The following is a 57,671-nucleotide window of genomic DNA, read 5'->3' as shown; positions in this document are numbered from 1 at the left end:
CGACGACCTGCTGGACATGTTCGGCATCGCCCACCTCGCGAAAAGGTCGCCCCGCTCGCTCAGCGGTGGGGAGCGCCAACGCGTCGCGCTGGCCCGCGCGCTCGCCGCCCAGCCCGCGGCCCTGCTGCTCGACGAACCGCTCTCGGCCCTGGACCAACCCGTCCGCGAAGAGCTCCGCGTGGTAGTGCGGGACGCCCTGCGCGAGCTCGCCGTGCCCGCCATCCACGTCACCCACGACCGCGACGAGGCCCTGGGAATCGCCACCGACGTCACCATCATCGCCGCTGGCACCCTGCGCCAAACCGGCGCGGCCGGACACGTCGCGCGGCACCCCACCGACGCGACCGCCGCGCGGCTGCTCGGCTGGACCGCACTAGGTCCGGTAGACCGGGACGCCGACGGCTGCCACGTCGGCGAGCTCCGGCTGAACATCGCCCCGGACAACGCGACCAGGACGGTGCATTACCGGCCGGAGGACGTCCGAATCGATGCGGACGACCAGCAGGCGCCCGCGCTGCGAGCCCGGACCCGCATCCGCGACGTGGTGCCGACGCTCCCGCTCGCCCGCGTGCTGCTGGACACCACCCCACCGATCACCGCGCTGGTGCTGCACCGCGACCTCGACCGCCTGCCCCCGGCGGGCACCGAGGTCACGGTCACGCTCCCCGCTGATTCGATCTGCGCGATCCCCAGCTCGGCCTGATCGGAAAACGTTGGGGGAAGCGGCGAATCCGCCGGCGACGGCGGTGAACTTCGGCGCTGGCCTATCATCGCCGCGTGCAGACTACGGCAGGTGTCGTGCTCGCGGGCGGGCGCTCCACGCGGATGGGCAGGCCGAAGGCCGGGCTGGAATGGCACGGCTCGACGTTGCTGTACCGCACCGCCGCGGTGCTGGCTCGGACGGTGGACGGCCCGGTGGTCGTGGTGGCCGCGCCCGGCCAGGAGTTGCCGGAGTTGCCCGCTGGGGTCGGTGTCGTCGAGGACCCCGTGGAGGGGCTGGGTCCGATGCAGGGTGTGGCCGCCGGGCTTGCGGCAGTCGAGGACCGAGCGGCGGCGGCGTTCGTTTGTTCCACGGACATGCCGTTCCTGCATCCGGATTTCATCCGTCGGGTGCTGCGCGGTCTGACCGAAACCGGGGCCGACATGCTGCTGCCGGTGGCGCGCGGTTTCCGGCAACCGCTTGCGGCCGGGTACCGGACGGCGCTGGCCGGGTTGATCACTGATCTCCTCGCCGAGGGCGAACTCCGTCCCGGCATGCTGTTCAAGCATTGCGATGTGGCGGAACTCGACGACGCGCGACTGCTGGAGGACACGGCACTCGCGCGGCACGACCCGACGCTGGAGTCCGTGGTGAACGCCAACACCCCGGAGGACTACGCGGCGGCGAGGGAACGTCCGGCACCGGAGATCGTGGTCGAGTGCTTCGGTGCTCTTGCTCGCGGTGGCAGGCACCGCCCCCGCAAGGTTCGAGCGGCGACGCTCGGCGCGGCTGCGGCGTCGGTCGAGCTGGCTCTGGACCGATACATCGTGGCCGCGCTCAACGGCGATCAGGTCACCCGCGACGCGCTTTTGCCGCTGGTGTCCGGGGATACCGTGGCGTTCCTGTCGGCGGACGCGGGCGGCTGAACGACCGGTACGTCGCCTTCGGGGCCTGGACGTACATGATGTCGGGGATCCCGGACGGAGACGGCGTCTGAGGTTCCGCTACCCGCACCGCAACGCAACGCAAGCTTGGAAATTATGTCTAGAGTTCCAGGTATGGCTCCGGGTGGTTTTTTCGGGCAGGCGCTGATCGCCGAGGTAGGCGGGCGGACCGCGACCGGCACGGCGTTCGAGCTCGACGAGCGGGTGTTGCGGTCCTATCTGGGCGGGGTGGGCCTGGGAACCTGGCTGATGCACCGGTTGGCGCCGCCGGGGGGCGATCCGCTCGCCCCCGAGGCCCCGCTGGCGTTCGTGTTCTCCTCGCTCGTCGGGACTCCGCTGACGACCAGCGCGAAGTTCGCCGTGGTGGCGAAGTCGCCGTTGACCGGACTGCTGACCGACGCGCTCGCGTCCAGCCAGTTCGCCATCTCCGGCAAGCTCACCGGGCATGACGCGATCGTGATCCGCGGGCGCGCGGACGAGTTGTCGGTGCTGCTCATCGACGGTGCCGGGGTGCGTCTCGAACCGGCTCCGGAACTGGCCGGACTACCGGCCGCCGAGGCGGAAACGGCCGCACGGGAACGGTTCGGCCGTGGCTGGCGCACCGCGGCGATCGGTCCGGCAGGCGAGCGCGGCGTGCGGTACGCGACGATCAGCCACGACGGTCGGCACGCCGGGCGCGGCGGCTTGGGAGCGGTGCTGGGCGCGAAGAACATCAAGGCGGTGCTGGTGCGAGCGGCGACCAAGGTGTCCGTCGCCGACCCGGCTGGCGTCGTCGCCGCGGCCCGCGATCTGCGCAAGCGCAGCTTCGGGCCCGCCACCGCCAAGTACCGGGAACTGGGCACGTTGGCGAATTTGCTGGCGTTCAACGCGGTCAGCACTTTGCCCACCCGCAACTTCACCGCGGCGACGTTCGACGAGGCGCCGAAGCTGGCCGCCGAGGAGTTGCACGAGATGCGCGGCGTGGCCCGCAACAGCTGCGCCTCCTGTTCCATCGGCTGCGAGCACATCTACTCGCGCAAGGGCGGCGGCAGCCAGCGGATGGAGTACGAGAACGTCTTCGCGCTCGGTCCGCTGTGCGGGGTTTCCGATCCGGACGACGTGTTCGCCGCGAGCGCGCGCTGCGACGAGTTGGGGCTCGACACGATCTCCGCTGGCGGCACGATCGCCTGGGCGATGGAGTGCGTCGAGCGCGGCCTCATCGACGAGCCGTGGCTGCGCTTCGGCGATGGCGCGGCGATCTTGCGGGCCCTCGACGCGATCGGAACCCGCGCGCCGGGCCTGGGGGAGTTGCTCGCGCAGGGTTCTCGCCGGGCGGCCGAAATCGTCGGACACGACTCGATCGAGTTCGCACCGCAGGTCAAGGGCTTGGAACTGCCCGGCTACGAGCCGAGGAGCCTGCAGTCCATGGCGCTCGGCCTCGCGGTGAACGCCAGGGGCGCCGACCACAACCGGTCCGGTGCCTACGAAGCCGACCTGTCCGGCGAGGTGGACCGCCTCGACGGCGGCGCGGCGCACGTCGCCGCCGCGATCGGTACCGAGGACCGGGCGGCCGTGATGGATTCGATGATCCTGTGCAAGTTCCTGCGCGGGGTCTTCACCGAGCCGTTCACCGAGTGGGCCGAGCTGCTCCGCCTGGTGACCGGCTGGTCGGTCGACGATGCGGAACTCCGCTCCGCCGCCCGGCGAATCGTCCGCGCGAAGCGCGCGTTCAACCTGCGCGAGGGCGCGACCGCGGCCGACGACACGCTTCCCGCGCGGATGTTGGAGACCCCGCTGGAGTTGGCGTCGGGCCGCAGCGCGGTGCTCAGCGCGGACCGGTTGCAAGCCATGGTTTCCGGGTACTACCTGGCCCGCGGTCTGGACGAGGCTGGCCGGGTTTCCGCGGACGATCTGGTGGATCTCCTGCTGGAAGTCTGACCAGCCGGGCCTTGCGCGCGGATGCTAGTGACGCTTGAGGCGCGTGTGTATGCTGTATGAGGTATACCGCTCGAAACGACGGGGGTTCCGATGACGGCTGTCGAGGAGCCGATCACTTCCGTGCGGACCGTGACGACCACGATTGACGGTCAGACGGTAACGGTCCCGGAAGGCACCAGCATCTACGACGCCGCGAAGCAGGTCGGCGTGGACATTCCGGTGCTGTGCCACAACGAACGCTACGACCCCGTCGGCGTATGCCGGATGTGCGTGGTCGACACCGGCGCGCGGACCTTCGCCGCGTCCTGCGTGCGTCCCTGCGAGGACGGCATGGAGGTCAAGACCTCCACCCCGGAGCTGGAACGCAGCCGGGCCACCCTGACCGAGCTGCTGATCTCCGACCAGCCGCCGCGCGCCGAGGATCCGAAGCAGAACAAGACCGGCGACAACCTGTTGCTGGAGCTGGCCGACCGCTTCGACGTCGCCCGCGAGACGACCGAGCTGCCCTGCGGTTCCGGCCGCGGCCAGGACTCGTCGAACCCCGTCATCGACGTCAACCACGACGCCTGCATCCTGTGCGACCGCTGCGTCCGGGCCTGCGACGACATCCAGGGCAACGACGTCATCGGGCGCTCCGGCAAGGGCTACTCGACCAAGATCGCGTTCGACTTCAACGACCCGATGGGCGCGAGTTCCTGCGTCACCTGCGGCGAGTGCGTGCAGGCATGCCCGACGGGCGCGCTGACCAACAAGCCGATCAACAACATCCCGATCCAGCCCCGCGAGCAGTTGGACGCGGTGGACAGCGTCTGCCCGTACTGCGGTGTCGGCTGCGCGCTGACCTACTACGTGGACCGCTCGCGCGGCGCGATCGCCTTCGCCGAAGGCCGGGACCAGCCCGGTTCCAAGAGTCGGCTGTGCGTCAAGGGGCGCTACGGGTGGGACTACGCGGCATCGCCGCAGCGGCTCACCGTGCCGCTGATCCGCAAGGACTCGGCCTACCCGAAGGGCGCGTTGTCCGCCGACGTGCGCGGCGACGCCGGTGGGGACAACGACCGCGGCCGTGCTGGCAGCGGTGGAGACCGCAGCGGCGGCAAGCCCGGCCGGGACGGACGTCGCAAGCCGGGCGGACTCGTCGACTACGACGAGGTGATGCCGTACTTCCGCGAGGCCACCTGGGAGGAGGCGCTGGACCTCGTCGCCCGACGGCTGATGGAGGTCCACGCCACCGGCGGTCCCGGTTCGATCGCCGGTTTCGGTTCCGCGAAGTGCTCCAACGAAGAGGCTTACCTCTTCCAGAAGCTGATCCGGGCCGGGTTCGGCACCAACAACGTCGACCACTGCACCAGGCTGTGCCACGCCTCGTCGGTGGCGGCGCTGTTCGAGGGCGTCGGTTCCGGCGCGGTGTCGACCACCTACGGCGACGTCGCCAACGCGGACGTGGTGATCATCACCGGGTCCAACCCGACCGCGAACCACCCGGTCGCCAGCTCGTTCTTCAAGCAGGCCCGCCGTCGCGGTACGAAGATCATCTACGTCGACCCGCGGGCCAGCACGGTCGCCGAGCACGCCGACTACCACTGCCAGGTCAAGCCCGGCACGGACGTGGCGTTCTACAACTCGATCATGCACGAGGTGATCCGCCTCGGCCTGATCGACCGGGAGTTCATCGCGGCGCGGGTCTCGAACTACGACGAACTCGCCCGCACGGTCGCCGACTACCCGCCGGAGCGGGCCGCCCAGATCACCGGGGTGGACGCGGACCTGATCCGCGAGGTCGCCCGGACGTGGGGCGAGGCTGGCGCCGCCGTCATCTACTGGGGCATGGGGATCTCCCAGCACACCACGGGCACGGACAACGCCCGCTGCCTGATCGCGCTGTGCTCGATCACCGGCAACGTCGGTCGGCCCGGCACCGGGCTGCACCCGCTGCGCGGGCAGAACAACGTCCAGGGCGCCTCCGACGCCGGGCTGATCCCGATGTTCTACCCCGACTACCAGGGGGTGGACCAGGACGCGACCCGGCAGCGGTTCGAGCAGGCGTGGGGCACCTCGCTGGACCCGAACCGCGGCCTGACCGTCACCGAGATCATCGGTTCGGTGCTGAAACCGGACGGGGTCCGCGGCATGTACATGCTGGGCGAGAACCCCTTCCTGTCCGACCCCAACATCAACAAGGTGCGCAAGGCGCTGGCGTCGCTGGACTTCCTGGTCGTGCAGGACATCTTCATGACCGAGACCGCCGAGTTCGCCGACGTGATCCTGCCCGCCTCCTCGTACCTGGAGAAGGAAGGCAGCTACACCAACACCGACCGCCGGGTGCAGCTCGGCCGCAAGGTGACGGACCCGCCCGGCCAGGCGCGGGTGGACTGGGAGATCGTCCAGGACATCGCTCAGCGCATCGGGCTGAACTGGTCCTACACCGCGCCGAGCGAGGTGTTCGACGAGATGGTCGAGCTCATGCCGTCGTACGCGAACCTGCGGCACGACAACCTCGGCTGGTCCGGCAAGCTCTACCCGAACGACGACCCCGAGCACTCCGACGGGACCGTGGTGCTCTTCGACGAGCGGTTCAACACCGACGACGGCCTGGCCCACCTGGTGCCCGCGCAGTGGTTGCCCGCGAAGGAGCTGCCCGACGCGGAGTACCCGCTGGTGCTCAACACCGGTCGGCTGCTCGAACACTGGCACACCGGGTCGATGACCCGACGGTCCTTCGCGCTCGACTCGATCTCGCCGGTGCCCGAGGTGTACCTGCACCCGAAGGACGCCGCCGACCGGGGCCTGGCGCACGGCGAACGGGTCCGGGTTCGGTCGCGGCGCGGCACGATCGAGTTGCAGGTGCGGATTTCCCATCGCGAGCAGCTCGGCAACTGCTTCATCCCGTTCCACTTCCGGGAGGCGGCGGCGAACCTGCTGACCATCGACGAGATCGACCCGGTCGGCAAGATCCCCGAGTTCAAGTTCTGTGCTGTTCAGGTCGAGGCGTTGGGCGCGGCACACGACGCGGATCCCACATCAACCCTGGGAGTTAGTGCATGACCCTGAGTTCGGAGCGGGCGCCGTACGTGCCGCCTCGCCGCGTGCCCGGTGTGGAGGGTCGGAACGGGAAGTTCCCCGGCCCGTCGCTGATCCCAGCGCTCAACGCGATCCAGGCGCGGTTGGGCTGGCTGCCCCGCGAGGAGTTGGAGGAGCTGGCGCGCGAGGTGCGGCGGCCGCGGTACGAGATCGAGGGCATCATCTCGTTCTACCCGCACTTCCGCACCACGCCCCCGGAGAAGGTGTCAGTGCACGTCTGCCGTGACCTGTCGTGCTGGCTGCGTTCCGGTGCGGACCGGATCGCGGAGGTGCGGCAGCGCTACGGCGACGAGACCGACGTCGAGGTCGTCGAGGTGTCCTGCCTGGGACGCTGCGACATCGCCCCGGCGCTGGCGGTCAACGAGCACCCGGCGTCGGTGTCCGACGTCGACGAGCTCATAACCGCCGCGCGCGGTACCGGCGTGGGACAGGCGGCCCCGACCGGGGCGGCGCGGACCGAACCGTGGCCGAACGACCCGTACCCGGCGACTTCCGGGGTCGAGCAGCGGTACGCTACCCTGCGGGCGTTGCTCGCCGGGGAACTGACCACCGACGAGGTGGTGGCCACGCTCCAGTCCGCCGGGTTGCGGGGGATGGGTGGCGCTGGATTCCCCACCGGGCGCAAGTGGGGCCTGGTCGCCGCCGCCGAGCCGGGCAGCGTCAAGTACGCGATCTGCAACGCCGACGAGTCCGAACCGGGCACGTTCAAGGACCGCCAGATCCTGGCCGACCAGCCGCACCTGGTGCTGGAGGGCCTGCTGATCGGCATGGTCGTGGTCGGGGCCGAAGAGGGCTGGGTGTTCATCCGCCACGAGTACGGTCCGGAGGAACACGTGCTGCGCGAGGAGATCGCGGCGCTGCGCGAGGCGGGCGTGATCGGCGCGGACGCGTGTGGCAGCGGTCGTCGCCTGCAACTCGACATCTTCGTCTCGCCGGGCGGCTACATCCTGGGCGAGGAGACGGCGCTGCTGGAGGCGATGGAAGGCCACCGCGGCGAGCCGCGGAACAAGCCGCCGTTCCCCGGCAACTACGGCCTGCACGGCCGCCCGACGCTGATCAACTCCGTGGAGACCTTCGCCGACGTGCCGGTGATCGTCCAGCGCGGCGCGGACTGGTGGGCCGAGCAGGGCATCGGGGACTCCGTCGGCTGGAAGTTCTTCGCCGTGTCCGGGCATGTCGAGAATCCGAGCGTGTACTGCGTGCCGATGGGCACCACCGTCCGGGAGTTGATCGACCTCGCTGGTGGCGTGCGCGACGGTGCCGCGATCGCCGCGGTGCAGCCGGGTGGCGCTTCGTCGAACTTCATCGGCCCGGACCAGCTCGACCTGCGACTGGACTTCGGGACGCTCGCCGAGGCGGGCACCATGCTCGGTTCCGGCGCGCTGGTGGTGCTCGCCGAGGGCACCGACCTGCTGGCCGCATCGACGAACGTGCTTCGCTTCTTCCGCAACGAATCGTGCGGCAAGTGCGTGCCGTGCCGCGTCGGGTCCACCAAGGCGCACAGCCTGCTCAGCGGCGTGCTGGAATCGGGTTCGTCGACGCTCGACGACGCGCAGCGCGCCCGCATCCTGGAGTTGGAGGAGGCCATGCGCAAGACCTCCATCTGCGGGCTCGGGCAGGTGGCCCTGGGGCCGGTGGTTTCCGTGCTGCGCATGGAAAACGGCTCGGCGGGTGAGGAGCCGGACCCGAAGGGACAGTCGGGGAGTTGAGCGGGCGGGAGTTCTTCGCCGCCCGCACCGTCGCCGAGGCCCTTGCGGGCTTTCGGCCCGCGCACCGCACGCCGGTGGAGAACGTCCCGTTGGCGGCGGCGCTGCACCGCGTGCCCGCCGCGGAAGTACCGGCGCGGTCCGCACTACCCGGATTCGTCCGTTCCACAGTGGACGGTTTCGCGGTCCGGGCCGCCGACACCTACGGCGCGTCCGATGGCCTGCCCACCTACCTCGACCTGCTCGGGGCGGTGCGGATGGGCGCTGCCCCCGCCGTCGTCGTCCGGCCGGGTGGCTGCGTCGCGATGCCGACCGGGGGTGTGCTGCCCGAAGGCGCGGACGCGGTGGTGATGGTGGAGTACACCGCCGAGACGATGCCGGGCACGATCGAGGTCACCCGGCCCGTCGCGCCGGGTGGTGGTGTCGTGCGTGCCGACGAGGACGTCGCGGTCGGCGCTGCGCTGGTGCCTGCCGGTCGGCCGCTGCGGGCGACGGACCTCGGGCTGCTCGCTGCAGCGGGGGTGACCACGGTCGCGGTGCATGCCCGGCCGCGTGTCGCGATCGTCTCCACGGGCGACGAGGTGGTTCCGCCGGACACCGCGGAGCTCGCCGCCGGTCAGGTGCGCGACGCCACGGCTTCGGCGCTCGCCGGGTTGGTCGCCGATGCGGGCGGCGAGCCGATCATCGCGGGCATCGTCTCCGACGAGCCGGGCACCTTGCGGAAACGGCTGGCGGAAATCCTCCCCGACGCAGACCTGGTCGTGGTCTCGGCGGGTTCCTCGGTGGGCGCCCGCGACGAAACCGCGGATGCCGTGGCCGCCGTCGGTGAGATCTGGTGCCACGGGCTGGCCATCAAACCGGGAAAACCCACCCTGCTGGCCGAATGCGACGGGACGCCGCTCATCGGACTGCCGGGCAATCCGCTGTCCGCGCTGGTCGTGTTCGGTCAGGTCGGGGTACCGCTGCTGTGGCGCGTCTCCGGCTGCGACGCTCCGCCGCCCGAACCCGGCACCCGCGCCCGGCTGTCGCGCGACCTGGCCTCCGCCGCCGGACGGCTCGACGTTGTCCAGGTCAGGGTCCGCGACGGATGCGCCGAGCCGCTGTTCGGCCCGTCCGCCCTGCTGTCGGTGCTGACCCGCGCCGACGGCTACCTGATCATCCCGGAGCCCGCCACCGGCCTGGACGCGGGAACCGAGGTCGAGATCACCCTCTACCGATGACAGGCCAACGGAGCGTTTCGTGACCAGCACAACCCGCGTGGATACTCACGCCATGACCGCCAACAGCCCGTTCGTCTCGGACGTCCCGGCAGCCGAGGCCCTGGCCGCCTGGGCGGACGCACGGGCGGCGGCGGACTGTCCCGCTCGTGTCAACGTGGTCCACGTACCAGTCGCCGCCGCGGTGGGCAGGGTGACGGCTGAACCGGTGTGGGCGCGGCGATCCTCGCCCGCCTTCGACTCGGCGGGCATGGACGGGATCGCGGTTCGGGCCGCCGACACCGTCGGCGCGGCCGAGACCACCCCGGTGCTGCTGGCGCCGAGCGACTTCGAGGTCGTCGACACCGGCGATCCGCTGCCCCTGGGCTATGACGCCGTGGTGATGCGCGAGCAGGTGCACCGCACCGAGCACGGCGAGGCCGAGCTGCGGGCCGCCGTCCCGCCGTACCAGCACGTCCGGTCGATCGGCGAGGACATCAGCGCCACCGAGCTGCTGCTTCCCGAAGGCCACCGGCTGCGGCCGGTCGATGTCGCGGCCTGCGCGGCGGCGGGAGTCACCGAACTCGGCGTGCGCCGCGCGCCGATCGTGGTGATCGTGCCGACCGGCGACGAGATCCGGCCGATCGGGACCGAACCGGCTCCCGGCGAAATCCTCGACACGAACTCGCTGATGCTGGCGTCGCAGGCCCGCGAGGTGGGCTGCGACGCCCGTGTCACCGACATCGTCCCCGACGACCCGGAAGCCATCACCGCCGCGCTGCGCGCCGCTGCGGTCGAGGCCGACCTCGTCCTGCTGATCGCGGGTTCCAGCGCTGGCCGGGACGACTACACGGCGCGCGTGATCGCCGGTGCGGGCTCGGTGGCGGTGCACGGAGTAGCAGTGCGTCCGGGGCACCCCGTCGTGCTCGGTACCGTCACCGGTGAGCCCGCGACTCCCGTTCTCGGGGTGCCTGGCTATCCGGTGTCGGCCGCGCTCACCTTCGACATCTTCGCCGCCCCGCTGCTGGCCGAACTGGAGGGCGCCGCGCCTCGGGAACGTCCGTTCACGACCGCGCGCCTGGCCCGGAAACTGCCCTCCGCGATCGGCATGGACGACTGGGTCCGGGTCCGGCTCGGCCGCGTGCAGGACCAGGTGGTCGCCACACCGCTGCCCCGCGGCGCCGGGGTGCTGACCTCGCTGGTGCGCGCGGACGGCCTGCTCGTCGTGCCGGCGGGTTTGGAAGGTCACCACGCCGGTGCCGAGGTTCGGGTGGAACTGCTGCGCGGACTCGGGGAAATCGGGCGCACCATCGTCGCGATCGGTTCGCACGATCTGCTGCTCGACCTGGTGGCGTCCGAACTGCGCGCGGCCGATCCGCTGATCACGCTGGCCTCCTCGAACGTCGGCTCGCTCGGCGGTCTGGTCGCGCTGCGCGATGGACTGTGCCACCTCGCGGGTTCGCACCTGCTGGAACCGTCGACCGGCGAGTACACCCTGCCCTATGTGGACAGACTCCTCGGGGCGGACGCCGAGGTCGCCGTCGTCCGGCTGGTGCACCGGGATCAGGGACTCATCGTCGCCCCTGGCAATCCGCTGGGCCTCACCGGTGTCGAGGACCTGACCCGGCCAGGGCTGCGCTACGTCAACCGGCAGCGCGGCGCTGGCACCAGGGCGTTGCTCGATCACGAACTCAACCGGCGCGGCATCGACGCGACCGCGGTTTCCGGTTACTCGCGCGAGGAGCACACCCATCTCGCCGTCGCCGCCGCCGTAGCCGCCGACCGCGCGGACGTCGGCATGGGGATCCTGGCCGCGGCGCGCGCGTTCGGGTTGGACTTCGTTCCGGTCGCCCGCGAGCCTTACGACCTGGTGTTGCGCACCAGCGAGTTGCCCGGCGAACTGTTGGCTCCGCTGTGGGCGTTGCTCGAAAGGGAAGACTTCCGCGCCACTGTGGAAGCCCTCGGCGGCTACTCCTGCGCCGAAACCGGACGCCGCATCCGATGACCGCGATTCGGTGCCCTGCCGCATCAGGAATCACACGGGATCCGCTCAGCCGATCGGCTCGGTGAGCATCCATCCCGCCCATGCGGCGGCTGCCGTCGTTGATGTGGACGACGTAGTCGGTGGATCTTCGCAGTGGCGCGCAGGTGGTGTTGGCATGACGTACCGAGGTCGACTTCTTGGTGCGGCGAGCGTCGAGGAGTTGCTGCCCGAGGCGCTGAGCCAAAGCGGTATCTCGCGTCCGGGTGCGAACCGGGCGGAGATACAGAACAGGGTCGTGAGTGGTGATGGCCGTCATAGCGACCACATCCACTCACGAGCCCCTGCACCACGCGCGCCAATTCGCGCACCCTCCAAAGCTGGAGGACCGATCTGTCGGCGGCGCATGCAGTGACAAGATCAACGGTATGCACGAGGCACGGACAGCACCGGACTGCGACAACCATCCCGAACCCGCCCCGATCACGAGCACCTCAACCGTCATCGAGTGCGATCTTGATGCGGAGATGCTGCGGGCCGCCCGCAGCTTCCTCGTCGCCCGCCGCCTGACCCGGATCGGCCTCGGCATCACCGCACTCGGCGTGATCGCCGTCGGCGCGGTAACGCTGGCCGTCTTGAGGGCAGAGCTGCTGGTGCCATCCGTCGCGATCTGGGGCGCCTACACTGCTCTCGGGGTGGGCGTGGCGTTCTGGGCGCTCGCCAATGGTGGCCGACATCTGACCGCGGACCAGTTGTGGAGTCTGCTGCGGCTGCACGCCACCCCGCCTGATGGATGGAGCGATTCCTTGCTCGTCAACGCCCGCCGAATCCTCCGCAGCGGCCCGCTTGGCGGTAGCGCGGACTCCAGCGAGGAGCCGAATCGGCAGCCGAGCTGATCCGGCTAGCGGTGAACGCTCTCGGTTGATCGCGTTTTCCGATCGTCAGCGATCGCTCCGGCGTGCTGGCAGCCGTGCTTTTCGCTGGTCGACGGGGTTTACGCGGGATCGCTCGCGGTGCGTGGTAGCCGTGGTTCACCCGGCGTATACGGATCGCTGTTGCACTTGGCCCGGTTCGGCGGGAATCCGTCGGGAAGGGCGAGAGGTGCGCAGTGAGCCGCATTGAAGTGCAGGGGTTGAGCCGCCGGTTCGGGTCGGTCACCGCCGTGGACGATGTCTGGCTGGACATCGCTGACGGGGAGTTCCTGGTGCTGCTGGGCCCGAGCGGTTGCGGCAAGTCCACGCTGTTGCGGATGATCGCCGGGCTGCTCCCGCCGACCGGGGGACGGCTGCGGCTCGGCGGTGCCGACATCACCGACACCCCGCCGCAGCAGCGCGACCTCGCCATGGTCTTCCAGAGCTACGCGCTCTACCCGCACCTGTCCGTGGCCCGCAACATCGGCTTCCCGTTGCGGGCCCGGCGTTGGCGCCGTGCCGATGTCCGCGCGAAGGTCGCCGACGTGGCCGCTCAACTCGACCTGGTGGATCTGCTCGACCGCAAGCCGCGCGAGCTGTCCGGTGGCCAGCGGCAGCGGGTCGCGTTGGGCCGGGCGTTGGTGCGGGATCCGGGCGCTTTCCTGATGGACGAGCCGCTGTCCAATTTGGACGCCAAGCTGCGGGCTGGCACCCGTGCGGAGATCTCCGCGCTGCACCGGCGGCTGGCGGCGACGGTGGTCTACGTAACCCACGATCAGGTCGAGGCCATGACCATGGCGACCCGGATCGCGGTGCTCAACGGGGGAAGACTCGAACAGGTCGGTACCCCGGCGGAGGTCTACGACGAACCCGCCTCGGTGTTCGTCGCCCAGTTCCTCGGCTCCCCGGCGATGAACCTGCTGCGCACCGTCGTGCGTGCCGAAGGCGGGAGGCTCACGGCTCGGGCGGCGGACGTCGAGCTCGACCTGGGTATCGAGGGCGAGCTGCCCCAGCGCGAGGTGGTGGTCGGGGTGCGGCCCGAGCACCTCAACCCGTCCGGGCCGGAGGAAGCCAGCATCCGCGCGGTGGTGACCGCGGTGGAGAACCTCGGCAACGAGGAAGTCGTCCACTGCGCGGCAGGTGAGATCCCGATCTGCGTGCGCGGGCCCCGCCCGCTCGACCTCGGACGCGGTGACCGGGTGAACCTGGCCACCCGCGCCCGGCACCTGCACCTGTTCGATCCCGGCAGCGGCCGCAGGCTGACCTGGCGGCCCGCACCCGTCACCGCTGGCGTTTGACCCCAACTAGGAGAATCCGATGAGAAAGTCCCTGGGCGCGGCGGCGGCCCTCGCGCTGGCCACCGCGAGTTGCGGGCTCGGCACCACCAGCACCCCGACGGCGGTGAGCCGGGTTCCGGAGCTGGCCCCGGACCAGCAGGTCTCCATCGTCTTCGAGAGCTACAACTTCGGCCAGGCCGGTGCCTGGACCGACACCTTCGACGAGCTGATCGACGAGTTCCAGAAGAGCCACCCGAACATCACGGTGACCGCGCAGAAGCCGCAGGGCAACAGCGCGAACCCGGCCACGGACACCATTCCCAGCCTGCAGAGCCAGCTCACCGCGGGAAATCCGCCCGACGTGGTGCAACTCGGCTTCAGCGACCTGGACTTCGTGGTCAACGACCTCGGCGCCGTGCCGCTGGACGACCTGGTCGGCAAGGACGAGGTGCAGCGGAACTTCGATGGAGCGCAACACGCGTTCGCCCCCACCGCGCGGACGCTCGGCGACTGGAACGGCAAGACCTACGGCGTGCCGTTCGTCTTCTCCACCCCGACGCTCTACGTCAACGAGGACCTTCTCGCGGCCGCCGGGCTGGACCCGACCAAGCCGCTGTCGACCTGGAACGACGTGCGGCAGGCGGCACTGGCGGTCAAGGAGCGCACCGGCAAGGACGGCGCCTACGTGGACTGCCTGACCAAGGCGGCCAAGGACTGGTGCTTCCAGGCATTGGTGCGCTCCAACGGCGGCCGGGTGATCGCCGAAGACCGCAGGTCCCTCACCTTCGCGGAGCCTCCGGTGGTCGAGGCGGTGCAGAGCATGCAGGACATGGTGCGCACCGGCGCGATGCCCAACCGCACCCAGACGCAGGCGGTGGAAGCCTTCGCCCGCGGCGAGTTGGGCATGATCCTCGAATCCAGCGCGATGCAGGGCAATTTCCTCAAGGGCGCCAGCGGGAAGTGGCGGCTGGGAGCGGCCGCGATGCCGGGGTTCGAGGGGAAGCCGACGGTGGCGACCAACTCGGGTGCCGCGTTGTTCGTGTTCTCCCAGTCGCCGGAGAAGCAGCGGGCGAGCTGGGAGCTGATGAAGTTCCTGACGAGCGAGCAGGCATACACGAAGATCGCGAGCAAGATCGGTTACCTGCCACTGCGCACCGGTTTGGTCGACGACCCGAACGGGCTGCAGGCGTGGGCCAACCGGAATCCTTATCTGAAGCCGAATCTGACGCAGCTGGCCACCATGGAGCCGTGGGTTTCCATGCCCGGCGCCAGCTACCTGCAGATCCGCGACGGCATGATGGAGGCCGTCGAGAGCGCGGTGTTCCAAGGCGCGGAGGCGGCCGCCACGCTGCGGGGCAAGCAGGCCGAGGTGTCCAAGCTGCTGCCGGGCGGTGGCCGGTGACCGCTCCGGATCTCACGCTCATCCAGCTCAGCGACACGCACCTCCGACCGGCGGACGGTCTGATGCACGGCGTCGTCGATACCACGGCGAACCTGACCACCGCCGTGGCGATGGTCGAGAACTCCGGGACCGATGTGGCGGCGCTGCTGCTCACCGGCGATCTTGCCGACAACGGCGCTGCGGCCGCCTACCGGCGGCTGCGCGGCGTAGTGGAACCAGCCGCGCGTCGGCTCGGTGCCGAGATCAGCTATGCGATGGGAAACCACGACGAGCGCGGGGCATTCCGCGCTGAGCTGCTCGACGAGCAACCCTCGACGGCCGACTGCGATTCGGTGTGCACTGTGGACGGACTTCGCATCGTGGCGTTGGACAGCAGCGAACCCGGTCGGCACGAAGGCCATCTGTCGGCCGCGCAACTGGACTGGCTGGCCGGGGTGCTGGACACCCCGGCGCCGCGAGGCACCGTCCTGGTCAGCCACCACCCGCCGCTGCCCTCGCCGGTGCCGACCGTGCACCTGCTCCGGCTGCGCGGCGCGGACCGGCTGGCCGAGGTGCTCAAGGACACCGACGTGCGGCTGATCGTGAGCGGGCACGCACACCACGCCGGCTGCGGTGCGCTGGCCGGGATCCCGGTCTGGGTGGGCCCGGCCCTGGCCTACGGCGTGGCCGCGGTCCCACCTCGGGGCCGCCTGCGTGCCGCGGCGGACGCCGGGTTCAGCCGGATAGACGTGTTCGGCGACCAGATCGTGGCCACCGCGGTCCCGTTGTCCACCGCCGACCAGGTCTACGACGTGGACGCGGCCGAACGGCTGCGGATGGTGCACGAGGTGGTGGGGGTCTGGTGACCGGGACTTTCGTGGAGGTCCCGCTGCCGAGGGCGGCGGGCACGGCGCCCGCCGCCCGCCGGTCGGCTTGGCGCGCGGTGCGGCGGATCGCGCCGCCGTACCTGTACCTGACACCCGCCGTCGCGCTGCTCGTCGTGTGGACCTACCGACCGCTGGCGCAGACGTTCTACCTGTCGTTGCACTCGTGGAACCTGGTGCCGACCTCGCCCATGCGGGAGGTCGGGTTCGCGAACTACGGCCGTCTGCTGACCACGCCGGAGCTGGGCGAGTCGGTGCTGCGCACGCTCGTGGTGATCGCGGGCATGCTGCCGTTCACCGTGCTGATCCCGGTCGTCGTGGGGCTGCTGACCCGTCGGGTGCGCGGCCGGGCAGCGGCCGTCTACCGCGGCCTGGTGTTCGCGCCGATGCTCGTCGCACCGGTCGCCGGGGCCGCGGTCTGGCAGTGGCTGCTCGACCCGACCTCCGGGGTGGTCAACCGGCTGCTCGGCAGCGAGTTGAACTGGATCAACACCACCGGAACCGCGCAGCTGGTGATAATCGTGATCACCGGGTGGCACGTGGTCGGGTTCGCCGCGCTCGTCGTCTCCGCCGGACTGACCGGCATCGACCCGGACTACGCGGCGGCGGCTCAGGTCGACGGGGCGTCGAAGGGCCAGATCACGCGGTGGGTGACGCTGCCGCTGCTGTCACCCACGCTGGCCTTCCTGGTGCTGATGACGGTGCTGCTGTCCGCGCAGTGGACGTTCCCGCTGGTCGACACGCTCACCCAGGGTGGTCCCGCCGGTTCCACCACGAACCTCTACTACCTGCTGTGGGAGTACGGGTTCCGCAGCCACGACGCCGGGTTGGCCGCTGCGGCCGGGGTCATCTTCTTCCTGGGGTTCATCGTGCTCGCCGCGTTGCTGGCGAGCCTGGCGGATCGGTTGAGCCACCATGACGACTGAGCGCAGTGGGAACGGCTATGCGGTCGGCGCGCGCAGTCCGGCACAGCGGATCCTGGGCCACCTCGCCCTGGGGGCGCTCGGCTTGTTCTGCGCATTCCCGATCTACTGGCTCTACGCCACGTCGTTGCGCGCGCCCGGAGATGTCTACCAGCTGTCGGTGCTGCCGTGGCCGCTGTCCACCGGCAACTACACCGAGGCGCTCAGCAAGATCGACCTCACCGGGATGCTGCTGAACACCGGGATCGTGGCGGTGCTCAGCGCATCGGGGCAGTTGCTGATCGCGCTGCTGGCCGCCTACGCCTTCGCGGCCTGGTCGTTCCCGTTCCAGCGGTTGCTGCACCTGATGTTCGTGGGCACCTGGCTGGTGCCGTTCCAGGCGACCATGCTGCCCAACTACGTGTTGCTGTCCCGACTGGGGTTGCTGGAGACGCTGGCTGGCGTGATCATCCCGACGCTGTGCTCGGCGTTGGGCGTGCTGCTGCTGCGCGAGCATCTCAAGAGCTTCCCCAAGGAACTGCTCGACGCCGCCCGGATGGACGGCCGGTCGTCCTGGAGCACCTTGTGGACGGTCGTGGTGCCAGCACTGCGCCCGGTGCTGGCCGCGCTGGGCATCCTGCTGGCCATCACGGCGTGGAACGAGTACTTCTGGCCAGCGATGGTGCTTCAGCGCAGCAACGCGGTGGTGCAGCTGGGCCTGCGCAGCTTCCTCGGCACCGAGGGCAACGAGTGGGGACCGCTGATGGCCACCGCTGGACTGACTTGCCTGCCGGTGTTCGCGCTCTACCTGGTGCTGCAACGGCACATCGTGAACGCGTTCGTGCGATCCGGCCTGAAGTGAGGTCGAAGCTGTGCCAACACCGCTGAAAGCACTGCACGGCAACGGCTACCGGTCACGAACCCTCACTCCTCGACTCCGGGGGGAAGGCAGTCCAGGAACGCGTCCACCAGCGGGCCGTGCTCGGTGCGCCAGACGGCGTGGAGATCGAGGATGGGAACCGGATCGATCAGCGGGACGGTGGTGGTGCGGATGTCGGTGAGCTGGCCTCGCAGCGCCGACGCCAAGCCGACCACCGGCTTGATCGCGGCGAGAATTGCGGTAGCACCGGGGTCGTCGACCTTCGCGGTTACGGTGAGCTGGATCCCGCTGGTCCGCGCTGCGGAGAAGATGGTGTCGTACATCGCCGAGGACTGCGCCCGGTTGAACAGCACGCAGGGTTCTCCGGCGAGCTCGCGGAAGGGCACCCGGTCGAGTCCGGCCCAGTGGTGTTCCTGGCCCACCACGGCGACCAGCGGTACGCGCAGCAGCAGGCGGCTTGTGAAGTCGGCGGCTGCCGGTTTGCCGTAGACCATCGCGACGTCCAGCCGACCATCGGCCAGCGCCGCGAGCTGCGGTCCGGTCCGCATCTCGGACATGGTCACGTCGATCGCCGGGTGGCGGCTGCTCAGCGCGGCCAGCGTGGCGGGCAGGATCCGTTGTCCGGCGGGGAAGTTGTAGCCGACCCGGACCGTGCCGGACCGCCCGGCGGCGGCCGCGCGGGCGGCCTGTCCGGCGAGGTCCGCCCTGGCCACGATGTCCCTGGCGAACTCGCGGAAGGTGTCCCCGGCAGGGGTGAGGCGGACCTCGTGCGAGTTCCGGGCGACCAGCGTCACCCCGACCGAGCGTTCGAGCCGCCTCAGGTGCTGGCTCAACGACGACTGGGCCAGGTGCAGCCGTGCGGCCGCCCGGCCGAAGTGCAGTTCATCGGCGATCGCGAGGAACGAGACCAGATGCCGCAATTCCACGTTCGACCTCCTCCTCGTCGTGAGTGCTTGATCGGGTTGGAGCCCGCTTCGCCACTCACGACTTGCTCAGGGATGCGCTGGGAAGTCCGCGCGGGTGTACCGCTCGGACTTCCCAGCCTCGGCACGGACTCAGCCGACGTGCGGCACGAGCCGTCCTTCGGACGCGTGCACAGCGCCGTCACCGGCGAACGACATGGTCGCGCCACGCCAGTTCGTCGAAGGCACCGCCGCGCAGCCGTCCTTGCCAGTGGGCAGGTCGACCGACTCCTCGTCCTTGGTCAGCCGCACCGACTTCTCCGGAAAGCCCAGGCCGTTGTCCGCGTTGACCAGGCACACGTCGTCGGTCTGGGGGCTTGTCGTGTGCACGACCAGCTTGGAGTCGACCGCCTCACCGGCCGCGGCCACGATCAGCGCGGGCTGGTTTGTCTGCACGCCGTCGGCGCCCATCGACCGGGCGAGCTGGAACTGGGCCACCTCCTGGTCGGCGCCAGCGTCGTACGCGTGCGGCATGACGATCGAACACGCGTCGTGGGCCGCCGCGATGGACTCGGGCGAGTACTCGTCCAGCCGCGAGCCGAACACCTTGAAGACCTCAGCGATCTCGTACATCAGGAAACCCGGTTCCCAGGTGTCGCGGTTGTAGATCATCCGGGCACCAGGTTCGGCGCGGAGGACCTCCGGGTCGCCGGTGTTGAAGATCGACTCTTCGATGAGACCGTACTGCCCCACCAGTTCGGCGACCTTGCTGTCGTCGCTCACCGACCCCTTGATGTCGAGTTCGACCCCGCGACCAGCGCGCCTGGCGAGGTCGAGGATCTCGTCGAGCGAGGCGACCTGAGACCCGTCGTACTCGCCGCCGCTCCAGGGCGCGTAGTCGGCTGCGTTGAGGGCCCGGATCTCGTCGAAGGTCAGGTCCTTGACCGCTCCGGTGCCGTTGGTCGTGCGGTCGACCGTGGAGTCGTGCATCGCCACGAAACGCCCGTCGCGGGTCTGCTGGACATCGACCTCGACCATGTCGACGCCGTAGGCGAAGGCGTATTCGTAGGACTTCAGCGTGTTCTCGGGCGCGAGCGTCAAGGCGCCCCGGTGAGCGGAAATGACCACGTTGTCGGACCCCTTGTCCGGCGTGCCCGCGTCGACCCAGCGGTCCGGCTCCGGAACTTGGTCGCACGGTGGCTGCTGCGCCAACGGCTTCAACTCGGCCAGCGCCTGCCGGTACTGCTCGATCCGAGGGTCCTCGTCAGCACTTGCGCTGGTCTGGGTGACGACCAGCCCAGCGGTGACGGCGGCGACGGCGATCAGCGCACGCGCAGTCCGACGTGCGGGGGAGAATGCCATGTTCGTCCTCTCGACGATGTCGATGACGCTAGGACTATTGGCGCATTGCGCTACCGCCGGATGAACCGACCATGACGCCTGGGCAGCACATTCCCGACTTCTCCGGTTTCCGCGCGCTGCGCACGACTCCGATCAAGGTCGCGCCACCGTCGACGACCAGCGCGGAGCTGGGCGGCGATCTCCGTGCTCAGCACAAGCTTTCGGCGATCGCCTCCGCCACCGCAGTGGGCGAAGGCATGGCGGCGATCTGGTCGGCGACCTTGGTCGCACTCTCCCGGAATCGCGGCTCCGCCAGTCCGGTCGTGACTGCTCGCCGGAGGTCTGACGCACTCGTGTCGCCGGGCAGGACCTGGAGTGCCGCACCGGTGTCAACCGCGCGCTCGGCCACGGAGAACTGGTCTGCCCCTTGGGGGATGAGCACCATCGGAATTCCGGCTGCGAGTGCGCCGAGCGTGGTACCGGCACCCCCGTGCGAGACGACGAGGTCGATGCCTTCGAGGAGTTCCGCCAGCGGCCGGAACTCCTCGAAGGTGACTCGATCCTGGTCGATTTCGAAGTCCTTGGGAGTCGCGACCGGTCCCAGCGTGACCCGCAGGTCGACGTCCAGCCCGGCCAGTTCGCCCAGAACCGGGTCAAGCGCGGCAGGGGTGCCGAAGGCGGTGCCGAAAGTGACCAGCAGCCGCGGCCGATCTGGCGTGGACGGAGCGGATTTCGTGGGACTGCCGTGCGGAGCCCGGTAAGCCTCCGGTCGCATCGGCAGGAGTTCCGCAGGCGCTTGCCAGTCCGGTACCTGGAGGATCTGCGGGCAGATGTCTACGAACCAGGCGGGTCGGCGCGTGGCCAACCCGAGGGATTCGTAGCGCTGCACGACCTTCGCGGCCATAGCATCGACGAGGTCGGCACGCACCGCCTGCCCGAGGGTGACCATACCGGACGGAACGTCGAGGGCTGCCGCCACCAACGGACCGACGAAATCATACGAATCGCACAGGAGCAGATCCGGCCGCCAAGCTCGGGCGACCTCCAGGGTCTCCGGCAGCGACAGATCAACCCTGGCAGCTGCGAACAGTTCGGCTTCGCCGTGCAGACTCATCCCGCCCAACGGATCCTCGCCGGTGCGGTGCGCGAACTCCTCGAACAGCGCGGGCACCTCAGCACCTGCCGTGAGCACCTCGAAATCTTCCCCGGAGAGAAGCGGAGCCTGGGACTTCGGAACTGCGAAGGCTACTTCGTCGCCCCTGGCCCGGAAAGCGCGAGCCAGCGGGAACAGGGGAAGGAAATGGCCGAAGGAGGGCACGGTGGAGAAGAGAACGCGCAAGGGACTGTCACTCCGGTCTCGATGGACTTCGAGGTGGTTCGCACAGGCCCAATCACGGCCGCGGCCCACAGGGTAGTGGCCCCACCGAAGCGGCGGCGTACCGCATCGGCAGTCCGAAATGGACATCGCCGACGTGACCCGTACGGGCTCGATGTGCGGCGCGTTCGTCGTCTGCGGCTGTTTTTCCGGGTTTCGGTGTTCTCGTTGCCGTCCTCGTCGCAGCCACCGCACTTGTAGGCATCGCTGATCCACAGCTCGTCGTCGATGCGGTATCCGGCCTGGCGGATCGACTCCAGGGTGATGTCGCGGACGCTGGCCGGGTCCTTGGAGTGGTCCGGCGTGCCGGGCACATCTTGGGGCACGTGGTGCATGAAGTGCCCCGCGACACGCTGGCAGAACCGGGCGTAGTCCTTGGTGTAGAGGATGAACGTGTGCCACCCGATGTCGACCGGCTTCGACGGCGCCAGCCGGATGCCGGGGAACTTGGCGCACGCACCGAGGAACGCGCTCCCTGTCGCCGCAGCCTGGGCGTCCGGACGGGTTGGGGAGAAGCTGCGAGAATTCTATCGCGAATCGCAGTCGTTCGTCAGCTCTCCCACGGTGCGCGGTATTCGCGACGCCGTCCTTGGAGTGGTCAACGTCTGAGCAGCATCGAAGGAAGGAAAGACTTGTCGCGCATCGGAATCACCGGGCACTCGAACCTCACCGCCGGGAGTATCCCACTGGTGCTGAAGGCTCTGGAGGCCGAGCTGGCCGCGTACCGCGAGCAGCAGCTCACCGGGGTGAGCTGCCTGGCTCGTGGAGCTGACCAGATCTTCGCACGCGTGGTACTCGACGCGGGCGGATCGTTGGAGGTCGTGCTTCCCGCTGCCGACTACCGCGAGCGCAAGGTGAAACCGGACAACACCGCCGAATTCGACGAGCTGATCGGCAAGGCAACCACTGTGCACACCATGCCCTTCGCCAAATCCAACAGCGACGCTTACATGGCCGCCAGCGAACACATCCTCGGCTCAGTCGACGCGATGATCGCGGTATGGGACGGCCAGCCAGCCGGTGGACACGGCGGGACCGGCGATGTCGTGCAAGCTGCGCGCGAGCGCAGCGTTCCCGTCACAGTCGTCTGGCCGGACGGCGCCGAACGCGAATAGCAACGTGATGTCCCGAACAGCACGATCGCGGCGAGAACGACAAGGCCATGTAGAAGACTTCGCGCCTGCCCATATCTGCCCAAGAGCAGGGGCAGTCGGGCAGGTCAGATCGATTTGCTGGCACACCGACCGGTGGCTGGATGAGGCGTGAGGCAGGCAACAACTCGTGCGGTGCCGCGTCCTAGATCAGATCTCCTACAGTGCGCAGTATGACGTCACTGGAATTGCCTGCCGGAGTTGGCTGGACAGCGCTCATCACCGCATACGCCCGTGCACAGGAGACCAGACGGACTGATCGGCTCTTCGCCGACCCATACGCTGGCGAGTTCTTCGACGCGATGGCGGGAACCGCTGGTTCGGCCCAATCGCGGCTACCTCGAGTGGGCCCCGCCAGGGACGACGAGTCGTCGCCCCTGTGGAACTTCTTCAGCGCCTACTTCAACGGGCGGACGCCGTTCTTCGACGAGCACGTCCGCGTCGGAGCGGGGGAGGCGCGGCAGGTCTGCATTCTCGCCGCGGGTCTGGACGCACGGGCCCTCCGGCTGGAATTGCCCGACCGGACGAACGTTTTCGAGCTCGACACGCGGGAAGTCCTCGATTTCAAGCAGGAGTTGTTGGAGCGGGGCAGCGCGGACCCGACAGCTTCAGATCGCCGCACGGTGGTTGCCGTCGACCTGCGCGAGGATTGGTCGGCTGCGCTCGTCGAAGCCGGTTTCCGCCCGGAGGTACCGACGGTCTGGCTCGTCGAAGGTCTCCTGATGTACCTGGATGCGACCCAGTGCGATCGTCTCCTCGATGACATCGCCGCCCTGTCAGCGCCCGGTAGCCGCATCGCATTCGACTACTTCGCCCGCAATCCGCGCATGGACGACGTCGAGCTGACCGATCCGGATGACGTGGCCGCTGCCGAGTTCGTCATCAGCCTGTTCAAATCCGGCCCGGCGAAGCCGCCCGCCGAATGGCTCGCCCGGCATGGCTGGACACCTGAGATCACCGACGTAGCATCCGAACTGGCGCGCCACGAACGGCCGCTGCCGGAGCTGTTCGAACCGGACCGGCCAGAACCGTTCACCGTGTGGCTGGCGTCCGGGACCCGGTGACGACTCCACGGCGTCGTCGCCACGCTGGAGGCGTGGACCATCGCGCTCGGCGCATGATCTGAGAGGAGACGCGGTGATGGTGGAGTTCGGGATCTTCGACTCCTTCGACCTCGGCCGGAGCACGCCGGGTCAGGTGCTCGATGGCAGGCTGCGGTTCGCGGCTGCCGCCGAAGGGTTCGGGATCGATCACTACCACGTGACGGAACACCACGGCACGCCGTTGTCGGTGTGCCCGTCGCCCAATCTGTTCCTGGCGGCGCTGAGCCAGCGGACGACTCGGATGCGCATCGGCGCGTTGGTGAACGTGCTGCCCAACTACGACCCGTTCCGGCTCGCGGAGGAGATCGCCACCCTCGACCAGCTCACCGGCGGGCGGATCGACTTCGGCGTCGGTTCCGGGGTGAGCCCGTACGAGCTGGCGATCTTCGGGGTCGACGCGGCGCAGGCGAAACCGGTCTACGCCGAGGCGCTGGAGGCGGTGACCACGGCACTGCGCACGGGGCACATGCGTCACGAAGGCCGCCTGCTGCGGTCCTATGACGCCGAGTTGGCGGTGCTTCCGGTGCAGCGGCCGTACCCGCCGCTGTGGTACGCCTCCAGCAACGCCGCGACTGCGGAATGGGCGGGCCGCAACTCGGTCAACTTCGTCGGGCGGTGGAACAACGGCGCGATCGCCGAGACGGTGCGCACCTACTGGAAGGCGTGGGAGGGCAACCGGCTCGCGGATGACCGGCTCAACGGGCACGTCGCCGAGCCGCGCGTTGGCCTTTCCAGCAGTGTGGTGATCGCATCGAGCGAGGAACATGCCCAGGACGTCTTCGGGCGTGCCAATGAACTGTTCGTCGAGCGCCTTTTGCATCTGTGGCACCGCAATGACGATCACCGGGTCGACGCGATGTTCGCGACCGAGTCCGTTCTCGCGTCTGGCGCGGCATGCGTCGGGACCGCGGAGTCGGTTCGGGACCAGGTCGTTCATCAGGTCGAGGTTTCCGGCGTGAACTACTTCGAGATGCTGGCGTTCTTCGGCGATATGAGCTTCGAGGAGGCGTCCTTCAGCCTGCGTGCCTTCGCCGAAGAGGTCGCACCGGCCGTTCGCGCGGTGGCAGCGAAGACCGAATCGTCATGATGGCTCGGTTTGCCTGATTCGATTAGTGCCTGTCTTTGGTCTTGTTTTTGAAGCGGCGAAGCCGCTTAGCCCACCTACGACACTCGCACCGCCGCGGGTTCACGGTGCCCACCCCTCTGGGGTTCTCCCCGCGAGGACAGCCCCGACGCCGCGTATTGGTCATACATAAGTCGGGGTTCCCGGAGTCGAGAAAGCCTCTGAGGTTCCGCTACCCGCACCGCCACCAAAACGAGGCATGCACTCTCTTAAAGGTGTTTCCGGAGGGCTTCGATCAGCGGGGTGCGGCGGACGCATTGGTCGAGGGTGAAGCAGTCGGCCAGGGCGCGGGCCTCTTCGGCGTCGATACCGGCGAAGCAGCGGGCGAAGTCCTCGACCATGGGTTCGGCGAGCAGGATGTGCCGCACGAGTACGTGGATCCACGGCCGCGGCCCGTGCGGCGCTGGGTTGAACAGCGGGAATTCTTCGGCGACAGTCCGTTCCAACGGTTCCAGGACGTGCCGGACTCCGGTGTCCAGACCGCCCCACACGTCGACGCCCAGTCGCGCCTTCTTCTCCAGCACCGGGCCGATCCTCCGGAGATAGGGGGAGTCGTTGGCCACGTGGACGAGGCCCTGCAGACCGATGTCCTTGTAGGTCCACAGGCTCCAGCCCGCGTCGTGCTCGTCGTAGATGTCCAACTGGTCCGACAGCACGCGGTACCGGGACTCGTCCTGGTTCGGGTCTCCGCTGTAGACCGGGCCGAACTCGCCGACCCAGATGGGCGTCCCGGTGTCGCGCATGTACGCCGACCGCTTGCGGAACTGGGTCTCGACGTAGGCGCGGTCGACGTAGGTGCCGCGGGAGACACCGGGATAGGCGCCGCTGTCGGCGAAACCGGCGAGCGCGTAGTCGTGCACCGTGTAGACGGTGTTCGGCCACGGGTCCTGGAACAGCTCGAAGTCCGTCGCATGCCGGTTGCCGTCGAGGAAGATCACGTGGTCGGGGTCGACAGCCCGGATGGCGGCGTGCAGCCGCGCGTAGAACGGCCCGATCGCGTCCCCGTCGTGATCGGCGGGCTCGTTGAGCGGGTTGTACCCGGCCACCCAGGGGTTCGTGCGGTACCGGTCGGCCAGTGCCTCCCACAGGTGCACCACGCGGTCCTGGAAGTGGCGGTGCTGCCAGAACAACGACCGGTGGGTGGGATTGTCGCTGTGCCAGCGCTGGTTGTGGAAGCCGGGCGCGGCATGCAGGTCCAGCACCGTGTAGATGCCGTGCCGCGCGCAGGCGTCGATGGCGCGGTCCAACAGCCGGAAACCGGCCTCCTTCAACTCCATCGGCCGGTTGTCGTCTTCGAAGTGCCGGTAGTGGAAGGGGATCCGGACGCAGTTCATGCCGAGCTCGGCCAGCAGCTCGGCGTCGTCGTCGGTGAAGAACACCTCCAGGAAGCGGTCGAAGAACGCCTCGTACACCTCCTGGCCCAGCACGTCGAGCAGTGCCTTGCGGTGCAGTTGTTCGGTCGAGGGGAAGCCGGTGATGAAGTTCTCCATGTTCAGCCAGCCGCCCAGCCCCACCCCGCGCAGCCGAACGGGCTCACCGGCCGCGGTCACGAGCTGGTGTCCAGCGACGTGGAGCTGCGGGGAGGAGTCACCTGCGGCAGGCATCGTCGTGCGTGGATTCACCGTTGCCATCGTGCTGTCCGCCTCTCCGCCCCGGCGTGGCACCAGACGCGGTGCGACACGGCGCTCTACCGCGCCGGCGGAGCCACCGATCTGGCTCAACGCATCGGCATCCTGCCCACCGCGATGACCTGGTGTCAATCGTTGTCGATAACGGTAGCGATATCGTTTTACGCGAGTTAGCATCCCCACCGTGATGAACAGCCGTGTGACTATTCGGGACGTCGCCGAGCGGGCGGGCGTGTCGGTTGCGACGGTGTCCAAGGTGCTCAACGACCGGTACGGGGTCGCCGCGGCCACCGTGGCGCGCGTGCGCGAGGTCATCGCCGAGCTCGGCTACGAGTCGAGCCTGGTCGCACGGAGTTTGCGCAATCGCCGGACGAACGTGATCGGCATCCTGGTGTGGGCCATCGAGCCGTTCAGCGCTGAGCTGCTCAAGGGGGCGGCGCGCGCGATCCGCGACAGCGGGTACGAGCTCGTGGTCTACTCCGCTGGCGAGGGAGCGGAGAACATCGGCTGGGAGAACCGGTGCCTGTCGCGGCTTTCGGGCACGTTGATCGACGGGGCCGTCCTGGTTACGCCGACGGTGCACGCGTCGCGTTCGGACATTCCCGTCGTCGCGGTCGATCCCCACACCGGCGACGAAGGCGCGCCGACGGTCAGCGCCGACAATGTTCGCGGCGCCGCGCTCGCCACCGCGTACTTGATCGGTTTGGGCCACCGGCGGATCGGTTTCCTCGGCCGCCCACCGCGAAGTCTGGCTTCCACGCACCAGCGCGAGACCGGGTACCGCGGCGCGCTCGCCGAGGCCGGTATTCCCTTCGATCCGGACCTCGTGCGGGTAGCCGGGTATCAGGAGGAGACGTCGAAGGAAGCCGTGCGCGAGTTGTTGTCGCTGCCGGACCGGCCGACCGCGATCTTCGCCGCCAACGACGTGTCCGCGATCGTGGCCATGGACGTCGCCGTGACGCTCGGCATGCGGGTGCCGGACGACCTGTCGATCATCGGCTTCGACAACGTGCCGGAAAGCCGCATGACGGACCCGGCTCTGACGACCATCGACCAGCCCATCCAGCTCATGGGCCAACGGGCGGTGGAGATGCTGGTCGCGATCCTCGGCGGCGGTGAACCCGCGGAGACGGACGCGCAGCTGCCGACGAGGCTGGTCGAGCGGGCGTCGTGCGCTCCGCCGCCCGCCACTGTGCGGCCGATCGCTGGCTTGCGCTCGGTATCCGATGGTGTCCCGCGATGAATCGGCCCGACGCAGCCGTCGCGACAACTGTCTCATGTGGACTTTCGTGGCAACAATTCCGCAAGCTGGAACAATGAATATCAAGGTACCGCAACGAATTTCGCGGCCCTCTGGATTGGCGATGTCCCGTCTGATCCACTGAGCAATGTGGAACGTCCGGCGTCCGGCGCCGTTGACGATGTTGCGTAACGCAAGGAGGCGAACGCAGGTGCCCGATCGGGCGGATACCACTGTGTTGATCGATCTCGCTACCGAGGTTGGATTGCTCGCACCTGTGCCGTGGGCCGTGTCGCGGTTGCGAGCGGAACTGGCCGCGAAGGGCGTTCCGGCGCAGGTTGGTCGGAATGCGGAGGAATTGGGCGATTTCGCCGTCGTGCGCGTCGAATTGGCCGACATACCCGCTCCGGCGGAGACCTTCGCGATCGAACCCGGCGCGGTGACCCTGGTTCGCGCTGCCGAGCCGCGTGGACTGGCTTACGGGTTGACAGAACTCGCCGACCGGGTGCGCTGCGCCTCCGATCCCGTTGCGGCGATCCGGTCGGCGGAGTCACCGATGCGCGGCCCCGCGGTAGCGGTGCGCGGTGTGCTGCGGTCCTTCTCCAGCGATGTGCTCGACCGTCCGTGGCTGCGCGATCGCGACTTCTGGACCGCCTACCTGGACGAGCTCGCGGTGCACCGGATCAACCGGCTGCACCTGGCGTTGGGAATGCAGTACAACTACTCGCACGACGAAGACGTGCGCGACAACTACCTCTGCTTCGCCTACCCGTTCCTGCTGGACGTGCCGGGTTGGGACGGGGTCGGCGTCACCGGTCTGTCAGAGGACGAGCGGGCGGAGAACTTGGCCGCCCTGCGGTTCGCCAGCGACGAGGCCAAGCGGCGCGGGCTGCACTTCCAGCTGGGGCTGTGGAACCACGCGGTGCGTCCGGAACTCGTGGACAGCCCCAATCTTCGTTATCCCATCCACGGACTGGCCGATGACGAAGTCGCCGCGTACTCGGCGGCGGCGCTGCGGGAATTGCTGCGGGAGTGCCCGTCCATCGACGGCGTCACGTTCCGGGTGCACTACGAAGGCGGGGTCCCGGAGGCCGGACGCGCCGCGTTCTGGCGCACGGTGCTCAGCGGTCTGCACGGGGTAGGGCGCGCCCTGGACGTCGACATGCACTCCAAGGGCGTTGACCAGGAGTTGGTCGACGCGGCTCGGGCGAGTGGCGCCCGCGTCTCGCTCTCGGCGAAGTACTGGGCCGAGCACCAGGGCCTGCCCTACCACCAAGCGTCGGTCCGGCCGTTGGAGTTCGCCCGACCGGCCAACGATGACGACCTGCGCGGCATCACCCAGAACGCGCGGCGGTTCACCCGCTACGGCTATGGCGACTTCCTCCGCCAGGATCGCGACTTCGACCTGCTGTTCCGGGTGTGGCCCGGCACCCAGCGATTCCTGCTGTGGGCGGATCCGGAGATCTTCGCGGGATACGGTCGGATGAGCACCATCGGCGGAGCCCTCGGCGCCGAACTGTGCGAGCCGTTGACCTTCCGGGGACGCAAGGACACCGCGGGCACCGCCCCGCGAGACCTCTACGTCGACCCGGAGCTGCAACTCGGCACCTCGGACTGGCAGAAGTACGCCTACGAATACCGGTTGTGGGGTCGGCTGATGTTCGACCCGGACGCTGATCGGCAGACGTGGTCGCGGTATCTGCGGGCCCAGTTCGCCGAGGCCGCCGAGGACATCGAGAACGCGCTGAGCGCGGCGGGCAAAGTGCTGCCGCTGGTGACCGTCACGCAGTCGCTGAGCGCCTCCAACAACTTCTTCTGGCCCGAAGTGCTCACCGACATGCCCATCGCGCGCGGCGTCAAGTCAGCGACGTACGACTTCGACCTCTCCGCACCGGGCACCTGGGGCGGAGTCAGCCCCTTCGACCCCACCCTGTTCGAATCGGCCGACGACTACGCCAGCGGGCTGCTCGCCGGGCGACCGAGCGGCAGGTACACGCCGGAGCACGTCGCGTCGTGGCTCGAACGGTTCGCAGGCGTCGCGGAAACCTCGATCAGGCGGGCACGGGGCCGGGTCAGCGACCCCGCGACGCCCGAATTCCGCCGCGTCGAGGTGGATGTGACGGTTGCGGCGCTGTTGGCGCGGTTCTTCGCGGGCAAGATCAGAGCGGGCATCGGGTACTCGCTGTTCCGCCAGACCGAAGATCCGCAGCACCTCCGGGACGGGCTGGAAAGCTACCGAGCAGGTCGGCAGGCGCTGGCCGAGATCGTCACCGGCACGCGGGGCGTCTACGCGTCCGAGCTGGCCTTCGGCGACCGTCCGTCGGAGCAGGGGCATTGGAGCGACCGGCTCGCGCAGGTCGACAGCGACGTCGAGGAGTTCGCCCGTGAACTCGACGAGGCGATCGCCGCCGGGAAGCCGGTGCGCGCCACGGTCCCGCCGGGCGATCCCGCTCCGCGCCCTGCCGTCACCTGCATCCCACCAGCGGATTTCGTGCCTGGTAAGCCGCTGGTGGTGCAGGCCGAGGCGGCTGTGGACGTCGAGCTGACCCTGCGGGTGCGCCACCTCAACCAGGCCGAGGAGTACCTGAGCATCCCCATGGTCCCGGCCGGTGATCGGCGTTTCACCGCGGAGGTCCCGGCGAACTACACGGATACCGCCTACCCGCTGGAGTTCTTCCTCCTCGCCCGCAGCGCGGCGGGCAGGGACGCCTGGATCGTCCCCGGCCTGGACCAGACGCTCGCCAACCAGCCCTACCACGTCGTGCTCGGACAGCGCGTGTGAGCCGATCGGCCACACCCCGGAGCTCGGAACCGCAAATCGAGTGGAGTCAAAGATGACCGACACATCGAGAACACCGCGAACCCCTGGCCGCAAGGCCCGCGCGACTCGGCGGCTCGCCGTCGGCGCGGCGCTGCTGGCGGCCGCGACGGCGCTGACGGGCTGCACGGGCGCCATCGACACGACGAGTTCGGGCTCGAACTCGGGCGGCATCAGCGGTGTCATCCGGGTCAGCTCGCAGACCGGTCAGCCCTACCTGAAGGAGGCTGCGGACCAGTTCCAGAAGCTGCACCCGGGCGTCACCGTCCAGTTCGTGCAGTCGCCGTCGAACACCTACCAGACGACCGTGCGGGCCCAGCTGGCCGCTGGGCACGGCCCCGACGTGATGTTCGTCTGGGGCGGCTCCGGCAACTCCATGGCGACGAAGACCCTGGCCCAGGCCGGACTGCTCGAAGACCTCATGTCGCAGCCGTGGGCGTCGCAACTGGGCGACACGGCGACCAGCCTCGTCTCGGAACAGGGGAAGGTGTACGCCTTCACCTCGTACCAGAACCCCACCGGCGTGGTCTACGACAAGGACCTGCTCGCCAAGCTGGGTGTTTCGGTGCCGACGCGGTTCTCCGAGCTGCTCAACTTCTGCCGCACCGTGTCGTCCAAGGGAATCGTTCCGATCGCGCTCGGCAACCAGACCGGATACCTGAACACCGAAGTCCCCATCGAACTCGCCAACACCCTGGTGTACTCGCAGGATCCCCAGTTCGCCCAGAAGGTGACGACCGGCGCCGTGACCTGGAGCGGATCCGAGCTGTGGCGCTCCTCGTTGACGAAGGCGCACGAGCAGTACGTGCAGATGCGGGACGCCAACTGCTTCCAGCCGAACTCGACCGGTTACTCCGACACGCAGGCCACCCAGCTGGTGACCTCGGGCAAGGCGCTCGGTGTTGACGTCATCTCGCCAGCGATCGACGACCTGAAGCAGGGCAACCCGAACCTCCGCTACGACATGTTCGAGATCCCGGCCACCGAGAACCCCGCGGACACCTACCTCACGACGAACACCGGGGCCGCCTACGCGGTGGCCAAGTCGAGCACCAACAAGGCGACCGCGACGGCGTTCATCAACTTCCTCGCCCAGCCGGAGCAGATGGAGGCGGCGTCGAAGGCGAACTACGGGGTGCCGTACAAGTCCACCCCGGACGCCACCGTCCAGCCGGAGATGCAGGGCATCGCGAGCCTGTACCAGGCGAACAAGACCGCGTTGTGGCCGACCAACTACTGGCCGAACTACGAGGTCAAGCAGACGATGATCGCCGTCGACCAGGACCTGATCCTCGACAAGAAGAGCGTCCAGGAAGCCGTCGACGCCATCCAGAACGTGCTGCACGGCGCGTAGGTCGGATGCCGTCGAGGGCAGGAGCCGCAGATGACCATGACCAGCGAACGGGCCGTCGAAGTGCGGACGCGGCGGCCCGCGCACAAGAAACCCACTCGCACCAGCGTGTCGTTCTGGTTCGCCGTTCCCTGCCTGGTGCTGTTCGCCGCCATCGTGGCCTACCCGACGATGCAGGGCGTCTACTACGCGTTCACCGACTGGAGCGGGCTCGGTAGCGCGATCCACTTCAACGGGCTGGACAACTTCACAAACCTGTTCTCGTCCCCGGAAACGGTGGGCGCCCTGTGGCACACCATCGTCATGGCGGCCGCGATCACCGTGTTGCAGAACGCCATCGGACTCGGGCTCGCGCTCGGCCTGAATTCGCGGATCAAGAGCCGGAACGTGCTGCGGACCCTGCTGTTCGCGCCGGTCGTCATGACGCCGATCATCGTGGGCTACCTCTGGCAGTTCATCTTCGTGCCGGGCGGACCGGTGTCGAGCCTGAGCCAACTGCTGGGTTCCGCCCAGGGCCTCAACGTGCTCGGCGATCCCGCCCTGGCGATGTGGGGGATCGTGGCGATCGTCGTCTGGCAGCACGTGGGCTATTCGATGGTCATCTACCTCGCCGGGATGCAGAACATCCCCGGCGAGGTCCTCGAAGCGGCGGTGATGGACGGCGCTGGCCCGGTCAAGCGGTTCGCCTGGGTCACCTGGCCGTTGCTGCGCACCCCGACCCTGATCAACATCACGCTGTCGCTGATCATGTCGCTGAAGCTGTTCGACCAGGTCCTCGCGACGACGCAGGGCGGACCGGGATACGCGACCCAGACCCTGTCCACGCTGCTCTACAACGAGGCATTCCTCTACAACAGGTACGGCTACGGCATCGCCCTCGGCCTGATCGTGTTCATCCTGATCGCGGTGATCTCGTTCGGGCAAATGCGTGTTTTCCGAGAACGGGACTGAAGCCTGATGAACTCCTACACCTGGCGCACCGGAATTCTCGAAGTGGTGATGATCGCCCTGACGGCGGTCTTCGTCTTCCCCCTGTGGCTGCTCATCTCGGTGGGATTCCGCGATTCGGCCGAAGTCGCGCAAAGCCCGCTCGGCGTGCCCACCCGGCTCGATCTGAGCAACTTCGTGCTCGCGTGGGAGGAGGGGAACCTCGGTTCGGCGTTCCTCAACAGCATTTACATCACCGGCGTCACCGTGGTGGCGCTGGTCGTCGTCGGCGGGTGCGCTGGTTATTACTTCGCCCGCTCGGGCCGAGCGGGCAAGCGCTGGTACGGACTGGTCGCCGCGGGCATGATGGTGCCGTTCCAGATCGGCGTGCTGCCGATGTACCGCACGTTCACGGCGTTGGGAATCGCCGCCAACCCGGTTTCGGTGATCATCTTCAGCGTGGGCATCCAGCTACCGCTGACCGTCATCCTCTACACGGGCTTCATCCGGCAGATCCCCATCGAATACGAGGAAGCCGCGCGCATCGACGGAGCCAGCGCGTTCCAGGCGTTCCGGCGGGTGATCATGCCGCTGCTGCTTCCGGTCACCGGCACCGTGATCGTGCTCGACGGCCTCGCGGTGTGGAACGAGTTCTTCACGCCGTTGCTCTACCTGGGCGGCACGGACAACGTCACCGTTCCCGTGCAGATCTACAGCTTCGTCGGTGAATACAGCAGCAACTGGGGCCAGATCTTCGCCGGTCTGCTGATGGCGAGCTTCCCGATCCTGGTGCTGTTCTTCATCTTCCAGCGCTACATGATCCGCAGCTTCGGCAGCGGCCTGAAGGGCTGAGCCCGTCAGGGCGTCGCGAACGTGCGGGTCGGGTCGAACAGGGCGATGTCGTGGGCGGTCGCGCCATCGATGACGAGGTCGGCGAGCACCTCGCCGACCAGCGGCACGAACTTGAACCCGTGGCCGGAGAATCCGCATGCGACCACGACTCGCGGGTGTCGGGGATGGGCGCCGATCACGAAGTGGTGGTCGGGAGTGAGCGTGTACATGCACGTCTTCGAGCGGAGGTGGTGCTCGGCCAGTCCGGGGATTCGATCGGCCAGGTAGGCGGTGATCTCCTCGACCTCGGCCGGGTGGACACTCCGGTCGATGGTGTCGGGCGTCGTCACTCCCGGCCGCCGGTAGAAGGCGACCTTCACGCAATCCTCGCCGTCCTGGGCGGGAAAGCCGTAGACGATGTGGTCGGGATCGGCTTCCCACAGGTAGACCGGGTGGTGTTCGGGCCGGAAACGATCGACCCCGCCGCGCGGCTGGAACCAGTGCATGACCTGACGTTCGACGACCAGTGGAATCCTGAGGTCGGCGAGCTGTTCCGGGGCCCACGCACCGGGGCAGATCACCAACCGGTCGGCCAGGTAGGTGCCCTGGTCCGTCGACACCTGGGCGTGCTGCGGGGTGGTGGTCCAGTCGATGACCCGCTCGCCGTAGCGGAGTTGCGCACCGGCCCGCGAGGCGAGGTCGCTGTGGGCGAGCACGGCCTGCTCGGGCCGGACGAACCCGGCGCTGTCCTCGACCACGGCCAGTTCATCGTCTGCCGGGTTCAACGTCGGGAAGCGTCGGCGCACCTCGGCGGGCTCCAGCACGTCGTGCGGCAGACCCCATTGCCGGGCGCTGAGCAGTGCCCCGGAGACCACGCTTGAGCCCGGATCGCCGAGCATCACCGCCCCGGTCATGGTGAGCAGCCGCCGACCCGACTCGCGCTCGACCTCCCGCCACAGCTCGTACGACCGGCGCATCAGCGGCACGTACGACGGATGTTCGGAGTAGGCCAGCCGCGTGATGCGGGAGTTGCCGTGGCTGGACCCCAGGTCGTGGGCGGCGTGGAACTGTTCGATGCCCAGCACCCGCTGTCCGCGGGCCGCGAGCCGGTGCGCGGCCGCGCTGCCCATCCCACCGAGTCCGACGACGATCACGTCATAGCTCACTGCATCGCCTCCTCGCGTCGTTGGGGTCAGGACCATTCAACCCGCTCATAGCCTCGCAGTCCCGGCTCCACTTCCGCGAGGGGAATGGGTGCGGGCATAGGAGCGCTCCCGCGCCTGGGGTTGGGCGTTTCGTCCAGTGAGACGTTTTTCTTGGCATCTTCGCCCGTGTGATGCCACAGTCCGGCGGCTCCACGGTTGGAAGGGAGTTCAGCGTTGAACGATCCCGAATTCGGGTTGGTGCTGCGCGGCCATGCGCGGGCAGGTGGCCGGTGAGCGGGCGCGGCCTGGCGCGGCGGGACTTCCTGTCCGCGATCGGATCCGGGGCGCTCGCCGCCGGGTTGAGCGGATGTGCTCCGCGGCAGGCCGGTGCGAAGCAGCCCATCGCGGCGACCTACCTGACCAAGTCCTACGACGACCTGTTCCCCGGCATCGAGATGTTCCTGGGCACGGCCCGTGATGTCGGCGGGTTGTCCTTCGACGTCTTCAACTCCGGCACGCTGCTCGGTGCTGAGGAGTTGGTGCCCGGTCTGCTGCACGGCGTCGTCGACGTGGTGTTCCAGACCAGCTCCTACGTGTCGTCGAGCTTCCCGGTGCTGGGCTCGCTGGAACTGCCCTTCACCACCGAGGATTTCGCGAGGCACCGCAGGGCCATCGATCCCGACGGCGCGGTGTCGGCGGCGATCAACCAACGGCTGGCGCGGCAGAACATGCGGGTGCTGGGCGGGATGCCGACCGGCTTCGAGTACCTGTGGACGATCCGCCGCCCCATCCTGCGCCCGGCGGACGTGCGCGGGCTGCGGCTGCGGGTGGCCGGTGAGATCGAGGGCGAGACGGTCAAGGCGCTCGGCGGGGCACCGGTGTTCATGGGATCGGCGGAGGTCTACCAGGCCCTGGAGCGCGGCACCATCGACGGGATGATGAGCTACCTGGGCACGATCATCTCCCGCGACCTGCAGGAAATCATCCGGTACGGCACGGCGGCGCAGTTCGGGATGTACACGGTGGACGCCTACTGCCGCGTCGACTGGTACGCCGGGCTCGCCCCGCAGCAGCGGGCCGCGCTGGACGAGGCCGGGCGGACCATGTTCCGCGCGGGCACCGACCGGCTGGTAACCGTGCACGAGCAGGACTACCTCCCCGCGATTCGCGAGGCCGGGGTGGAGCTCGTCGAACTCGACGAGGCGCAGCAGCGCCCGTTCCGCGCCGCGGCGGCCGCGGTGCACGAACGCTGGCGGCGGATTCTCGGTGATCCTCCCGCCGCCCAACAGGTCCTCGACCTCATCCGGAGTGCATGAGGAGGTTGCGATGCTTTCCACCGCACGCCGGATGGTGTTGGCGGGGTCGCTCGCGATGGCGGTCGTCGCGATGGCGCTGGCCGGGCTGATGATGTTGACGATCAGCTACGACGTGCTGGTCCGGTACGCCTTCGCCGCGCCAACGGACTGGGCCTATCCGCTGAACTCGGGGGCTGTGCTGGGGCTGACCGTGCTGGCGATGCCGTACCTGTACGCCACCGGGCACCACATCTCGATGGACCTGGTGCACCGAGCGCTGTCGCCGCGCTGGCAGCGGGTCGCGGGCGTGGTGACCGCAGTGGCGACGGCGCTGTTCGGGCTGGTGCTCGCGGTGACCGGGTTCCAGTCCGTGGCGCTGTCCTATTCGCACGGCCTGACCGGGGCGGGGACGTTCAGCGTGCCGCTGTGGATTCCGGACGCCGTGCTGGCCGTCTCCGGCACGTTCCTGGTCCTGGTGGCGTTGCTGTTCCCGCCTGGCGGGGAGCCCGATCCCACCGCCAGCGGTCCCAGCGCACAGGACGGAGCGAACCCGTGATCCTCCCGGACGGCGCCATCGTGGTGCTCGCAGTGGTGTTGCTGCTCGTGCTGATCGCGTTGCGGACACCGATCTTCATCGCGCTGGCGGTCTCCGGCGTCGCCGGACTGCTCGGGCTGGCCGGGACCAACGGTCTGAAACTCGTGCCGTTGGCGATGGCCGCGCAACTGCAGGAGTACGCGCTGGTGGCCGCGCCGCTGTACATCTTGCTCGGCGAAGCGCTGGCGGTCAGCGGCTTGGGGCGGGACCTGTTCCGGGCGGCGCACCGCTGGTTCAACCGGGTACCGGGTGGGCTGGGCGCGTCGGCCATCGCATCCTCGACGCTGTTCGGCGCGATGTCCGGGGTGAGCATCTCCTCGGTGGCGCTGATCGGTCGGATGGCGGTGCCCGAAATGCTGGCCCGCGGCTACAAACCGGCGTTCGCCAGCGGTTCGGTGGCCGCCTCCGGTGCGTTGGCGATGCTCATCCCGCCGAGCCTGATGTTCATCCTCTACGCCTCGGTGACCGGGGAGAGCGTGGCCGCGCTGTTCGCCGGTGGCATCCTGCCGGGTCTGGTGCTCGCCGCGTTGATGATCGGCTACGTGGTGCTGCGCGCCAAGGTCGCACCGGGCAATGCTCCGATGGCGGACGAGCGGTTCAGCTGGCGGGAGCGGTGGCGCGCCATCGGCAAGATCGCCCCCGCCCTGGTGCTGATCGTGCTGGTGCTCGGCTCCATCTACACCGGAATCACGACGCCGACCGAGGCGGCGGCGATCGGAGCGCTGGCCGCGTTCGCGGTCACCGGCCTGGTCTACCGCAAGCTGGGGCGGCGCAACCTGAAGCTGATCTTCGTCTCGACCGCCCGCGTCTCCGCGGCGATGCTGGCGATCGTCGGATCGGCGTTCGTGTTCACCCAGATGCTGGTGGTCGCCCGAGTGCCCGATGCGGTCACGGATTTCGTGGCGGGTCTCGACATCCACCCGTACCTGGTGCTGATCGTCATCATGCTGGTGCTCGTGCTGCTGGGCTGCCTGGTCGACGCCGCTTCGCTGCTGCTGGTGGTGACGCCGATCCTGGTGCCAGCGGTGGAAGAACTCGGCTTCGACCCGTTGTGGTTCGGGGTGCTGCTGGTGGTGAACCTGGAGATGGCGGTGATCACGCCACCGGTCGGACTCAACCTCTACACCATGAAATCCGTGGTGCCGCAACTGGATCTGGGCGACATCTTCCGCGGTATCGCGCCATACCTGTGCATCGAGTTCGCGCTGATCCTGGTGATGATCGCGGTGCCGGAGATCGCCACGTTCCTGCCCAGCGTCCTCACCTAGCGGCGGCACGGCCGAGCACCACACATCGCGAACTCGGCGCGCGCTATCCATTACCGACGAAAGTTGGGATTTCTCGGGCAACTCTCTCGACCACAGTTGGTGGTGGGGCAGCGGATGATCGGCGTAGCGTGGGTTCTACATGTCATTGGACGAATGCAACCGGCAAGGCCAATCATTCGTCGGCACCACCTACGAATGTCGGTACATGGTCCACGACAACAGGCCGGGCTTCGAACTCCGGATCAACACCTGAAATCTGGACGCGGAGTGGGCGGACTGTCCCAACCACCACCCACTCCGCAGACCTACCGCCCGCTACAGCAAGAACTCGCCACGTGGGACGCTGCGAATACGCCATCAACTCGTCGGATGAGTTCATCTGGCGATAGTGTGAGGGCGTGACAGCTTCTCCGTTCACCGAGACGACCGCGACGGCCAGGTACCGGGCTTTTGACGAGCTGAGCGCCCCCGGGCCTGTACAGCGGGTGACGCTTTTCACCGGGGTTCCGGTGTGGCTGGTGACGGGTTACGCCGAAGTGCGGCAGGTCCTGTCGAGTCCGGACGTGGTCAAGTCCCACACCGAGATGCCGCACGCGGACCAGTTGCCCGACGAGCTCGTCTCGGCGATCAACCGGCACATGCTGTCGACCAATCCGCCTGACCACACCCGGTTGCGCCGCTTGGTGTCGGCCGTCTTCACCCGCAGGCGGGTGGCGGCGCTGGAACCGCGGATCGCCGAAATCAGCGCTGGCCTGCTGGACGAACTGGAGGCGGCGGGCGACGGTCCGGTGGACCTCGTCGCCGGGTACAGCTACCCGTTGCCGATCACGGTGATCACGGAACTCATCGGCGTGCCTGGGTTCCAGCGGGACGAGTTCCGCGAGCTGTCCACGATCGTGATCAACGGAGCAGCGCAGACGGCGGAGAACTACGTCGCCGCCGCGAGTTCGATGGTCGCCATGGTGCGGCAGATGATCGAGCAGAAACGCGCCGCGCCCACCGACGATCTGCTGTCGGATCTGATCGCCGTGCGCGACGGCGGCGACAGGCTCACCGACGACGAGCTCACCTCGATGGTGGTGCTGCTGCTCGTGGCTGGGCACGAAACGACCGTCAGCTTGATCGCGAACGCGATGTACGCGCTGCTGATTCACCCGGCGCAACTCGCCAAGCTGCAGGCCGATCGCGACCTGGTCCCTGCCGCGGTCGAGGAGTTCCTGCGATACGACTCGCCGGTGATGGTGACGATCCCGGCCAAGACCAGCGCGCCGGTCCAGGTGGGTGAGGTGATCATCCCGGCTGGCGAGGTCGTCGTGCCGGTGTTGCCCACTGCCAACCGCGACCCGGATCGGTTCGAGTCACCGGCTGAACTGGACGTCACCCGCAAGGACAGTTCGCACCTGGCGTTCGGGCACGGAATCCACCACTGCCTCGGCGCGCCCCTGGCCCGGCTGGAAGCCCGGATCGCGATCGGCCACCTGCTCGACCGCTTCCCGGAACTGCGGCTGGCGGAACCGGACGAAGAACCGGCTCGCTTCCCGAGTCTGCTCATCAACGGAATGGGCGCACTCCGCGTGTACCTCGACTGACGCGCCTTTTCGCCGGACGCCGCGCTCGGTGCGGGATCATGGCGGCATGGCGGTCATCAGGGTGGCTACGTGCCAGTTCCCGGTCAGCGCGAACATCCGGCGCAACCTCGGCCACGTCGTTCGGCAGGTGCGGGTTGCCGCGGAGCGGGGCGCGGACGTGGCGCACTTCCCGGAAGGAGCGTTGTCGGGATACGCGGGCGTCGACTTCGGCACGTTCGACGGGTTCGACTGGGATGAGCTCCGCTCGGCAACTCGTCGCATCGCCGACCTGGCCCGTGGCTCGGGCATCTGGATCGTCCTCGGGTCAGCGCATCAACTCAGCGGGCCGAACAAGCCGCACAACAGCCTGTACGTCATCAACGACGCCGGTGAGCTCGTCGACCGCTACGACAAGCGGTTCTGCTCCGGCAGCCCGGATGAACGGACCGGCGACCTGGGGCACTACAACCCCGGAGACCACTTCAGCACGTGGGAGATCAACGGCGTCCGGTGCGGTGCCCTCATCTGCTACGACTACCGCTTCCCGGAGTTGTACCGCGAGTACGCGAAGTCGGGTGTGCAGCTGATGTTCCACTCGTTCCACGCCGCGAACGCGTCTCCCGAGCGAGTGGAAACGATCGGTGCCGCGATGGGGACTGCTTTCGAAACTCTCAACCGGGCGGCGACCTTCACCTATCCCGGCGTCACCATGTCGGCGGCGATGACAACCGCCGCCGCCTGCAACCACATGTGGATCAGCTGCCCGAACTCGTCCGCCCCGGAAAGCCTGTGGCCAGCTTTCTTCGTGCGCGCCGACGGTGTCACGGTAGGACGGCTGCGGCGCAACACCGCTGGCGTGCTCGTATCCACCGTGGACATCGGCAAGGAGCTCTACGACTCGACTGCAGCATGGCGTGATCGGGCCATGGCCGGGATCCTGCACAGCGGCACCGCTGTGGACGATCCCCGCTCCAAAGGCCGAAAAGTGTTGTGACGACGAGGTTTTCGCTGTCACCAATTCCGCTGGGACTCGGGCGGTAGCCGCTGGTACGTCGTGCCGAGGACCTTCAGCGTCATCGCGGTGTACTGGTCGATGACTTCGTCCAGGGTGAGTCGTCCGGAGTGCCGGAACCATTCGCGTACGCCGTTGAGCATGTCGAGCACCGCCATGGTTGTGAGGTCCACGTCGGCGACCTCGAACTCGCCGGTGGCACGGCCTTCCTCGATCACGGCGCGGACCGCGTCGTGGTACTTCGCCTGCGCGGCGATGCCGTCGCGCTGCTGTCGCGGGTTCAGCGCGTAGCGGATCGGGTTGCCGATCAGGAGTTCGGGTCGTCGCTCGTCGCTGATCTTCAGGTGCAGCGCCACGATCTCGCGGATCCGCTCGGTCGGCGTGCGCAGCTCGTCCCGCAGGACCGGCAGGGTCGTCGCGACGAAGTCCGTCATGAAGTTCGCGATGATCGCATGCAGCACTTCCTGCTTGTTGGTGAAGTGGTGGTACATCGTGGAAGACGAGATGCCGACCGCGTCGGCGATGTCCCGGATGGACGTCGCGGCGTATCCGCGCTCGTAGAACAGCACACTGGCGCGTCGCATGATCCTCCCGCGCAGCACCGGGCCTTCGTCGAGGCTGCGCTTCCTGGCCATGTGCTCCTCCCTCCGGTGCCGCGGGCTTTCGAAGTCGGCCCGGCAAGATCGCTTGACGTCTGCGGGGGCGGCCCTTAGCGTACGTGTCGATCAATCGATCGACACAGGGGATCGTTGACATGACGGAGGAAAGTCGGGCCTGGTCGCCCCGGCCCGCACCACGGATGAAGGTCCTCGTCAAAGGCGCGGCGAGCGGCGCCGTCGTTTCGGGCCTGATCGCGCCGCGAAAGTGCTGCGGCGTCGGTGCGGGACCGGATGCTCGCCGAAGCCGATGAGCCGGGTCGCATCCCCGGCCGAAGTCGTCGGCGCGGTGTTCTACCTCCTGCCACCCGCCGCCGGATGCACCACCGGGCAAGCGCTTCGCCTCGACGACGGCCCCAGCCTCGCCCGGACCGGCCTGCACCGTCCGAGGGGACGATGACCAACAACCTCGCCGAACTGCTGCTGGAAGTCGCCGACGAACACGCCACCCGCGAAGCATTGGTCGACGGCGCGCTGCGCTTGGACTACGCGGCCATGCTGCGCCACGCTGCCGGTGCTTCGGCCAGACTCGTCGCGCTGGGGGTCGAACCCGGCGACCGGGTCGCGATTCTGCTGCCCAACGGTTGGCGTTACGCGGTCGGCTATTTCGGCATCCAGTTGTCCGGTGCCATCGCGGTCCTGGTCAACAACCGGTTCACCACAACGGAAATCGAGCACGTCCTCAGCGACAGCGGCGCTCGCTTCGTGCTTACCGACGACGAGTTCGCCGAGCGGCTGCCCTCCGGCGCGATCGCGATACAGGATTTCACCACCCCACAAGAGGTTCCGACGGAGCCGCCCGGCGTTGCGCGGCAGCGGCAGGACGTCGCGCACCTGCTGTACACGTCAGGTACGACCGGCAGGCCCAAGGGCGCGATGCAGACGCACGCGAATCTGCTGTTCAACGCGGGGACCGTGCGCGAACGCCTCGGGGCGGCGCCGGGGGAGCGCACCCTCATCGCGGCACCGATGTTCCACGCCACGGGCACGGTCTCCCAGCTCATCGGCTTCATCGCGGCTGGCGGGTGCTGCGTGCTCGTTCCGGCGTTCCGGGCAGCACCCGTGCTGGAGCTGCTGATCGCGGAGCGGATCACGTTCTTCGCGGGGGTGGCGGCGATGCTGCGCCTGCTGCTGTCCCAGGAGCGCATGGCGACCGCCGACCTCTCCGCGCTTCGCCTGGTGGTACTCGGCGGATCACCGGTGCCGGAGACCTTCCCCGCCGAGGTGGCGAAACGGCTGCCCGGTGTCGTGCTGGCCAACGTGTGGGGACTGACCGAGGCCACGTCGATCGTCACCTACGTCGAAGGCGAGGAGTACCAGGACCATCCGTGGAGCACGGGCCGCGCGGTCTCCGGCGTCGAGCTCGGGATCTCCGTCGACGGTGCGCCGCCGCGGGATTTCCGGAACCGGATCGGGGAGTTGTGCGTGCGCGGTCCGGTCGTGACCGCGGGCTACTGGGGCAATCCGCAGGCGACCGGGGAAACCTTCGTGGACGGTTGGTTGCACACCGGGGACGTGGGATCGATCGACGCCGACGGCCACGTCCGGGTGCTCGACCGGCTCAAGGACGTGATCATCCGCGGCGGCGAGAACATCTACAGCCTGGAGGTCGAGAACGCGCTGGCGACCCATCCCGACGTCGCGGAGGTCGCCGTCGTCGGGGTGCCGGATCCGCTCTTCGACGAGCGGGTCCGCGCGGTCGTGGTGCCGCGCACCGGCTCCGCCCCAACGGCGGAGGACTTGCGGGCACATGCGGCGCGGCGGTTGGCCGACTACAAGGTGCCGGTGGAATTCCGGTTCGTCGCGGAGCTTCCCCGCAATCCCTCGGGCAAGGTGCTCAAGCGGAGCCTCGCCGTCGATGCTTGATCCGGACGTGCTGATCATCGGCGGGTTCGGCAGTCGGACTTCCTGATCTTTCCCGCCTCTCAAGCCGGATGCCGCGAATCCCCTTTCCCACATGAGGGAAACCGTCGGCGTGTTCGGCGATCAGTCGTGGACGACGACCATTTTGCCGCGGGCTTCGTTGGCCTCCATCACGCGATGTGCTTCGCGGACTTCGTCGAAGCGGAACACCCGTGATGGCTTCGCCTTGAGGCGTCCAGCCGCGACGTCCTCCGCGATCTTCTGGAGCGGCACGTCGGACAACGGGAAACCGGGAGTGCCGAAGACGAAGCTGCCGAAGAAGGTCAGGTACACGCCGCTGGCCATCTGCAGCAGCGGGTTGAAATCGGCGATCGGCTCCAGCCCGCCCAGCCAACCGGCCAAGCAGGCGCGACCGCCCCGGCGCAGCATGGCCAGCGAATCGAGGATGGTGCTGTTGCCCACCAGGTCCAGCACCGCGTCGAGCTGCTTGGCTTCAGCGATCCGGTGGGAGAGCTTCGGATCTTCCAACTCGGCCCGCTGCGCACCGAGTTCCGCGAGCATGCCGAAGCGCTTCGGGCTGCGGGTGGTGGCGATGACCCGCACGCCAGCGTTGACCGCCAGGCTGATGGCGGCCTGGCCGAAGGAGGAGGTCCCACCGCGGATGACCAGGGTTTGCCCCTCGGTGATCTCCAGGTTGCGGAACAGGCAAGTCCAGGCGGTGGCGTAGGTTTCCGGGATCGCGGCGAGTTCGGCCCAGGGCAGATCGGATTCGATGAGTGCCACGTTCGACGCGGGAGCTCTGGTGTATTCGGCGTAACTCCCGTTGATGGTGCGCCCGAGGCCGCCCATCAGAGCCGCGACCTTGGCGCCGATCGGGAATTCCCCACCAGGACAAGCCTTCACCAGGCCAACGCACTCGATGCCGCTGACCTGAGCGGCCTCGGCCCACTCGCCTCGGCGCATGTGCATTTCGGCGTGGTTGATGCCGAACGCCTTGATCTCGATCACCACGTGGCCGGGCAACGGCTCGGGCTCCGGCAGTTCGGTGTAGACGAGGCAGTCAGGCCCGCCGAATCGTTCGATGATGATCGCGCGCATCGCAATTCGCCTCAGCAGGAGGCCCCAAGGAACCGGCTTAACCCGTGCTGGACCTGGAAAACCGTACGCCGCACCGGAGCAACCCGTCAACGCGAGCCCGGTCGGGCCTGACGGCAAGGGCTTTCGCTGCGCACTGCTGCTACCAAGGCACGCAGTCCGATCCGCAGACGTGCTGTCGGGCGTAGTCGACGACGGACGCGACGAGGGTAGCGAAGACTTGATCAGGGGACGGGCGACCGTCTGGTGGGCAGGCCCAGGTGCGGAACTCCGCGTCTTGCAACGACAACTCATCGATCGAAACGGCGAGTTCCGGGTCCGCGGGGGAGCGTTGACACCAGCCGCTCGCGGTTCCTATTGTCATCTCCATTCGAGGCATTCGTCCACATATGCAGATGACTGGTCGTCGAGCGGGCGATGGTCGGTCTTGGCGAGACCTGCGGTGATACCACCCGCGTGGATGCCGCGCCCGAGTTCGCCAGACGCGGTCGCGCTGAAATCCGCCGTCCCCGTCCTGCCCGCCAGCCGCTGCGAAGAAGGAGAGTTGTCGTGCCCAGCAGTCAGCACATCGCCGACGTCGAGATCACCCCGGTGGCGTTCCGGGATCTTCCGCTGCTCAACGCGGTCGGCGTGCACGAGCCGTTCGCCATCCGCGCGATCGTCGAGATCCGCACGGACGAGGGCCTGACCGGTCTCGGTGAGACCTACGGCGATGCCGAGCACCTCAACCGCCTCCGCCGCGCCGCCGAGTTGGTCATCGGTACGGACGTGTGGGACCTCAACGGCCTCGCCCGGCAAGTGCGGACGTCGCTCGCCAGCGACACCGCGAGCGGCGGGCACGGAATGGCTGGCATGGTCACCAACTCCAGCACCGCCGACGCCGTCCTCTCGCCGTTCGAGGTCGCGTGCCTGGACGTGCAGGGCAAGGCGACCGGGCTGCCGGTCAGCGCGCTGCTCGGCGGTGCTGTGCGGGACAGGGTCGATTATTCGGCCTACCTGTTCTACAAGTGGGCGGGCCACCCGGATGCCGAGCCGGACGCCTGGGGCGCCGCGCAGGATCCCGACGGTGTTGTCGCGCAGGCGAAGCGCATGATCGCGGACTACGGGTTCTCCGCCATCAAGCTCAAGGGCGGGGTCTTCCCGCCGGACGAGGAGATCGCGGCGATCAAGGCGCTGGCCGAGGCGTTCCCCGGCTATCCGCTGCGGCTGGACCCGAACGGCGCGTGGACCGTCGAGACGTCGATCCGGGTCGGCCGGGAGCTGGACGGGATCCTCGAATACCTGGAGGACCCCACGACGGGCATCGAGGGCATGTCGGCGGTGGCGCCCGAGGTGTCGATGCCGCTGGCCACCAACATGTGCGTGGTGAGCTTCGCCGATCTGGCACCGGGCATTCGGCGGAACGCGGTGCGGGTGGTGCTCTCCGACCACCACTTCTGGGGTGGGCTGCAGCGCTCGAAGCTGCTCGCTGGCATCTGCGAGACCTTCGGGATGGGCCTGTCGATGCATTCCAACAGCCACCTCGGGATCAGCCTGGCCGCGATGACGCACCTCGCCGCGGCCACCCCGAACCTCACCTACGCGTGCGACACGCACTGGCCGTGGAAGGACCCGGAGGAGGACGTCGTCAAGCCCGGCGTGCTCACCTTCACCGGCGGCGCCGTCGTCGTCCCGACGACACCGGGGCTCGGGGTGGAGCTCGACCGGGACAAACTGGGCGCGCTGCACGAGCAGTACCTGCGCAGCGGGATCCGCGACCGGGACGACACCGGCTACATGAAGCGGATCGATCCTAGCTACGACGTGAAGAAACCCCGCTGGTGAGCTGGGGTCGTGAGTGGAAATGGTCGCCATGACGACCTTTTCCACTCACGACACGCGCTCCCGCTAGATCACCTTCTTGACGAGATCGGTCAGGGCGGCCAGTTCGGCATCGGTCAGGTCGGTCAGCGGCGGGCGGACGGGCCCCGCCGGGCGGCCAGCCGCCCGCATGCCCGCCTTGACGATCGACACCGCGTACCCCGCCCGCCGGTTGCGGATCTCCAGGTACGGCAGCACGAACTCGGCGAGCCGCGCGTACACGTCAGCGCGGTCGTGCGCCCGGACCGACGCGTAGAACGCGCTCGCCCAGGCCGGGGCGAAGTTGAAGATCGCCGACGAGTAGGTGGTGGCGCCCAGCTCCAGGTACGGCAGGGCGTAGGTCTCGGCCGTGGGCAGACCGCCGACGAACAGCAGGCGGTCGTCGTGCGTGGCGTGCAGCCGGGCGAGCAGGTCGATGTCGCAGATCCCGTCCTTGAACCCGATCAGGTTGTCGAACTCCGCCACGAGCCGGTCCACTGTGGACCCGGTGAACCGCGCGTTGGCCCGGTGGTAGACGGTGACGCCCAGCGAGGTCGCCCGGCAGACGGCGGCGACGTGCCGGTACAGGCCCTCCTGGTCGAGTTCGGTGAGGTAGGGCGGCAGCAGGAACACCCCGTCGGCGCCCAACTCCTCAGCCGAGCGGGCCATCTCGACCGCGGTCGCGGTGCCGTATCCCGCGGGCGCCACGACGGGCAACCCGTCCGGCGCGGACTCGACGGTCGCGGCGACGACTCGCGCGACCTCCGCGACGGTGAGGGAGAAGAACTCGCCGGTCCCGCCAGCCGCGAACAGCCCGGACGGGGAGAACCCGCCGAGCCACGCCACGTGCTGGCGGTACGCGGGCTCGTCGAACGCGAACTCCGGGGTGCAGTGGGTGACCGGGAAGGAGAGCAGTCCAGAGCCGAGCGCGGTGCGCAGCTCGGCGGGGGAGAAGCGGGTCTTCGCGCTGGTCATTGCGGTACGGCTCCTCGTCGTCAGGCGTCGGCGTCCCGGCCGGGTATCGCCGGGTGGCCTCACGTTAACAGCCGAACGCCAAGAATGAGTACACCGTCTTCATATGTGAATGTCTTGACGGTTACAACTCCCGCTCCTACGGTACGTCCACGGATTCACGCACTGTCTGCATACGTGGACAGTTGCTTTCCCTCTTTCCTGCCTCGTGCGCGGAGGACCAACGATGACTTCTGCCCGACGGAGAGCCGTGCCGCGCCCGAGAGCGGGCGCGGCGGTGCTCACAGCGCTCGGTGGCGTGCTCTGCCTGGCCGCGGCCGGGTGCTCGGGTTCTGCCGCGAGCACCGACCGCGCCGACACCGTCCGGATCGTGCTGCCGGAGGAACCGCCGACCCTGGAGCCGTGCGACGCCTCGCTGACCGCGACCGGTGTCGTCGTCCGGTCCAACATCACCCAGCCGCTCGCGGAGCGGAACCCCACCACCGGCGACCTGGAACCGCTGCTCGCCACCTCGTGGACCCAAACCAGCCCCACCACATGGACTTTCCGCATCCGCGAGGGCGTCCGCTTCTCCGACGGCACCCCGTTCGACGCCGCGGCGGCGGCCTTCTCGATCGACCGCGCGGTGAACGGCTCGTTCGGCTGCAACGTGGACGGCTACGTCTTCGGCGACGACGACCTGCGGGTCGCGGCACCGGATCCGACCACGCTCACGGTGTCCACGCCCGAGCCGGATCCGATCCTCCCGTTGCGGGTGTCCTTCGTGGAGATGGTTCCGCCGACCACCGACGAGGCGGCCAAGGTGCGCGTCCCGATCGGAACCGGTCCGTACCGCGTTGCGAGCTGGGACGCTGGGACCCGGCTGAACCTGGAGCGCAACCCCGACTACTGGGGTGCGCCACCGGCCTACGCCCGCGCCGAGTACCAGTGGCGTTCGGATTCAAGCGTCCGCGCGGCGATGGTCGTGAACGGGGAGGCGGACATCTCCACCGGGCTCGGCCCCGAGGACGGCGCGGGCGACCTGGGCGTCTCGTACCCCAACAACGAGACGACGGCGTTGCGCATCCAGGCCACCGAGCCGCCGCTGAACGACATCCGGGTCCGGCAGGCCATCGGGCTGGCGGTCGACCGGGACGGGATCGTTTCGGCGCTGCTCAACGGGGACGGCCAGCCCGCCGCCCAACTCGTACCCGACGGCGTGGTCGGCCACGACGCGGACCTGACGCCGGTCGGGTTCGACGTGGATCGGGCGCGGGAGCTGGTCGCCGCCGCCCGCGCCGACGGGGTGGACACCACCGCGCCGATCCGGCTGATCACCCGAACCGGGCTGTTCCCGCGGATCGAACAGGTCGTGCAGGCCATCGCGTACCAGCTGGAACTGGCCGGGCTGACCGTCCGGATCGAGATGATGGACACCTCCGAGGCGCTGACGTACCAGCAACGGCCCTTCCCCGCGGGCACCGGGCCGTACCTGCTCGTGATCCAGCACGGCAACCAGTCCGGGGACGCCGCGTTCAGCATGGACCAGTACCTGAAGAGCGACGGGTTCCAGAGCTCGTACGGCACGCCCGAGCTCGACCGCGAGATCGCCGACGCCGAAGCGCTCACCGGCGATGCCCGCCAGGCTGCCCTGGCGAAGGTCTTCGCCGACGAGCCCCGCGAAGTCGCCCAGTACGCCTACATCGCCCACATGCGCGGCATCCTCGCCCGCTCGCCGTCGGTGAACTACGCACCGAACTCGGCGACCGGCGACGAGATGCGGCTCGCCGAGATGACGCCGAGGACCACCAGATGACCACCTTCCTCCGCAAGCGGGTGGTGAGCAGCGGCATCCCCCTGCTCGCCGTGCTGCTGGGCGTTTTCCTGCTGGCCCGGCTCACCGGCGACCCGACCTCGATGTACCTGCCGGAGTCCGCGACTCCGGCCCAGCGTGCCGAGTTCGCCGCGGCCCACGGCCTGGACCAGCCGGTCTGGAAGCAGCTGCTCGACTACCTGTGGGGTGTGCTGCACCTGAACTTCGGAACCTCGCTGCGCACCGACGAGCCCGCCGCCGAGATGGCACTGCGGGCGTTCCCGCACACCCTGGAACTGGCCGTGGTCACCGTGGCGCTGGCCGTGCTCGGCGCGGTCGTCGTCGGTAGCTGGGCGGCCTACCGGCCGAACTCGCCCGCCGACCGGGTGTCGTCGTTCCTGTCGATGACAGCGGCGAGCGTGCCGGACTTCTGGATCGCGGTCACCGGTGTGTGGATCTTCGCCGTGGTGCTCGGCATCCTGCCGACCTCCGGTGTGGACAACGGCGTGCTGTCCTGGATCCTGCCGATCCTGGTGCTGATGATCCGCCCGCTCGGCGTGCTCACCCAGGTGGTGCGCGGGGCGATGGTGTCCGCGCTGTCCGCTCCGTACGTCCGGCTGGCCCGGAGCAAGGGCGCGGACAGCCGTCGGGTCGTGACCCACCACGCCCTGCGCAACGCCGCGGCCCCCGCCCTGACGGTGGCCGGTGACCTGGCGGTGTCCCTGATCAACGGCGCGGTGATCGTCGAGACGATCTTCGGCTGGCCCGGCATCGGCAAGCTGATGATCGACTCCATCCTGGAGCGGGACTTCGCGGTCCTGCAGGCCGCGGTGCTGCTCACGGCGGTGGCGATCTTCGCGCTGAACATCCTCATCGACATCGGTTACGCCCTGCTCGACCCCCGCGTCCGCGACTTCACCCCGGTGTAGAGGAGCCCTCGGATGACCACCACCGAACAGGCGCCGGAGACGCCGCCCACCTCGATCTCCGGACCATCCACGCCGCGCTTGGGGCGGCTGCTGCTGGCCGACCGGGTCGCCGCGGTGTCGGCGGGCGTGCTGCTGCTGGCCGCGCTCTGCGCGCTGCTCGGGCCTTGGCTGCTCGGCGATGCGGCGCGGCGCCAAGACCTCGCGCTCGCCCGGCGGCCCCCGCTGAGCTTCGAGCTCGGCTGGCTCGGCCTGCTCGGCACGGACCCGCTGGGGCGCAGTGTGCTCGCCCGGCTGGTCGTGGCCAGCGCCACCACCTTCTCCATCGCGCTGCCGACCGTTTTGCTGGCACTGATCATCGGGTCGGCGATCGGGATGTGGGCGGGCTTCCACCGCGGCCGCCGCGAAACGTTCGCGATGCGGATCGCGGACGTGATCATGAGCTTCCCGTCGCTGCTGCTCGCGGTCGTCGTGCTCTACGTCTTCGACCCGAGCATCGCGACGATCGTGCTGGTCCTGACGATCACCCGGATCCCGGTGTTCCTGCGCACCGCCCGCGCCGAGTCCGCCGAGCTGCAACGGCGCGGCTTCGTCGATGCGGCGCGCACGTTCGGGACGCCGGGTGGCGCGATCATCCGCCGACACGTGCTCCCGATCGTCCTGCCCACCCTCCTGACGGTCGCGACCCTGGACTTCTGCTACGTCACGCTCGCCGAGTCCTCGCTGTCGTTCCTGGGCATCGGTATCCAGCCGCCGCAGGTCAGCTGGGGGCTGATGGTCGCGGAGGGCCGCACCTACCTCCGCACCGCGTGGTGGCTGTCGTTCTTCCCCGGCCTGGCGATCGTGATCACCACGGTGTCCGCGACCGTGCTGTCCGCGTGGATGCGGTTGGCGACCGACCCGGCGCAGCGCTGGCGGCTGACCAACCCCGCGGCCCGCAAGACCCGCAGCCCGAAGGGGGTGCCAGCGTGACTGCCGAGCTGGACGAGACCGACACCGTGCTGGAAGTCGACGGGCTCACCGTGGACATCCGCACCCCGGCGGGCACCGTGCGCGCCGTCGATGCCGTCAGCTTCACCGCGCGGCGCGGGGAGACCCTGGCCCTGCTCGGCGAATCCGGCTGCGGCAAGTCGATGACGGCCAGGGCGGCCGTCGGATTGCTGGAGCCGGTCGCGGACGTGACCAGCGGCGCGGTCCGCGTTGACGGCACCGACCTCATCGCCGCGGACGAGCGAACCCGCCGCGCGCTGGCCGGGCCGGGCATCTCGATCGTCTTCCAGGACGCCCTGACCGCGCTCAACCCCGTCTATCCGGTCGGGACGCAGCTCGCCGAGCCCTTCCGCATCCACCGCGGCCTGTCCCGGAAAGCGGCCCGCGAGGAGGCCATCGCGCTGATGGCACGGGTGGGCATCCCCGAGCCGGAGACGCGCGTGGACTCCTACCCGCACCAGTTCTCCGGCGGCATGCGGCAGCGCCTGCTGATCGCGATGGCCGTGGCGCTGAGCCCCACCGTGCTGCTGGCCGACGAGCCGACCACCGCCCTCGACGTGACCGTCCAGGCGCAGATCATGAACCTGCTCAAGGACTTGCGCGAAGAGCACCGGATGGCGGTCGTGCTGATCACCCACGACCTCGCGCTGGCCGCCGAGGAGGCCGACCGGGTCGTGATCATGTACGCGGGCAACGTGGTCGAGACCGGCCCGGTCGACGAGGTCTTCGCCAACCCCCGCCACCCGTACAGCAAGGGGCTGCTCGACTCGGTGCCGGAGCACGTCCGGCCCGGCGAACAGCTGCGCTCGATCGCCGGTTCGCCGCCCGAACTCGCCGCGATCCCGGCGGGTTGCGTGTACCAGGACCGGTGCCCGCTGGTGCGCGACCGCTGCCGGGCGTCCCGGCCACCGCTCGTGGCGACCGGTGCCGGGCGGGCCGCCGCCTGCTTCTACTCCTCGGAGGTGTCCGGTGCCTGATCCGCTGGTCGAGGTCCGCGACCTCGTCAAGACCTTCGCCGTGCGCAGCCGCCGCACCACCAGTCGGCTGCGGGCCCTCGACGGCGTGAGCCTCGACCTGCGCCGCGGCGAAACCCTCGGCCTGGTCGGTGAGTCGGGCTGCGGCAAGTCGACGCTGGCCCGCACCCTGCTGATGTTGGAACTCCCCGATTCGGGGACCGTCCGCTTCAGCGGCACCGACCCGTTCGCGCTGTCCGGCAAGGCGTTGCTCGACTGGCGGCGCCGGGTGCAGATGGTGTTCCAGGACCCGTTCGACTCGCTCAACGCCCGGATGACGGCAGGTGAGATCGTCGCCGAACCGTGGCGCACGCATCGCGGGATGTACCGGACCTCGCAGGAACGCGCGGCGCGCGTGCGCGAACTGCTGGACCTGGTCGGGCTGCGGCCCGGCGACGCCGACCGGTACCCGCAGGAGTTCTCCGGCGGGCAGCGGCAGCGCCTGGGGATCGCCCGCGCGCTCGCGCTGGACCCGGACGTCGTCGTGTGCGACGAGCCGGTGTCCGCTTTGGACCTGTCGGTGCAGGCCCAGGTGCTCAACCTGCTCGCCGAACTGCAGCGCGAGCTGGGCGTGTCGTACGTGTTCATCTCGCACGACCTGTCCGTGGTCCGGCACGTCGCCGACCGGGTGGTGGTGATGTACCTGGGTCGGATCGTGGAGTCGGGCACGACCGCGGAGGTCTTCGACCGGCCCCGGCACCCCTACACGGCGGCACTGATGTCGGCCGCGCCGTCGCTGGACCGGGCCGGGAAGCCGGGGCGGATCGTGCTCGACGGGGAGATCCCGTCGCCGCTGAACCCGCCGTCGGGCTGCCGGTTCCGAACGCGCTGCTGGAAGGCGACGGACGTGTGCGCGACCGAGGCGCCGCCGCTGGTCCGCGACGGCGGTGGGCACGGTGCCGAGTGCCACCACCCGCTGGTCGCCGACGCGGGGGCGTCAGCTGGCGCGCGCGGATGAGGACCGGCGCTGCCTGCGGATCACGAGATCGCGATGATCCGCGGCCAGCACCGCCGTCCGCATCGCTCGGCAGCTGGTGTGCGGACGACGTTGCGCAGCGCCTCGACGTGTCCGACGGGTGAGGCGCGCGTCCGCCCATGTGGACGGTTGTCCAGCGGAATGGCTACCCTGTGACCCGGAAAGGGGGACGCATGACGTCACAGTCGGCCCAGGCGCTCGGGGGATCGGAGACCGGGGTCCGCGAGGTCAAGTCCGCGGCCCGGACCGTGGAAGTCCTCGAATTCCTGGCCGCGCGGCAGAACCGGCCGGTGCGGCTGCGCGAGCTCAGCGAGGCGCTCGGCGTGCCCCGCAGCAGCCTGCACGCGCTGCTGCGCACGCTCGCCAAGTACGGCTGGGTCCGGGCGGACACCACCGGAACCTTCTACGGCATCGGGATTCGCGCGCTGCTGGCCGGGACGAGCTACCTGGACTCCGACCCGTACCTACCGCTGATCGCGCCGTACCTCGACGAGCTGCGCGAGCAACTCGACGAAACGTTCCACTTCGGGCGCCTCGACGGCTACGACGTCGTGTACCTGGCGACCAAGGAGTCGAGCCAGTACCTGCGGCCCTACAGCCGGGTCGGGCGCCGGTTGCCCGCCTACAGCACCTCGCTGGGCAAGGTCCTCCTGGCGAGCCGGGAGGGCGCGGACCGGGATGCGCACATTCCCGCCGACCTCGCCCCGCTCACCCCGCACACCCTCACCGACCGCGCGGCGCTCGACGCCGACCTGGCCACGACCCGCGAGCGCGGCTACGCCGTGGACAACGAGGAGAACACCGTCGGCCTGCGCTGCTTCGCGGTCGCCCTGCACTACGCGGACACGCCGACGGACGCCATCAGCGCCTCCATCCCGATCGCCCGGCTCACCGACCAGCGCCAACTCGAAGTCGTCGAGGCGCTGCGCCAAGTCGCGGACCGGATCGCACGGGTCGTCGGCCCGCTGCACAGCGCAAGCGGTTGGGTCTGACGATCCCCAGCTAGCCACTGTGGACGAACCGGCAGTGCTGTCGGGGCACCCCTCGTGCTATGCGAAGGCTTGCCCCGACAACTTCGTCACCAGCCGACGGCGACCAGCAGCCACTGCGGGTTCTCGCGCGAGACGTACGATGCCTGGTCGGCCACGTCGTCGTACGGGAAGCCGTACGAGAGGTTGTTGATGTTGTGGTCGTGCCAGAACTTGGCGTAGTAGTTGGCTGGCCCGGACTGGTAGAACCTCGCCGGGTCCGACTGCTGTTCCGGCGGCAGCTCGGCGACGTGCCGGTTCAGCCCCGCGCACATGGTCGGATCGCCCGCCAACGATCCGGCGCAACCGAAGATGTTCTGCGTCGTCTCGTTCACGCCGACGGAGTTCGCGTAGTCGGTGAAGTAGTTGGCGTACTGCCCCCCTTCCTGGAACGCGGGCGCGCTGCCGGGTGCCGGAATGCGGTACGGGGCCTCCACATCCGCCAGCTGTTTGAACTCCTCCGGCACCTCGTCGCGGAACTTCTGGAAGGTGGCCTCCCGGTCCTCCTGGAACGTCTCGTAGTCCTCACCGAACTGCGCGTCGAAGCCGTCGTGGGCGCGCAGCCGCATCGCCAGCTTGAGGCCGAACGCGTCGACCCGCGTGGTGTTGCCGTTGAACGTCGACGGCCCGACGGTGAACTCGATGAAGTCGGAGTACTGGCTGTCCGGCGAGCCGAGGTGGAAGTACATTCGCCCGGACGAGTTCGCGGGCATGTCCAGGTAGGGCTGCTCGGCGATGGAGTGCGTCTCGCCGTTGAAGGTCCAGAAGACCTGGTCGTCCGGGTACTGGCCGTTGGTGCGGTTGAGCACCTTGACCATGAGCACGTTCTGCGCGGGCGGGATGTTCGTGGTGTCGCCCCAGAACTCCTCCGGCGGCGGCGACCCTCGCTCGTCGGTCGCTTGCGCTGGCAGGGTGGCGAAGGAACCGGCCGCCAGCAGTGCGGCGGTCAGCAGGCCGAGGGTGCCGCGACGCCAACGCCGCGGCAGTGCGGAAATGGGCATGATCACTCTCCGAATTTCGGGGAATCCCTCTGCGGGACTGCGGAAAGCGCTCTCGGGACGAGCTTCGTGCGATTCGGGCACGAGGTCAACCAGACGCTCGGAGGCTGTCCGCTTCTCGCCACGAAACGGGAATTTTCGCGGGGAAGAACTGCCCGCCGAACCAACGGATCCGGGCAAGGCCGACGCCTTGCCCGGATCCCATTACCACTTGGTCAAATCACGGATAGCTGACCACATTGGACGGTTTGGTGCCTGGTGGCGTCGTCTCGCCGGTGTCGTTGATGACGTGCGTGATGCTGCCCTGCTCGTTCAACGACACGGTCAACAGGCTGTGGAACTTCACGTTCGGCGTGTCCGGCACTTCGAACGCGTGGTAGCTGTTGACCGACGGGTTGACGTTGAAGTAGTTGTAGCTGCCCAGGCCCCACGCTTCGTGCGCGGTGACGTCCGGGCCGACCTGGTACGCGGCGTACCCGTTCACGCCGTTCGGGTTCATCCAGGACGCCTGATCGGGCACGTCGTAGGGCATCTCGTTCTGGAAGAAGATCGTCCTGCCGTTCTGGCCGTTCCAGATGACCTGGTACTTCTGGTAGTGCTCCACGAACAGACCGGTGGCCAGGACGTCGGCGCCGTTGACGATCACGCCGGTGTCGCCGGTGTTGATCGTCCAACCGACCGTGCCCTCGTTGCCGTGATCCCCGCGCCAGGCCCAGATGTGGTCGAGGATCGTGTTGTTGCTGTTGACGACCATGCTCGTCGTCGCCTTGCCCGCGATCGAGCCGCCGACGCGGAAGAACACGTCCTGCACGGTGGTCGGATTCGCGGAGTGGTCGGCGGAGGAGCCCTCCGGCCCGACGGTCAGCAGGGTGGGCGAGTTCGTCGTGCCCGCGTCGAACAGCAGCCCCTTGAGCCGGACACCGTCCACGTCGGCGACCTCCATGGCGGTCACCCCGTTCTCCGGGATCAGCGTCGGGTAGCCGATGCCCAGGACGACGGTGTCGGGATTGGTGACCTGGATCGTCTGGTCGAGGTGGTAGACGCCGGGCGTGAAGAACAGGTTGCAGCCCTGGGACAGCGCGTTGTTGATGGTCTCCGCGGTGTCTCCTGGCTTCGCAACGTAGAACTGGCTCATGGGCACCGAGGTGCCCGGCGTGCTACCGGCGTCCCAACTCGGGCCGGCGGCGTCGGTTCGCAGGTCCGGCTTGAACACCTGGTACTTGCCCGCGGCGTCGACGTACAGGTACGGCACGTCCCGAGACACCGGTGTGGTGTCCAATGTGGTCATCGGTGGATTCGGGAAGCTGGTCGCCGGTGCACCGGAAACACCGGAGAACACCATGTTCCAGTTGGATCCCGACCAGCTCCCGTAGCTGGTATCCCTGGTGTACCACTGCTGCTGGGAACCAGACGTGGTCTGGCCCGCCACCTTGGTGTCGGCGATGTAGCCGCCGCTCGACCAGCCGTGGCTGGCGGGTTCGAGTGTGAGACCGCCGTGCACGTCGATGCGGCGGAACGGAGCGGCCTGCGACACCGCCCAGCGGTTGGTGCCGCTGCTGGGGTTGATGGAAAGGTTCTCCGCCGACCGCCAGAAGTTCTGCGTCGCGTTGCCCTGGTCGGACTCGTTGAACGCGTCGACCGTGACGTCGCCGTTGATGGTGACGTCACCGGGGTTCTGGCCGAGTCCTGCCACGGAGGTGTAGTAGCCGACGTTGGCGGTGTTGGTGTAGGTCCCCGGTTTGAACAGCTGCGCCACCCGTTCCTCGGCGAACTGGTCGGTCTGGGTGTCCTTCTGCGCGTTGAAGTCGGCGTCCAGCTGAGCCTGGATGCTCTCCGGCGACATGCTCGGATCGAAGATGCGCACGTTCGGGCCGAAATCCGGTGTGTCGGACCCGGCGCAGGCCGCCGCCGGTGCGCGGCTGCCGTCAGCTTGGTGCGCGGTGTTCACACCGGGGATCGCCACGGCGGTCGGTGCGACGGCGGAAACGGCGGCGAGCGCGGCCAAACCGGCGAGCCACGGCAACCGGCGTCGTCGTCCACGCCGTTGTGGGACGGGATTCATGGCAGGAAGCACCTCCGGGCAGTGCCTGAGACGGACAAAGCGTGAGAGCGCTCTGAGCGGGCACCCTAGACCGATCAAGAGCCCCGTGGAAGGGGCCGAAGTCGGAGATGTCGGGTTGCCGTTTTCCCCGGATTTCCTGTCCTCGCAGCGCGTTGCGCGATTCATCGATGTCGCCCCGGCGATTTCACGGGGCTTGCATCGTGTTCCCTGTTTTCGTCCCGGCCGACCGTCCTGGCGGCGCGGGTATCGGAACAGAAGGGACCACATAGGACACTCGACGTCCCATGCGGCCCCCCGACACCTGGATGGTTGATTCCTGATTGGGCCGCAGCCGCGATACCCCACGTGACGGTGGGGTGAGCTGCCGCAAGCGCGCAGCGCTCAACCCACCCTCGCCGCTTGCGCCGCCGCGGGTTCTGAGCGGTCTTCTCGCGAGGACAGCCCCTCCGCCGCGGGACATACACAAGGAGGCCTCCCACAGTGGAGAAGGCCGCTCAGGTTCCGCTACCCGCACCGCCACGCAAAACGAGTCCGGAATCCATCTACAGCATCTTCTCCAACGTGATGGGCAGGTCCAGCGGGCGGCGGCCGGTGGCGTTGAACACCGCATTGGCGATCGCCGCGGGCACGCCGACCATCACCACCTCACCCAGCCCCTTCACGCCGATCGGGTCCAGCGCTGTGTCCTCCGCGTTGACGAACACCGCGTCCAGCTCGGTCACATCGGCGTTGACGGGTACCAGGTAGTCGGCCAAGTTGGCGTTGACCACCCGGCCGTCGCGGTGGTCCAGCACGGTGCTCTCCAACAGGCTCATCCCGATGCCCTGGATCATGCCGCTGAGCGCTTGGCTGTGCGCGAGCTTGGGGCTGACCACGCGCCCGGCGTCGTAGGCGGCGAACATGCGTCGGATCCGCACCAGACCCAGCGATTCGTCCACCGACACCTCGGCGAACACAGCTCCGTAGGAGTACGACGAGAACCTGCTGCCCACGTCGCCCGGCTCCCAGACCTGCGTGGTGTCCACGCTCGG

The 57,671-nt window shown here is 68.7% G+C and carries 47 protein-coding genes (2 of these 47 cut by a window edge); 35 read left to right on the top strand and 12 right to left on the bottom strand.

Annotated elements, in window-relative coordinates; translation table 11 throughout:
* The 13 genes from MOQ72_RS05500 to MOQ72_RS05440 form a co-directional block, all read left to right on the top strand.
* Positions 1-703, top strand: partial view of an ABC transporter ATP-binding protein gene (locus tag MOQ72_RS05500; protein WP_242180973.1) — the 3' portion only. 323 nt of this gene lie to the left of the window's left edge; only the last 703 of its 1,026 coding nucleotides appear in the window; its start codon lies beyond the left edge, outside the window; the stop codon is at positions 701-703.
* A gap of 74 nt (positions 704-777) precedes the next feature.
* A complete protein-coding gene (mobA, locus tag MOQ72_RS05495; RefSeq protein ID WP_242180972.1) occupies positions 778-1,626 on the top strand; it encodes a molybdenum cofactor guanylyltransferase in 849 nt (282 codons plus the stop codon).
* 132 nt (positions 1,627-1,758) lie between these two features.
* On the top strand, positions 1,759-3,561 hold the full coding sequence (locus MOQ72_RS05490; RefSeq protein ID WP_242180971.1) for an aldehyde ferredoxin oxidoreductase family protein: 1,803 nt from the start codon (positions 1,759-1,761) through the stop codon (positions 3,559-3,561).
* A 129-nt stretch (positions 3,562-3,690) separates the two neighbouring features.
* A complete protein-coding gene (fdhF, locus tag MOQ72_RS05485; protein ID WP_242180970.1) occupies positions 3,691-6,603 on the top strand; it encodes a formate dehydrogenase subunit alpha in 2,913 nt (970 codons plus the stop codon).
* Positions 6,600-8,348, top strand: coding sequence for an NAD(P)H-dependent oxidoreductase subunit E (locus tag MOQ72_RS05480; protein ID WP_242180969.1), 1,749 nt, complete (start codon positions 6,600-6,602; stop codon positions 8,346-8,348). The genes fdhF and MOQ72_RS05480 overlap by 4 nt, the downstream gene beginning before the upstream one ends.
* A complete protein-coding gene (locus MOQ72_RS05475; protein ID WP_242180968.1) occupies positions 8,345-9,565 on the top strand; it encodes a molybdopterin molybdotransferase MoeA in 1,221 nt (406 codons plus the stop codon). The genes MOQ72_RS05480 and MOQ72_RS05475 overlap by 4 nt, the downstream gene beginning before the upstream one ends.
* Positions 9,566-9,617: 52 nt before the next feature.
* Entirely contained in the window at positions 9,618-11,546 is a 1,929-nt protein-coding gene (locus MOQ72_RS05470) for a molybdopterin biosynthesis protein (protein ID WP_242180967.1), read from the top strand.
* 404 nt (positions 11,547-11,950) lie between these two features.
* Positions 11,951-12,418 (top strand): hypothetical protein, encoded by a 468-nt coding sequence (locus MOQ72_RS05465; protein ID WP_242180966.1) that lies wholly within the window; start codon positions 11,951-11,953, stop codon positions 12,416-12,418.
* A gap of 212 nt (positions 12,419-12,630) precedes the next feature.
* The gene (locus MOQ72_RS05460; protein WP_242180965.1) at positions 12,631-13,731 is read left to right on the top strand and encodes an ABC transporter ATP-binding protein; all 1,101 of its coding nucleotides are present in this window, start codon (positions 12,631-12,633) and stop codon (positions 13,729-13,731) included.
* Positions 13,732-13,750: 19 nt separating this feature from the next.
* A complete protein-coding gene (locus MOQ72_RS05455; protein ID WP_242180964.1) occupies positions 13,751-15,112 on the top strand; it encodes an ABC transporter substrate-binding protein in 1,362 nt (453 codons plus the stop codon).
* Positions 15,109-15,957 (top strand): metallophosphoesterase, encoded by an 849-nt coding sequence (locus MOQ72_RS05450; protein ID WP_242180963.1) that lies wholly within the window; start codon positions 15,109-15,111, stop codon positions 15,955-15,957. The genes MOQ72_RS05455 and MOQ72_RS05450 overlap by 4 nt, the downstream gene beginning before the upstream one ends.
* Positions 15,954-16,901, top strand: coding sequence for a carbohydrate ABC transporter permease (locus MOQ72_RS05445; RefSeq protein WP_242180962.1), 948 nt, complete (start codon positions 15,954-15,956; stop codon positions 16,899-16,901). Before MOQ72_RS05450 ends, MOQ72_RS05445 begins: the two co-directional genes overlap by 4 nt.
* Entirely contained in the window at positions 16,891-17,739 is an 849-nt protein-coding gene (locus MOQ72_RS05440) for a carbohydrate ABC transporter permease (RefSeq protein ID WP_242180961.1), read from the top strand. The genes MOQ72_RS05445 and MOQ72_RS05440 overlap by 11 nt, the downstream gene beginning before the upstream one ends.
* A 62-nt stretch (positions 17,740-17,801) precedes the next feature.
* Here the strand turns inward: MOQ72_RS05440 and MOQ72_RS05435 are convergent, their stop codons facing one another.
* From MOQ72_RS05435 to MOQ72_RS46035, 4 genes are all read right to left on the bottom strand, one after another.
* Complete coding sequence (locus MOQ72_RS05435; protein ID WP_242180960.1) at positions 17,802-18,683, bottom strand: LysR family transcriptional regulator; 882 nt, start codon at positions 18,681-18,683, stop codon at positions 17,802-17,804.
* A gap of 129 nt (positions 18,684-18,812) precedes the next feature.
* On the bottom strand, positions 18,813-20,021 hold the full coding sequence (locus tag MOQ72_RS05430) for a glycerophosphodiester phosphodiesterase (protein WP_242180959.1): 1,209 nt from the start codon (positions 20,019-20,021) through the stop codon (positions 18,813-18,815).
* A gap of 187 nt (positions 20,022-20,208) precedes the next feature.
* Entirely contained in the window at positions 20,209-21,192 is a 984-nt protein-coding gene (locus tag MOQ72_RS45095) for a glycosyltransferase (protein ID WP_242180958.1), read from the bottom strand.
* 53 nt (positions 21,193-21,245) lie between these two features.
* On the bottom strand, positions 21,246-21,806 hold the full coding sequence (locus MOQ72_RS46035; protein WP_504980122.1) for a glycine-rich domain-containing protein: 561 nt from the start codon (positions 21,804-21,806) through the stop codon (positions 21,246-21,248).
* Positions 21,807-22,007: 201 nt separating this feature from the next.
* Between MOQ72_RS46035 and MOQ72_RS05420 the strand changes: the two genes are divergently transcribed.
* The 3 genes from MOQ72_RS05420 to MOQ72_RS05410 all read left to right on the top strand — a co-directional run bounded on the left by MOQ72_RS05420 (position 22,008) and on the right by MOQ72_RS05410 (position 24,716).
* Positions 22,008-22,490 carry a hypothetical protein gene (locus tag MOQ72_RS05420; RefSeq protein WP_242180957.1) on the top strand — a complete coding sequence of 161 codons (483 nt, stop codon included), beginning with the start codon at positions 22,008-22,010 and terminating at the stop codon, positions 22,488-22,490.
* 209 nt (positions 22,491-22,699) lie between these two features.
* Positions 22,700-23,590: an SAM-dependent methyltransferase gene (locus MOQ72_RS05415; RefSeq protein ID WP_242180956.1), complete on the top strand. Its 891-nt coding sequence runs from the start codon at positions 22,700-22,702 to the stop codon at positions 23,588-23,590.
* 76 nt (positions 23,591-23,666) lie between these two features.
* Positions 23,667-24,716, top strand: coding sequence for an LLM class flavin-dependent oxidoreductase (locus tag MOQ72_RS05410; RefSeq protein ID WP_242181070.1), 1,050 nt, complete (start codon positions 23,667-23,669; stop codon positions 24,714-24,716).
* Positions 24,717-24,961: 245 nt separating this feature from the next.
* Here MOQ72_RS05410 and MOQ72_RS05405 read toward each other — a convergent pair whose 3' ends face one another.
* On the bottom strand, positions 24,962-26,374 hold the full coding sequence (locus MOQ72_RS05405) for a glycoside hydrolase family 5 protein (protein WP_242180955.1): 1,413 nt from the start codon (positions 26,372-26,374) through the stop codon (positions 24,962-24,964).
* 193 nt (positions 26,375-26,567) lie between these two features.
* Between MOQ72_RS05405 and MOQ72_RS05400 the strand changes: the two genes are divergently transcribed.
* The 5 genes from MOQ72_RS05400 (at position 26,568) to MOQ72_RS05380 (ending at position 33,568) form a co-directional block, all read left to right on the top strand.
* A complete protein-coding gene (locus tag MOQ72_RS05400; RefSeq protein ID WP_242181069.1) occupies positions 26,568-27,623 on the top strand; it encodes a LacI family DNA-binding transcriptional regulator in 1,056 nt (351 codons plus the stop codon).
* A 208-nt stretch (positions 27,624-27,831) separates the two neighbouring features.
* The gene (locus MOQ72_RS05395) at positions 27,832-30,402 is read left to right on the top strand and encodes a hypothetical protein (protein ID WP_242180954.1); all 2,571 of its coding nucleotides are present in this window, start codon (positions 27,832-27,834) and stop codon (positions 30,400-30,402) included.
* A 52-nt stretch (positions 30,403-30,454) separates the two neighbouring features.
* A complete protein-coding gene (locus MOQ72_RS05390) occupies positions 30,455-31,792 on the top strand; it encodes an ABC transporter substrate-binding protein (RefSeq protein WP_242180953.1) in 1,338 nt (445 codons plus the stop codon).
* 30 nt (positions 31,793-31,822) lie between these two features.
* The gene (locus MOQ72_RS05385; protein WP_242180952.1) at positions 31,823-32,740 is read left to right on the top strand and encodes a carbohydrate ABC transporter permease; all 918 of its coding nucleotides are present in this window, start codon (positions 31,823-31,825) and stop codon (positions 32,738-32,740) included.
* A gap of 6 nt (positions 32,741-32,746) precedes the next feature.
* Positions 32,747-33,568 carry a carbohydrate ABC transporter permease gene (locus tag MOQ72_RS05380; protein WP_242180951.1) on the top strand — a complete coding sequence of 274 codons (822 nt, stop codon included), beginning with the start codon at positions 32,747-32,749 and terminating at the stop codon, positions 33,566-33,568.
* A 5-nt stretch (positions 33,569-33,573) separates the two neighbouring features.
* Here the strand turns inward: MOQ72_RS05380 and solA are convergent, their stop codons facing one another.
* Positions 33,574-34,713 carry an N-methyl-L-tryptophan oxidase gene (gene solA, locus MOQ72_RS05375; protein WP_242180950.1) on the bottom strand — a complete coding sequence of 380 codons (1,140 nt, stop codon included), beginning with the start codon at positions 34,711-34,713 and terminating at the stop codon, positions 33,574-33,576.
* 269 nt (positions 34,714-34,982) lie between these two features.
* On the opposite strand from solA, the gene MOQ72_RS05370 reads away from it, so the two are divergent.
* From MOQ72_RS05370 to MOQ72_RS05350, 5 genes are all read left to right on the top strand, one after another.
* Positions 34,983-36,008: a TRAP transporter substrate-binding protein gene (locus tag MOQ72_RS05370; protein WP_242180949.1), complete on the top strand. Its 1,026-nt coding sequence runs from the start codon at positions 34,983-34,985 to the stop codon at positions 36,006-36,008.
* Between the two features lie 10 nt (positions 36,009-36,018).
* A complete protein-coding gene (locus MOQ72_RS05365; RefSeq protein ID WP_242180948.1) occupies positions 36,019-36,543 on the top strand; it encodes a TRAP transporter small permease in 525 nt (174 codons plus the stop codon).
* Positions 36,540-37,850, top strand: a complete 1,311-nt coding sequence (locus tag MOQ72_RS05360) for a TRAP transporter large permease (protein ID WP_242180947.1) — start codon at positions 36,540-36,542, stop codon at positions 37,848-37,850. Before MOQ72_RS05365 ends, MOQ72_RS05360 begins: the two co-directional genes overlap by 4 nt.
* Before the next feature lie 398 nt (positions 37,851-38,248).
* Positions 38,249-39,439: a cytochrome P450 family protein gene (locus MOQ72_RS05355; protein ID WP_242180946.1), complete on the top strand. Its 1,191-nt coding sequence runs from the start codon at positions 38,249-38,251 to the stop codon at positions 39,437-39,439.
* Between the two features lie 46 nt (positions 39,440-39,485).
* On the top strand, positions 39,486-40,412 hold the full coding sequence (locus MOQ72_RS05350; RefSeq protein ID WP_242180945.1) for a carbon-nitrogen hydrolase family protein: 927 nt from the start codon (positions 39,486-39,488) through the stop codon (positions 40,410-40,412).
* A gap of 17 nt (positions 40,413-40,429) precedes the next feature.
* Here MOQ72_RS05350 and MOQ72_RS05345 read toward each other — a convergent pair whose 3' ends face one another.
* Entirely contained in the window at positions 40,430-41,065 is a 636-nt protein-coding gene (locus MOQ72_RS05345) for a TetR/AcrR family transcriptional regulator (RefSeq protein ID WP_242180944.1), read from the bottom strand.
* Between the two features lie 271 nt (positions 41,066-41,336).
* On the opposite strand from MOQ72_RS05345, the gene MOQ72_RS05340 reads away from it, so the two are divergent.
* Complete coding sequence (locus MOQ72_RS05340) at positions 41,337-41,486, top strand: hypothetical protein (RefSeq protein ID WP_242180943.1); 150 nt, start codon at positions 41,337-41,339, stop codon at positions 41,484-41,486.
* Positions 41,483-42,952, top strand: a complete 1,470-nt coding sequence (locus MOQ72_RS05335; protein ID WP_242180942.1) for a class I adenylate-forming enzyme family protein — start codon at positions 41,483-41,485, stop codon at positions 42,950-42,952. The genes MOQ72_RS05340 and MOQ72_RS05335 overlap by 4 nt, the downstream gene beginning before the upstream one ends.
* A gap of 120 nt (positions 42,953-43,072) precedes the next feature.
* Here the strand turns inward: MOQ72_RS05335 and MOQ72_RS05330 are convergent, their stop codons facing one another.
* Positions 43,073-44,047: a zinc-binding alcohol dehydrogenase family protein gene (locus MOQ72_RS05330; RefSeq protein WP_242180941.1), complete on the bottom strand. Its 975-nt coding sequence runs from the start codon at positions 44,045-44,047 to the stop codon at positions 43,073-43,075.
* Between the two features lie 546 nt (positions 44,048-44,593).
* Between MOQ72_RS05330 and MOQ72_RS05325 the strand changes: the two genes are divergently transcribed.
* On the top strand, positions 44,594-45,868 hold the full coding sequence (locus MOQ72_RS05325) for a glucarate dehydratase family protein (RefSeq protein ID WP_242180940.1): 1,275 nt from the start codon (positions 44,594-44,596) through the stop codon (positions 45,866-45,868).
* Positions 45,869-45,931: 63 nt separating this feature from the next.
* Here the strand turns inward: MOQ72_RS05325 and kdgD are convergent, their stop codons facing one another.
* A complete protein-coding gene (gene kdgD, locus MOQ72_RS05320) occupies positions 45,932-46,858 on the bottom strand; it encodes a 5-dehydro-4-deoxyglucarate dehydratase (RefSeq protein ID WP_242180939.1) in 927 nt (308 codons plus the stop codon).
* Positions 46,859-47,081: 223 nt separating this feature from the next.
* On the opposite strand from kdgD, the gene MOQ72_RS05315 reads away from it, so the two are divergent.
* The 6 genes from MOQ72_RS05315 (at position 47,082) to MOQ72_RS05290 (ending at position 53,544) form a co-directional block, all read left to right on the top strand.
* Complete coding sequence (locus MOQ72_RS05315) at positions 47,082-48,650, top strand: ABC transporter substrate-binding protein (protein WP_242180938.1); 1,569 nt, start codon at positions 47,082-47,084, stop codon at positions 48,648-48,650.
* Positions 48,647-49,576, top strand: coding sequence for an ABC transporter permease (locus tag MOQ72_RS05310; RefSeq protein WP_242180937.1), 930 nt, complete (start codon positions 48,647-48,649; stop codon positions 49,574-49,576). Before MOQ72_RS05315 ends, MOQ72_RS05310 begins: the two co-directional genes overlap by 4 nt.
* Positions 49,577-49,588: 12 nt before the next feature.
* Entirely contained in the window at positions 49,589-50,545 is a 957-nt protein-coding gene (locus MOQ72_RS05305; RefSeq protein ID WP_242180936.1) for an ABC transporter permease, read from the top strand.
* A complete protein-coding gene (locus MOQ72_RS05300; protein WP_242180935.1) occupies positions 50,542-51,540 on the top strand; it encodes an ABC transporter ATP-binding protein in 999 nt (332 codons plus the stop codon). Before MOQ72_RS05305 ends, MOQ72_RS05300 begins: the two co-directional genes overlap by 4 nt.
* Positions 51,533-52,534 (top strand): ABC transporter ATP-binding protein, encoded by a 1,002-nt coding sequence (locus MOQ72_RS05295; protein ID WP_242180934.1) that lies wholly within the window; start codon positions 51,533-51,535, stop codon positions 52,532-52,534. The genes MOQ72_RS05300 and MOQ72_RS05295 overlap by 8 nt, the downstream gene beginning before the upstream one ends.
* A gap of 191 nt (positions 52,535-52,725) precedes the next feature.
* A complete protein-coding gene (locus MOQ72_RS05290) occupies positions 52,726-53,544 on the top strand; it encodes an IclR family transcriptional regulator (RefSeq protein WP_242180933.1) in 819 nt (272 codons plus the stop codon).
* An 86-nt stretch (positions 53,545-53,630) separates the two neighbouring features.
* Here the strand turns inward: MOQ72_RS05290 and MOQ72_RS05285 are convergent, their stop codons facing one another.
* From MOQ72_RS05285 to MOQ72_RS05275, 3 genes are all read right to left on the bottom strand, one after another.
* Entirely contained in the window at positions 53,631-54,581 is a 951-nt protein-coding gene (locus tag MOQ72_RS05285; protein WP_242180932.1) for a glycoside hydrolase family 64 protein, read from the bottom strand.
* A 217-nt stretch (positions 54,582-54,798) separates the two neighbouring features.
* On the bottom strand, positions 54,799-56,640 hold the full coding sequence (locus tag MOQ72_RS05280) for a pectate lyase-like domain-containing protein (protein WP_242180931.1): 1,842 nt from the start codon (positions 56,638-56,640) through the stop codon (positions 54,799-54,801).
* A gap of 542 nt (positions 56,641-57,182) precedes the next feature.
* A protein-coding gene (locus MOQ72_RS05275) for a xanthine dehydrogenase family protein molybdopterin-binding subunit (RefSeq protein ID WP_242180930.1) crosses the window boundary here: on the bottom strand, positions 57,183-57,671 show its 3' portion. 1,662 nt of this gene lie beyond the right edge of the window; only the last 489 of its 2,151 coding nucleotides appear in the window; its start codon lies off the right edge, out of view; the stop codon is at positions 57,183-57,185.

The sequence above is a fragment of the Saccharopolyspora soli genome (genome assembly GCF_022678645.1).
GTDB classification, from domain to species: domain Bacteria; phylum Actinomycetota; class Actinomycetes; order Mycobacteriales; family Pseudonocardiaceae; genus Saccharopolyspora; species Saccharopolyspora soli.
The sequence above is the reverse complement of the archived record's forward strand: the minus strand, read 5'-3'. Positions and strand labels throughout refer to the sequence as shown.

Coding starts and splice junctions, on each gene's coding strand:
- MOQ72_RS05490 (WP_242180971.1), top strand. CDS start 1,759: ATGGCTCCGGGTGGTTTTTTCGGGCAGGCGCTGATCGCCGAGGTAGGC.
- MOQ72_RS05480 (WP_242180969.1), top strand. CDS start 6,600: ATGACCCTGAGTTCGGAGCGGGCGCCGTACGTGCCGCCTCGCCGCGTG.
- MOQ72_RS05470 (WP_242180967.1), top strand. CDS start 9,618: ATGACCGCCAACAGCCCGTTCGTCTCGGACGTCCCGGCAGCCGAGGCC.
- MOQ72_RS05465 (WP_242180966.1), top strand. CDS start 11,951: ATGCACGAGGCACGGACAGCACCGGACTGCGACAACCATCCCGAACCC.
- MOQ72_RS05455 (WP_242180964.1), top strand. CDS start 13,751: ATGAGAAAGTCCCTGGGCGCGGCGGCGGCCCTCGCGCTGGCCACCGCG.
- MOQ72_RS05440 (WP_242180961.1), top strand. CDS start 16,891: ATGACGACTGAGCGCAGTGGGAACGGCTATGCGGTCGGCGCGCGCAGT.
- MOQ72_RS05430 (WP_242180959.1), bottom strand. CDS start 20,021: ATGGCATTCTCCCCCGCACGTCGGACTGCGCGTGCGCTGATCGCCGTC.
- MOQ72_RS05415 (WP_242180956.1), top strand. CDS start 22,700: ATGACGTCACTGGAATTGCCTGCCGGAGTTGGCTGGACAGCGCTCATC.
- MOQ72_RS05410 (WP_242181070.1), top strand. CDS start 23,667: ATGGTGGAGTTCGGGATCTTCGACTCCTTCGACCTCGGCCGGAGCACG.
- MOQ72_RS05400 (WP_242181069.1), top strand. CDS start 26,568: ATGAACAGCCGTGTGACTATTCGGGACGTCGCCGAGCGGGCGGGCGTG.
- MOQ72_RS05390 (WP_242180953.1), top strand. CDS start 30,455: ATGACCGACACATCGAGAACACCGCGAACCCCTGGCCGCAAGGCCCGC.
- MOQ72_RS05385 (WP_242180952.1), top strand. CDS start 31,823: ATGACCATGACCAGCGAACGGGCCGTCGAAGTGCGGACGCGGCGGCCC.
- MOQ72_RS05380 (WP_242180951.1), top strand. CDS start 32,747: ATGAACTCCTACACCTGGCGCACCGGAATTCTCGAAGTGGTGATGATC.
- MOQ72_RS05365 (WP_242180948.1), top strand. CDS start 36,019: ATGCTTTCCACCGCACGCCGGATGGTGTTGGCGGGGTCGCTCGCGATG.
- MOQ72_RS05350 (WP_242180945.1), top strand. CDS start 39,486: ATGGCGGTCATCAGGGTGGCTACGTGCCAGTTCCCGGTCAGCGCGAAC.
- MOQ72_RS05345 (WP_242180944.1), bottom strand. CDS start 41,065: ATGGCCAGGAAGCGCAGCCTCGACGAAGGCCCGGTGCTGCGCGGGAGG.
- MOQ72_RS05340 (WP_242180943.1), top strand. CDS start 41,337: ATGAGCCGGGTCGCATCCCCGGCCGAAGTCGTCGGCGCGGTGTTCTAC.
- MOQ72_RS05335 (WP_242180942.1), top strand. CDS start 41,483: ATGACCAACAACCTCGCCGAACTGCTGCTGGAAGTCGCCGACGAACAC.
- MOQ72_RS05330 (WP_242180941.1), bottom strand. CDS start 44,047: ATGCGCGCGATCATCATCGAACGATTCGGCGGGCCTGACTGCCTCGTC.
- kdgD (WP_242180939.1), bottom strand. CDS start 46,858: ATGACCAGCGCGAAGACCCGCTTCTCCCCCGCCGAGCTGCGCACCGCG.
- MOQ72_RS05315 (WP_242180938.1), top strand. CDS start 47,082: ATGACTTCTGCCCGACGGAGAGCCGTGCCGCGCCCGAGAGCGGGCGCG.
- MOQ72_RS05310 (WP_242180937.1), top strand. CDS start 48,647: ATGACCACCTTCCTCCGCAAGCGGGTGGTGAGCAGCGGCATCCCCCTG.
- MOQ72_RS05305 (WP_242180936.1), top strand. CDS start 49,589: ATGACCACCACCGAACAGGCGCCGGAGACGCCGCCCACCTCGATCTCC.
- MOQ72_RS05290 (WP_242180933.1), top strand. CDS start 52,726: ATGACGTCACAGTCGGCCCAGGCGCTCGGGGGATCGGAGACCGGGGTC.
- MOQ72_RS05285 (WP_242180932.1), bottom strand. CDS start 54,581: ATGCCCATTTCCGCACTGCCGCGGCGTTGGCGTCGCGGCACCCTCGGC.
- MOQ72_RS05280 (WP_242180931.1), bottom strand. CDS start 56,640: ATGAATCCCGTCCCACAACGGCGTGGACGACGACGCCGGTTGCCGTGG.